Source organism: Chitinophaga fulva, assembly GCF_012927205.1.
Taxonomy (GTDB): Bacteria; Bacteroidota; Bacteroidia; order Chitinophagales; family Chitinophagaceae; genus Chitinophaga; species Chitinophaga fulva.
In genome coordinates, this window is the sequence record NZ_JABBGC010000004.1 from 891,170 (window position 1) to 948,840 (window position 57,671).

At 50.0% G+C, this 57,671-nt stretch carries 48 protein-coding genes (2 of these 48 running past the window's edge); 28 read left to right on the forward strand and 20 right to left on the reverse strand.

All coding sequences use genetic code 11. The features are described from left to right. Both HHL17_RS32060 and HHL17_RS32065 read right to left on the reverse strand, forming a co-directional pair. Positions 1-612, reverse strand: partial view of a pirin family protein gene (locus HHL17_RS32060; protein ID WP_169228878.1) — the 5' portion only. The gene continues 102 nt to the left of window position 1, outside the view; the window shows 612 of its 714 coding nt (coding positions 1-612); the start codon lies at positions 610-612; its stop codon lies beyond the left edge, outside the window. 64 nt (positions 613-676) lie between these two features. Next, entirely contained in the window at positions 677-1,630 is a 954-nt protein-coding gene (locus tag HHL17_RS32065; RefSeq protein ID WP_169228879.1) for a hypothetical protein, read from the reverse strand. 162 nt (positions 1,631-1,792) lie between these two features. On the opposite strand from HHL17_RS32065, the gene HHL17_RS32070 reads away from it, so the two are divergent. Further along, positions 1,793-3,352 carry a sulfatase gene (locus HHL17_RS32070; protein ID WP_169228880.1) on the forward strand — a complete coding sequence of 520 codons (1,560 nt, stop codon included), beginning with the start codon at positions 1,793-1,795 and terminating at the stop codon, positions 3,350-3,352. A gap of 172 nt (positions 3,353-3,524) precedes the next feature. On the opposite strand, the gene HHL17_RS32075 is transcribed toward HHL17_RS32070, so the two are convergent. Next, a complete protein-coding gene (locus HHL17_RS32075; protein ID WP_169228881.1) occupies positions 3,525-3,950 on the reverse strand; it encodes a hypothetical protein in 426 nt (141 codons plus the stop codon). Between the two features lie 109 nt (positions 3,951-4,059). Beyond that, on the reverse strand, positions 4,060-4,944 hold the full coding sequence (locus HHL17_RS32080; protein WP_169228882.1) for a helix-turn-helix domain-containing protein: 885 nt from the start codon (positions 4,942-4,944) through the stop codon (positions 4,060-4,062). A gap of 228 nt (positions 4,945-5,172) precedes the next feature. Here HHL17_RS32080 and HHL17_RS32085 point away from each other — a divergent pair, with 228 nt between their 5' ends. The 15 genes from HHL17_RS32085 (at position 5,173) to HHL17_RS32155 (ending at position 17,150) form a co-directional block, all read left to right on the forward strand. Continuing rightward, on the forward strand, positions 5,173-5,442 hold the full coding sequence (locus HHL17_RS32085) for a hypothetical protein (protein WP_169228883.1): 270 nt from the start codon (positions 5,173-5,175) through the stop codon (positions 5,440-5,442). Between the two features lie 187 nt (positions 5,443-5,629). Further along, the gene (gene ureA / locus HHL17_RS32090; protein ID WP_078667430.1) at positions 5,630-5,932 is read left to right on the forward strand and encodes an urease subunit gamma; all 303 of its coding nucleotides are present in this window, start codon (positions 5,630-5,632) and stop codon (positions 5,930-5,932) included. An 18-nt stretch (positions 5,933-5,950) separates the two neighbouring features. Next, positions 5,951-6,325, forward strand: a complete 375-nt coding sequence (ureB, locus tag HHL17_RS32095; RefSeq protein ID WP_169228884.1) for an urease subunit beta — start codon at positions 5,951-5,953, stop codon at positions 6,323-6,325. Continuing rightward, on the forward strand, positions 6,322-8,043 hold the full coding sequence (gene ureC / locus HHL17_RS32100; RefSeq protein WP_169228885.1) for an urease subunit alpha: 1,722 nt from the start codon (positions 6,322-6,324) through the stop codon (positions 8,041-8,043). The genes ureB and ureC overlap by 4 nt, the downstream gene beginning before the upstream one ends. 12 nt (positions 8,044-8,055) lie before the next feature. After that, entirely contained in the window at positions 8,056-8,568 is a 513-nt protein-coding gene (ureE, locus tag HHL17_RS32105) for an urease accessory protein UreE (RefSeq protein ID WP_169228886.1), read from the forward strand. Further along, positions 8,549-9,262 carry an urease accessory protein UreF gene (locus tag HHL17_RS32110; RefSeq protein ID WP_240976015.1) on the forward strand — a complete coding sequence of 238 codons (714 nt, stop codon included), beginning with the start codon at positions 8,549-8,551 and terminating at the stop codon, positions 9,260-9,262. Before ureE ends, HHL17_RS32110 begins: the two co-directional genes overlap by 20 nt. Before the next feature lie 23 nt (positions 9,263-9,285). Next, positions 9,286-9,924 (forward strand): urease accessory protein UreG, encoded by a 639-nt coding sequence (gene ureG, locus HHL17_RS32115; RefSeq protein ID WP_169228887.1) that lies wholly within the window; start codon positions 9,286-9,288, stop codon positions 9,922-9,924. A 17-nt stretch (positions 9,925-9,941) separates the two neighbouring features. Beyond that, entirely contained in the window at positions 9,942-10,763 is an 822-nt protein-coding gene (locus HHL17_RS32120) for an urease accessory protein UreD (RefSeq protein WP_169228888.1), read from the forward strand. Continuing rightward, complete coding sequence (locus HHL17_RS32125; RefSeq protein ID WP_169228889.1) at positions 10,760-11,461, forward strand: hypothetical protein; 702 nt, start codon at positions 10,760-10,762, stop codon at positions 11,459-11,461. Before HHL17_RS32120 ends, HHL17_RS32125 begins: the two co-directional genes overlap by 4 nt. Before the next feature lie 51 nt (positions 11,462-11,512). Beyond that, positions 11,513-12,382, forward strand: a complete 870-nt coding sequence (locus HHL17_RS32130; RefSeq protein WP_317166666.1) for an urea transporter — start codon at positions 11,513-11,515, stop codon at positions 12,380-12,382. Between the two features lie 3 nt (positions 12,383-12,385). Beyond that, the gene (locus HHL17_RS32135) at positions 12,386-14,404 is read left to right on the forward strand and encodes a TonB-dependent receptor (protein WP_169228890.1); all 2,019 of its coding nucleotides are present in this window, start codon (positions 12,386-12,388) and stop codon (positions 14,402-14,404) included. Positions 14,405-14,534: 130 nt separating this feature from the next. After that, positions 14,535-15,224: an NUDIX hydrolase gene (locus HHL17_RS32140; protein WP_169228891.1), complete on the forward strand. Its 690-nt coding sequence runs from the start codon at positions 14,535-14,537 to the stop codon at positions 15,222-15,224. Further along, the gene (locus HHL17_RS32145; protein WP_169228892.1) at positions 15,221-15,856 is read left to right on the forward strand and encodes a DUF4291 domain-containing protein; all 636 of its coding nucleotides are present in this window, start codon (positions 15,221-15,223) and stop codon (positions 15,854-15,856) included. Before HHL17_RS32140 ends, HHL17_RS32145 begins: the two co-directional genes overlap by 4 nt. An 11-nt stretch (positions 15,857-15,867) precedes the next feature. Continuing rightward, positions 15,868-16,413 carry a 2OG-Fe(II) oxygenase gene (locus tag HHL17_RS32150; protein WP_169228893.1) on the forward strand — a complete coding sequence of 182 codons (546 nt, stop codon included), beginning with the start codon at positions 15,868-15,870 and terminating at the stop codon, positions 16,411-16,413. 8 nt (positions 16,414-16,421) lie between these two features. After that, on the forward strand, positions 16,422-17,150 hold the full coding sequence (locus HHL17_RS32155) for a metallophosphoesterase family protein (RefSeq protein ID WP_169228894.1): 729 nt from the start codon (positions 16,422-16,424) through the stop codon (positions 17,148-17,150). Positions 17,151-17,187: 37 nt separating this feature from the next. On the opposite strand, the gene HHL17_RS32160 is transcribed toward HHL17_RS32155, so the two are convergent. The 6 genes from HHL17_RS32160 to HHL17_RS32185 form a co-directional block, all read right to left on the reverse strand. Next, on the reverse strand, positions 17,188-17,991 hold the full coding sequence (locus tag HHL17_RS32160) for a hypothetical protein (RefSeq protein WP_169228895.1): 804 nt from the start codon (positions 17,989-17,991) through the stop codon (positions 17,188-17,190). 215 nt (positions 17,992-18,206) lie between these two features. Beyond that, positions 18,207-20,786 carry a TonB-dependent receptor gene (locus tag HHL17_RS32165; protein WP_240976016.1) on the reverse strand — a complete coding sequence of 860 codons (2,580 nt, stop codon included), beginning with the start codon at positions 20,784-20,786 and terminating at the stop codon, positions 18,207-18,209. Positions 20,787-20,883: 97 nt separating this feature from the next. Then, complete coding sequence (locus HHL17_RS32170; RefSeq protein WP_169228896.1) at positions 20,884-21,591, reverse strand: LytR/AlgR family response regulator transcription factor; 708 nt, start codon at positions 21,589-21,591, stop codon at positions 20,884-20,886. 22 nt (positions 21,592-21,613) lie between these two features. Continuing rightward, positions 21,614-22,657, reverse strand: coding sequence for a sensor histidine kinase (locus tag HHL17_RS32175; RefSeq protein ID WP_169228897.1), 1,044 nt, complete (start codon positions 22,655-22,657; stop codon positions 21,614-21,616). Between the two features lie 82 nt (positions 22,658-22,739). Further along, on the reverse strand, positions 22,740-24,053 hold the full coding sequence (locus HHL17_RS32180; protein WP_169228898.1) for an ABC1 kinase family protein: 1,314 nt from the start codon (positions 24,051-24,053) through the stop codon (positions 22,740-22,742). 5 nt (positions 24,054-24,058) lie between these two features. Next, complete coding sequence (locus HHL17_RS32185; protein WP_169228899.1) at positions 24,059-24,685, reverse strand: TetR/AcrR family transcriptional regulator; 627 nt, start codon at positions 24,683-24,685, stop codon at positions 24,059-24,061. A gap of 608 nt (positions 24,686-25,293) precedes the next feature. On the opposite strand from HHL17_RS32185, the gene HHL17_RS32190 reads away from it, so the two are divergent. Both HHL17_RS32190 and HHL17_RS32195 read left to right on the forward strand, forming a co-directional pair. Beyond that, a complete protein-coding gene (locus HHL17_RS32190) occupies positions 25,294-26,694 on the forward strand; it encodes an RtcB family protein (RefSeq protein WP_240976017.1) in 1,401 nt (466 codons plus the stop codon). Between the two features lie 119 nt (positions 26,695-26,813). Next, a complete protein-coding gene (locus tag HHL17_RS32195; RefSeq protein WP_169228900.1) occupies positions 26,814-27,905 on the forward strand; it encodes an acyltransferase family protein in 1,092 nt (363 codons plus the stop codon). Positions 27,906-27,958: 53 nt separating this feature from the next. Here the strand turns inward: HHL17_RS32195 and HHL17_RS32200 are convergent, their stop codons facing one another. Next, positions 27,959-29,161 (reverse strand): MFS transporter, encoded by a 1,203-nt coding sequence (locus tag HHL17_RS32200; RefSeq protein ID WP_169228901.1) that lies wholly within the window; start codon positions 29,159-29,161, stop codon positions 27,959-27,961. A 321-nt stretch (positions 29,162-29,482) separates the two neighbouring features. Next, positions 29,483-30,376, reverse strand: coding sequence for a cyclase family protein (locus tag HHL17_RS32205; protein WP_169228902.1), 894 nt, complete (start codon positions 30,374-30,376; stop codon positions 29,483-29,485). Positions 30,377-30,429: 53 nt separating this feature from the next. On the opposite strand from HHL17_RS32205, the gene HHL17_RS32210 reads away from it, so the two are divergent. Next, positions 30,430-31,743: a polymer-forming cytoskeletal protein gene (locus HHL17_RS32210; RefSeq protein WP_169228903.1), complete on the forward strand. Its 1,314-nt coding sequence runs from the start codon at positions 30,430-30,432 to the stop codon at positions 31,741-31,743. On the opposite strand, the gene HHL17_RS32215 is transcribed toward HHL17_RS32210, so the two are convergent. Next, a complete protein-coding gene (locus HHL17_RS32215; RefSeq protein WP_169228904.1) occupies positions 31,727-32,728 on the reverse strand; it encodes a quinone oxidoreductase family protein in 1,002 nt (333 codons plus the stop codon). The genes HHL17_RS32210 and HHL17_RS32215 overlap by 17 nt on opposite strands. 91 nt (positions 32,729-32,819) lie before the next feature. On the opposite strand from HHL17_RS32215, the gene HHL17_RS32220 reads away from it, so the two are divergent. Beyond that, a complete protein-coding gene (locus tag HHL17_RS32220; RefSeq protein WP_169228905.1) occupies positions 32,820-33,158 on the forward strand; it encodes a winged helix-turn-helix transcriptional regulator in 339 nt (112 codons plus the stop codon). Positions 33,159-33,160: 2 nt separating this feature from the next. Here the strand turns inward: HHL17_RS32220 and HHL17_RS32225 are convergent, their stop codons facing one another. Then, positions 33,161-33,838, reverse strand: a complete 678-nt coding sequence (locus tag HHL17_RS32225) for a Crp/Fnr family transcriptional regulator (RefSeq protein WP_169228906.1) — start codon at positions 33,836-33,838, stop codon at positions 33,161-33,163. Between the two features lie 110 nt (positions 33,839-33,948). Between HHL17_RS32225 and HHL17_RS32230 the strand changes: the two genes are divergently transcribed. Together HHL17_RS32230 and HHL17_RS32235 are read left to right on the forward strand one after the other, a co-directional pair. Then, complete coding sequence (locus tag HHL17_RS32230; RefSeq protein WP_169228907.1) at positions 33,949-35,745, forward strand: chloride channel protein; 1,797 nt, start codon at positions 33,949-33,951, stop codon at positions 35,743-35,745. An 18-nt stretch (positions 35,746-35,763) separates the two neighbouring features. Continuing rightward, positions 35,764-36,819, forward strand: coding sequence for an MBL fold metallo-hydrolase (locus HHL17_RS32235; RefSeq protein WP_317166672.1), 1,056 nt, complete (start codon positions 35,764-35,766; stop codon positions 36,817-36,819). Here the strand turns inward: HHL17_RS32235 and HHL17_RS32240 are convergent. Beyond that, entirely contained in the window at positions 36,814-37,647 is an 834-nt protein-coding gene (locus HHL17_RS32240) for a class I SAM-dependent methyltransferase (protein ID WP_169228908.1), read from the reverse strand. The genes HHL17_RS32235 and HHL17_RS32240 overlap by 6 nt on opposite strands. A 108-nt stretch (positions 37,648-37,755) precedes the next feature. On the opposite strand from HHL17_RS32240, the gene acnA reads away from it, so the two are divergent. Then, the gene (gene acnA / locus HHL17_RS32245) at positions 37,756-40,482 is read left to right on the forward strand and encodes an aconitate hydratase AcnA (protein WP_169228909.1); all 2,727 of its coding nucleotides are present in this window, start codon (positions 37,756-37,758) and stop codon (positions 40,480-40,482) included. Between the two features lie 138 nt (positions 40,483-40,620). On the opposite strand, the gene HHL17_RS32250 is transcribed toward acnA, so the two are convergent. The 5 genes from HHL17_RS32250 to HHL17_RS32270 all read right to left on the reverse strand — a co-directional run bounded on the left by HHL17_RS32250 (position 40,621) and on the right by HHL17_RS32270 (position 48,608). After that, positions 40,621-42,858 carry a cation:proton antiporter gene (locus HHL17_RS32250; protein ID WP_169228910.1) on the reverse strand — a complete coding sequence of 746 codons (2,238 nt, stop codon included), beginning with the start codon at positions 42,856-42,858 and terminating at the stop codon, positions 40,621-40,623. Between the two features lie 172 nt (positions 42,859-43,030). Then, the gene (locus HHL17_RS32255) at positions 43,031-43,885 is read right to left on the reverse strand and encodes a nucleotidyl transferase AbiEii/AbiGii toxin family protein (RefSeq protein WP_169228911.1); all 855 of its coding nucleotides are present in this window, start codon (positions 43,883-43,885) and stop codon (positions 43,031-43,033) included. Continuing rightward, positions 43,882-44,520: a type IV toxin-antitoxin system AbiEi family antitoxin domain-containing protein gene (locus tag HHL17_RS32260; RefSeq protein WP_169228912.1), complete on the reverse strand. Its 639-nt coding sequence runs from the start codon at positions 44,518-44,520 to the stop codon at positions 43,882-43,884. The genes HHL17_RS32255 and HHL17_RS32260 overlap by 4 nt, the downstream gene beginning before the upstream one ends. Positions 44,521-44,652: 132 nt before the next feature. Next, positions 44,653-45,426 (reverse strand): response regulator transcription factor, encoded by a 774-nt coding sequence (locus HHL17_RS32265; RefSeq protein ID WP_169228913.1) that lies wholly within the window; start codon positions 45,424-45,426, stop codon positions 44,653-44,655. Beyond that, complete coding sequence (locus HHL17_RS32270; protein WP_169228914.1) at positions 45,408-48,608, reverse strand: ligand-binding sensor domain-containing protein; 3,201 nt, start codon at positions 48,606-48,608, stop codon at positions 45,408-45,410. The genes HHL17_RS32265 and HHL17_RS32270 overlap by 19 nt, the downstream gene beginning before the upstream one ends. Before the next feature lie 150 nt (positions 48,609-48,758). Here HHL17_RS32270 and HHL17_RS32275 point away from each other — a divergent pair, with 150 nt between their 5' ends. From HHL17_RS32275 to HHL17_RS32295, 5 genes are all read left to right on the forward strand, one after another. Further along, positions 48,759-49,781: a glycoside hydrolase family 43 protein gene (locus tag HHL17_RS32275; protein WP_206156241.1), complete on the forward strand. Its 1,023-nt coding sequence runs from the start codon at positions 48,759-48,761 to the stop codon at positions 49,779-49,781. Between the two features lie 24 nt (positions 49,782-49,805). Then, positions 49,806-51,653, forward strand: a complete 1,848-nt coding sequence (locus HHL17_RS32280) for a glycoside hydrolase family 2 protein (protein WP_169228915.1) — start codon at positions 49,806-49,808, stop codon at positions 51,651-51,653. A 3-nt stretch (positions 51,654-51,656) separates the two neighbouring features. Then, positions 51,657-53,693: a beta-L-arabinofuranosidase domain-containing protein gene (locus tag HHL17_RS32285; protein WP_169228916.1), complete on the forward strand. Its 2,037-nt coding sequence runs from the start codon at positions 51,657-51,659 to the stop codon at positions 53,691-53,693. Positions 53,694-53,804: 111 nt separating this feature from the next. Next, entirely contained in the window at positions 53,805-56,945 is a 3,141-nt protein-coding gene (locus HHL17_RS32290) for a SusC/RagA family TonB-linked outer membrane protein (RefSeq protein ID WP_169228917.1), read from the forward strand. 10 nt (positions 56,946-56,955) lie between these two features. Continuing rightward, positions 56,956-57,671: the 5' end (the start) of a RagB/SusD family nutrient uptake outer membrane protein gene (locus HHL17_RS32295; RefSeq protein ID WP_169228918.1), read on the forward strand. The gene runs 1,156 nt beyond the window's last position; 716 of the gene's 1,872 nt are visible here — the first part of the coding sequence; its start codon is at positions 56,956-56,958; its stop codon lies beyond the right edge, outside the window.

Consider the following 57,671-nt stretch of genomic DNA (forward strand, 5'->3'; position numbering starts at 1 on the left):
GTGCAGTACCTGATTGTTCACTTTCAGGGTGCCTTCTATCAGGAAGATAAACAGGCATTTATTGAGTGGATGGAGCGTATAGGGCACAGAGCCGGGCAGATCGTAGTAACCCAGGGAGAGCCGGCTGTTCTGGTTGATCCAGCAGTGTTCCAGGCCTTCCTCGGAGGAGACGATGGTAGTGAGGCGGTTCTTTCTTTTATTGCGAGGGAAACTTCTCTGCTGGTAGCGGGGCGTAATGTTCTGTAGCTTAGGCTGGATCCATATCTGAAGGAAATTTACCTCGCCTTCGCCTATATTGTATTCTTCATGTCTTAATCCTTCCCCGGCGCTCATGATCTGCACGCCGCCGGCTTCTATTTTGGTACTGTAGCCCAACGTGTCTTTGTGGTTCATTTTGCCTTTCAGCAACACCGAAATGATCTCCATGTTCATATGTGGATGGATACCGAACCCTTTTCCGGCAGCCACAAAATCATCGTTGAAAGCCAGCAGCGTGCCGAAGGCGCTGCGCATAGGCTGGTAAAAGTCACTGAAGCTGAAGAAGAAATTGCTTTTCAGCCATCCGATGTCTTTTACCTCTCTTTCACCGGCAGGGAAGTGCTGTGTTTTCATAGTCAATCGGGTTGAATGCTATAAAGAAGAAGCAAAGCCATCTGGCTTTGCTTCTTCTTAAAAATTAGCTATTGAAAGAATTGTAACTGCTGATCAGGCTGTCGTAGCTTCTACCCAGTGATTCCACCTGGTATTCATCTATTTTGCCTTTTTCGGCGCTGTCACGCATTATTTTTTTGGCGGTTATCAGGAAGTCGCTCACACGGTCATAGAAAGATTTATAGTAACCGTCTTTGTTTTCCTTTTTAGCATTGTCCAGGTTCAGCTGGCTGTGTTCTGTTTTGGCTTTTTCCAGCGCAGCATAAGCGGCTTCTGCTTTCTCTTTGATGGCGCCGTAATTGCCCTCGCTGCCTTCTGTCAGTTCCACGAAATCACGAACGGCTTTCAGGTCCGCTTTCATGGCGAGGATATAATCTTTCAGCGGGCTCTCTTTCAGTACGATGGCTTCGCTGGCGTCAGCGATTTCATTGACTTTTTTCATCAGGACAACCTTGTCAGTCATCAGCTGTTGGGTGCTGGCGCGGATAGAGTCCACCAGTGCAAAGCCTTTGGCGCTTTTGTCGTCTTTGAAGTCTTCTGCTTTCAGGTAGTCGCTCAGTTGTTTGTACTGCTCCTGCAGTTTTTTGAAACCGGCGCTGTAGGCGGGGACTTTTTCCTTGAAGAACTTTTTGTCGTCGCTGCTCAGCTCATCAACCGGTTCATCCGCCTTTACTTTGTTCATGGGTCTGGGCATGTCAAAGTAGGTAGGGGTAATAATGCCGATAAAAGCGAAGTGGTCAGAAGGGTTCTTCAGTCCCTTTTCAATTTTGTCCACATTCTCCGCCACCCGGGTGATATAGTTGTTCTGTTTGTTGGCTATATCAATCAACAGGTTAGTGTATTCAATGACATGGCTGGCCTTTTCTACAGAGTTGCTTTCATAAGCAGCCGGGCCTTTGCCGCCTTTGCTGTTATCACATGATACAGATACAGAGAGCATAGCCACACCAATGGCTGCGTAAAGGAACTTTTTGTTCATAGTGAAATGGTGATTATTTGGATTAAACAAATGACCGGGGTAATTTGATTGTTAATGCCGCAAATATAATATTTAAAATCCCGAATTACAATGAGGTAGGTTCAGGCTGTTACCTTTCTTCCTGGGATACATCTTTACGGGCTGCGTATTATCTTTAGCCATATGAAGACACTTATCCGCGCATTCCGATGGTGCATCGGTCTGCTACTGGCAGGCACGCTGCCCGTCGCTGCCCAGTTCAAAGACCCGCGGCCGGTAAAGCCGAAACCTAATATCATTGTGTTCCTGGTGGATGATATGGGCTGGGAAGATACTTCCGTCCCTTTCTGGGACCAGCTGACGGACAAGAATAAACGTTTCCGCACGCCCAATATGGAGCGACTGGCCAAAGAAGGGGTGAAGTTCACCAATGCGTATGCTACGCCGGTGTGTACCCCGTCGCGGGTGAGCATGATCACGGGCATGAATGCTGCGCATCATGGTGTTACCAACTGGACATCGCCGCGTAAGGACGTAAATGCCGATGCGCCGGACAATACGCTGGAAAGTGCTCCCTGGAACCATAATGGCTTTAGCCCGGTACAGGGCGTGCCACACACCGTATATGCCACCCCGTTGCCTGCCTTGCTGAAAGGCGCCGGCTATTACACCATTCATGCCGGTAAGGCGCACTGGGGCGCCATGGGCACGCCGGGTGCCAATCCGTACAACATGGGCTTCCTGGTGAATATCGCCGGTCATGCGGCGGGGCATCCGCAGAGCTATCTGTCGGAGGAGAACTACGGCAATATGCCCGGTAAGGCTACGGCGCAGGCGGTGCCTGACCTGGAGGAATATTATGGTACCGGTACCTTCCTCACGGAGGCGCTTACACGGGAAGCGCTCAAGGCGCTGGATGAACCGGTCAACAGGCGACAGCCTTTTTACCTGTACCTCGCGCATTATGCGGTGCATGTGCCTTTGCAGGCAGACAAACGGTATTATCAGCATTACCTGGACATTGGGCTGGATGAGGCGGAAGCCAAATACGCCTCCCTCATAGAAGGCATGGACGCCAGCCTGGGGCAGGTGATGGATTATCTTACCACGCGGAAGATCGCAGACAATACCATTATTCTTTTCATGAGCGATAACGGTGGGTTGAGCCTTGCGCCACCGCGGGGTGGTGCGCCGCATACCCAGAACCTGCCTTTGCGCGCCGGTAAAGGGTCGGTATATGAAGGCGGTATCCGGGAGCCGATGCTGGTAAAATGGCCTGGCGTAACGCGGGCCGGCAGTGTGGCGCCGCAATATTTGATGGTAGAGGATTTTTTCCCTTCTATACTGGAAATGGCCGGTATACAGTTATATGATGCCGTTCAGACGATTGACGGTAAAAGTTTTGTGCCGGTCCTGCGGGACCCTGCTACGACAGACTCTTTGCGGACGCTGGTATGGCATTATCCGAATAAATGGATTCCCGATGGAGGGCCGGGTATCAACTATAAAAGCGCGCTCCGGCAAGGCCGCTGGAAGGTGGTATATGACCAGCAACAGGGCAGTGCAGAGCTGTATGACCTGGTAACGGACATTGGTGAAAAACGTGATCTGGCGGCAGTTTACCCCGACCGGGTACGGTCGTTGCTGGCATTGTTGTCGCAGCAGTTGCAACAGTGGAAAGCGCCGATGCCGGTATTAAAAGCGAGTGGAAAACCTTTACCGTGGCCGGAAAATAAACGGTAACCTGGAGGAAAGTAAAAGGTGTTTTTAAAAATTGGTGTCGTACATTTGTGACTTGTTACTAACAGTGTAACAGTTGTAGGTTATATGGTGACTGGAATAATCTTATCCGAGTCTCGATAGAAGAGGCTATCCTTTGATAATGGATAGCCTCTTTTATTTTTCAGGTAGTTATTTACTTGTTTTCTCCACCGTCTTTCTGGCCTTTGTCATGACCTTGTGCGTTCATGGCTTTAAGTTTGGCCTGCTGGTCTGGTGTAAGGATGGTCTGGTATTGTTGTTTGCGGTAGGCGGCAATTTCTTTTTTACCGTTGCCGTCTTTCTGGCCGGAAGCTTTCAGCGCGTCCTTGCGGCGGATACATTCTGTATTGACAGCCAGTACTTTTTTATATTGATCATCTGTCAAATTCAGTTTTGTTTTCAGTTCATCCGCATACTGGGCGGCGCGTTGTTCCGGAGCAGCTACTACTTTGGGAGCTTTGGCTGGTTTGGCCGGCGCCTGTTTGGCAGGAGCGGGAGCAGCGGGTGCTGTAGGAGCAGTTTGGGCAAAAGCCGGAGATACGGCCAACATAATAGCGATAGCAGCGATTAACTTTTTCATGTGTTTTAAAGTTTTGTATGCCTGTTAATTCAATTTCCTTGCCATTGGGCCAAAACTTGCCCGGCAACGGCTTAAAATTTCATTAAAACATACGGGAGGGATGATTGGTTTAACTGACTTTGATCTTTTTCCGGTAGGCAGAAGGAGAGAGGCCGGTGACCTGTTTAAACAGGCGGGTGAAGTAAGACGCTGATTGATAGTTGAGTTCAAAGGCGATGCTGGCAATATCGCGGGCGGGATCTTGCAGGAGGATCTGGCTGTGCAGGATACTGATTTCGTTGATCCACTGTTTGGGTGGTTTGCCGGTTGCCTCTTTCACACATTTATTCAGGTAGTTTTCTGAGATATTGAGTTGCCTGGCATAATACTCCACTGTTTTTTCATGGAGATGATGGCGTTGTACTTTTTCCCGGAAGCGCAGGGATATGTCAAGGCTGCGGTTGAGCGTCACCGGGCGTGGAGATTCGTGCAGCAATATTTTATTGAGCAGGGCACGGAACAGCGGTACGCATATTTCCATGGAGCCGTTGATAAGGCTTAGTTCCTCTTCCAGCAGCGCGCTGAGGTGTGCCAGCCACTTCACGGCTTTGGCTGGCAGTGTCACAAAGGGTGTGGCAAAGAAAAAATTAAGCAGGTTGTTATTGAGCGAAAGCCGGTTAATGATTTCATTTTCATACACAATAAAAAATCCGGTGGCATCAGGCGATATTTCCAGGGTAGCGGTGATGCTCCCTTGTTTGATAAGCAGGACCGAGTTGGCTTCCAGTTTATAGGAAGATACTTCCAGCTGTTGCACGATAGTGCCTTTGGTGACGAAGAGCAGGAAGTTGAAAGAGGTGCGGTAGGGTGGCACGGGAATAACGATGTTGCGCAGATAATTTTCGATGCGGTATACCTGTAGCTGTGCATCGTTGAACAGTACCTGCCTGGACACGCCCGGGAGGAAAGATTTTTTGTATTCGAAATTGGTGAATAATTTAACTGATGATTTCATATCCGCTACTAAAGGTAGCGTGATTTGTGAAAAGAAATGCGGGATTTGTGCTATTCATCGTTTGTTTTAACATCTACCTTGCAACCTGTAATGAAAGCCATCTTTAGGTACATATTATTACTGTTTTTCCTGATTGGATTTACTTTCACGGGCCACAACAAAACTCCTTTATTGTCAGCCAGGGCCGGTCACCAATCATTCGATGCGGGAAAAAATTGTTCGGATACCTTGTTGTCAACAAAAGACTGTCTCGATTTTTTGCAGTTGTTTTCTTTTGTGAATGACGAGACTTCTGACGATGAGAGCGATGTATTTCATGTTTCCCGGTTTCAGCGTTTTACCACCCTTTTTGCAGCTTATTACCAGGCATTGTTCCTGACCACCGATAATACCGTGCTGACCGGCCAATGCCGGTTTGTGCATCCTGATGCCGCGGTGAAGCGGGTTCCCCGTTTTATACTGTTTCATACCCTTATTATTCCTTCTCATCAGGCATAATCTGCCCATCTTTCTTTTTTCTTTATTGATTTAAATGGCTCCGGTATTGCCGGAAATGTGCGCCATAACGGGCTTACAAATGCCATAAATTAATATATGAAAAAGAATTAGAATATTCTTATTTTTTCTCCTGTCAACTGAAATTTCTACCGAAAAACCCGAGTTCTATTATATTAAAATTAATTATATGCATTTAACACCGCGAGAAACGGAAAAGCTGTTGCTTCATCTGGCTGGAGAACTGGCTGCCAAACGCAAAGCACGTGGACTGAAACTCAATTACCCGGAAGCGATAGCCCTGATCAGCAGCGAACTGCTGGAGGCTGCACGGGATGGCAGATCAGTGGCTGATCTGATGCAGTACGGCGCTACCATCCTCACCCGGGAAGACGTCATGGAAGGCATCCCCGAAATGATCCATGATGTACAGATAGAAGCCACCTTTCCCGATGGCACCAAACTCGTCACCGTTCACCATCCTATCCGCTAACCGCTAAAACCATTCAACATGATACCCGGAGAGTATTTTCTCGCCAACGGCGATATCCACTGCAACGAAGGCCGTCAAACCGTCACGATAAAAGTGATCAATACCGCCGACAGACCGGTGCAGATAGGTTCACATTACCATTTCTTTGAAGTAAACCGCCAGATGAGCTTCGACAGGGCCCTGGCCTTCGGTAAAAGACTCAATATCCCCGCCGGCACCGCCGTGCGTTTTGAGCCAGGTGAAGAAAAAGAAGTACAGCTGGTAGAGCTGGGCGGCGCCCGTCGCGCTTTTGGCCTCAACCAGCTCGTTAACGGCGATACCGCCCTCGAATCCAGCAAGGAAAAAGCAATGGCAAAACTCGCAGCCACCAACTTCAAAAACCAGCAATCATGAGCCTGATCATCAACAGAGAACAATATGTAAATATGTACGGTCCGACCACAGGCGACAAAGTTCGTTTAGGCGACACCGATATTATCATCGAAATAGAAAAAGATTTTAACCACTACGGCGATGAAAGCAAATTCGGCGGCGGCAAAACCGTTCGTGACGGTATGGCCCAATCCAGCACCGCTACCCGCGACCAGGGCGTACTGGACATGGTGATCACCAACGTGGTGCTCATCGATCACTGGGGCATCGTGAAAGGTGACCTCGGCATCAAAGACGGTAAAATCGTTGGCTTCGGCCAGGCCGGCAACCCTGATACCATGGACGGCGTAGAACGTAACATGGTGATCGGCGCCTCTACAGAAGTACACGGCGGCAACGGCCTCATTGCCACTGCCGGTGGTATCGATACCCACATCCACTTCATCAGCCCGCAACAGATAGAGACAGCGCTGTTCAGCGGCATCACCACCATGATCGGCGGTGGTACCGGTCCGGCTGACGGCACCAACGCCACCACCGTTACCCCTGGTAAATGGTACATTGCTAAAATGCTGCAATCGGCCGACGACTTCCCGATGAACCTCGGCTTCTTCGGTAAAGGCAACTGCTCCACCGAAGCACCTATCGCTGAACAGGTGGAAGCCGGCGCACTTGGCGTGAAAATCCACGAAGACTGGGGCGCTACTCCTGCTGTGATAGACGCAGCCCTCAACGTGGCGGATAAATACGATGTGCAGGTGGCCATTCATACAGACACACTCAACGAAGCGGGTTTCCTGGAAGATACGATCAACGCCATCAACGGCCGCGTGATCCACACCTTCCATACAGAAGGCGCCGGCGGCGGTCACGCGCCGGATATCATCAAAGCAGCGATGTATCCCAACGTGCTCCCGGCTTCTACCAACCCTACCCGTCCTTATACTGTCAACACCATCGATGAACACCTCGATATGCTGATGGTATGCCACCACCTGAGCAAAAGCATCCCGGAAGACGTGGCCTTTGCCGACTCCCGCATCCGCCCGGAAACCATTGCTGCGGAAGACATCCTGCACGATATGGGCGTGTTCAGCATCATGAGCTCCGACTCACAGGCCATGGGACGTGTAGGCGAGGTCGTTACCCGCACCTGGCAGACCGCCGATAAAATGAAAAAACAACGCGGCTTCCTTGATGAAGATGCTACTGCCCAAAGCGACAACTTCCGCGCTAAACGTTATGTGGCCAAATACACGATCAATCCGGCCATTGCACATGGCATCGATGAATATGTAGGTTCCGTGGAACCCGGCAAAATCGCTGATATCGTGCTGTGGAAACCAGCTCTTTTCGGCGCTAAACCGGAAATGATCATCAAAGGCGGTATGATCATCGCTGCTAAAATGGGCGATCCCAACGCGTCTATTCCCACACCACAGCCGGTGATCCTGCGTACCATGTTCGGCGCTCACGGCCGCGCTATGCACCAGACCTGCGCCACCTTCGTATCCAAAGCATCCCTTGAAAAAGGTATCGTGGAAGAATACGGCCTGCAAAAAATGGTGCTGCCTGTATCCGGTTGCCGCAACATCTCCAAAAGAGATCTGATACACAACGATAAAACACCGGAGATCACTGTCAACCCGGAAAACTACGAAGTACGGGTAGATGGTGTGCATATCACCTGCGAACCGGTAGATACCGTGCCTTTAGCACAACGGTACTTCCTGTTCTAAAAACAGTACAACATGATTATTGATAAGATCATTGGCAATACCGCTACTACACCACTGGAAGGCCGTGCCACAGACCCTTTGCTGCTGGAGTGGTTTGAAACCACCAAACGCATTCAGCGCAAACATACACAACAGGGCATGGAGATAGCCATCCGCTTCCTGAAAGAAGGACAACGCCTGCGCATCGGCGATATCCTTTATATGGACGACAGCCGAGCCGTAGTGATAGATATTATTCCCAGCGACGCGATCGTGGTCACCCCACGGTCGCTGCTGGAAATGGGCAGCGTATGTTATGAGATCGGCAACAAACACCTTCCTGTTTTCATCCAGGACGACCAGGTGCTGTTGCCCTTTGAAGAGCCCATCTACCGCTGGCTGCTGGCCGCCGGGTACCAAACCGAAAAAGCACATACCAAACTGACCAACCTGCTGAATGCAAATGTGCAACCACATTCGCATGGCAACGGTGGCGGCAGTTCTCTTTTCTCAAAAATTATGAGCCTTGCAGCAAAAGAACGATAACGTCATGGCAGCCAACTTCCTGGGCAGCCTGTTGCACCTCAGCGATCCTACGTTGCCGATCGGTGGCTACTCCCATTCCAATGGGCTGGAGACCTACGTGCAGCTGGGACTGGTGAACAACGTGTCTTCCGCGGAGATGTTTGTGCAGCACATGCTCACCAACAACCTGCAATACAACGATGCGGCATTTGTTTGCCTGGCTTACCGCGCCGCTGCTGCTGGTGATCTCGCTGCGTTGCTGGCACTCGATGAAGAGGCTTCCGCGCTCAAAATGCCGAGAGAGATACGGCAGGCCAGTCAGAAGCTGGGCGTGCGGCTGATGAAAATATTCAGCCGGCAGCAAAGCTATGTGCTGGCGCAGCAATACGAGGCCGCTACCGTCGCTAAAAAAGCGGAGGGACACTATAGCATCGCATACGGACTGTATGCCTGTCTGATGGGCGTGCCGCTGCCGGAAGCGTTGTATGCTTTTTATTACAACGCGGCGGTGGGCATGGTCACCAATGCTGTAAAGCTGGTGCCGCTGGGGCAGCTGGACGGGCAGGACGTATTGTTCCGCATGCAGCCGGTCATCCAGTCGCTGGTAAACACCACGATGACGCTGGACCGGGAACTGGTAGGCGTGTGCAACATTGGCTTCGATATCCGCTGTATGCAGCATGAACAGCTGTATTCCAGGCTTTATATGTCTTAACTAACAACAACGAAATAGTTATTATGAGCGACAGAAAATATGTGAAAATAGGCGTGGCCGGTCCGGTAGGTTCCGGTAAAACCGCCCTGATAGAACGGTTGTCCCGTGCATTGATGAACACCTACGATATGGGTGTGATCACCAACGATATTTATACCAGGGAAGATGCTGAATTTCTCACTAAAAACAGCCTGCTTCCGAAAGAACGCATTATCGGCGTGGAAACCGGCGGCTGCCCGCACACGGCCATCCGTGAAGATGCCAGCATGAACCTCGAAGCAGTGGATGAAATGGCAGCGCGCTTCCCCAATATTGAACTGATACTGATCGAAAGCGGCGGCGATAACCTCTCTGCTACTTTCAGTCCCGATCTGGCAGATGTGACCATCTTCGTGATCGACGTGGCGGAAGGAGATAAAATACCCCGTAAAGGTGGTCCGGGCATTACCCGCTCCGATCTGTTGGTGATCAATAAAATTGACCTTGCGCCTTATGTACATGCAGACCTCGGCGTGATGGAAAGAGATGCCCGCAAAATGCGTGCAGGCAAACCGTTTGTGTTTACCAACCTGATGTCATTACAGGGACTGGACACCGTGATTGGCTGGATTAAAAAATATGCCCTGCTGGAAGATGCCGAAGAACCGGCATTGGTAAGGTAATTCGTAATTGAATTATAATGAACAAACTCAATTTAATAAGCGGATATAAAAACGGGCGTTCCTGGCTGAAGGACAGCTACTGCACCCGGCCATTCAAGTTGGCCAATGTGGGCATCTACCGACAGGACCCGGCTTTGTACCTGATGGTGATGAGCTCTTCGCCCGGTATTCTGGATGGAGATCATTACGATATCGATATCCGCACGGAGTCGCACAGCAAACTGCAATTGCAGTCGCAGTCCTATCAGCGGTTGTTCAATATGAAAACCGGTGCGCAGCAGCAACAGCGTATCCACATGGAGGCACAGAGCATATTCAGCTATGTGCAGCATCCGGTGGTGCCGCATGAAAATGCGATTTTCAAATCGCATACAGTAGCGCACCTGGAAGATGACTGCCAGTTTACTTTCGGAGAGATCATCACTTGTGGCCGCAAACATTCCGGTGAGGTGTTCCGTTTTTCCAAACTGCACAACATCACCGAAATATATCACCGCGGGAAACTCATCCTGAAAGATAACCTGTTGCTGCAACCACAGCTGCTGCCTATGCAGGCCATCGGTCAGATGGAAGGATACACGCATCAGGCTACATTGCTGCATATTAATACCGGTGCGGCTGATATGGAAACGCAGATGACCACCTTGCGGCAGATGCTGGAAGAAGAGCAGGGTATTATAGGCGGGGTGTCGCTGCCGGATGTCCGTTGCCTGGTAGTACGTATACTCGGCAATGGCGGAGAACAGCTGTACGACTGCCTGCGGAAAATGCAGCGTTATTTCTGGCAACATACCGGTGATAACGTTGTCACTGAAACACTTAAAACAGCTATCACATGAATATAGGATTAACAACGCTGGTGGTATCTGCTGTAACGATCAGTTGCCTGCATACCGCCACCGGCCCGGATCATTACCTTCCGTTCATCGTGTTGTCCCGTTCCAAAAAATGGACGATGTCCAAGACGGTTTTCTGGACAGTACTTTGTGGCTTTGGACATATTCTCAGTTCCGTTGTTATTGGGTTGATTGGCGTATTGCTTGGCTGGCAACTGTCGAAGCTGACCTGGTTCCAGGACGTCAGAGGCAATATGTCCGGCTGGTGCCTGCTGGGCTTTGGTGTAGTGTATTTGTTGTGGGGGCTTCGCCAGGCTTACCTCAACAAGCCTCACAAACATTTTGATGTATATGAAGGCGGCGATATCTATGTGTACGAGCACCGGCATGGGGATATCGTTTATCCGCAAAACCGTGTGAAAGTAACGCCCTGGATATTGTTCGCCATTTTTGTGATGGGACCCAGTGAACCGTTGGTGCCGCTGCTGTTCTATTCCGGGGCACATCGTTCTTCGCTGGAAGTAGTGGTGCTGATCAGTGTTTTCACTATTACTACCGTGCTCACCATGCTGGCCATGGTACTGATTGGCTGTTATGGCTATTCATTTCTTAAAACAGATAAGCTCGAAAGATATGTACACGCCATCGGCGGCGCTGTTGTCACCATGTGTGGCATCGGTATGGTATTCCTCGGATGGTAAAAAATAAATTATAATCAATCATCTTCCACATCATCACCTAAACAAATAAAAGTGACACAACGGAAACCACTGGTCCTCCCTTACCTGAGGGGGGTAGGACAGATCATGCTCCAAAACAACGCCTGGACAGGTGCGCTTTTCCTGGCAGGAATCTTCTACGACTCAATCGTGATGGGCATTGCGGCTGTTGTAGCGGTTATTACCGGCACGCTGACAGCGAAACTGCTCCGTTACAACGAAAACGATATTGAGGCCGGTTTGTACGGCTTCAGTGCTACGCTGGTGGGCGTAGCGCTGACCTTCTACTTTAACCCTGTTCCGCTGGTATGGGTGGCTGTAGTACTGGGATCGGCGGTTGCCACCTGGTTACAGCATCAGTTCATTCGCCGTGGCTGGCCGGGATTTACCTTCCCATTTATCCTGGCGACGTGGATATTGTTGTACCTGTTCCATCACGTATATATGCCGGGAGCGGCCGCCTCAGTGGCCAGTACCATGCCGGTAAACGATGACTTTACCACCGCTACCAATGGTTTCGGGGAAGTAATTTTTCAGGGCAGCGTGATAGCCGGCATTATCTTTTTTATTGCCGTGTTTATCAGTTCACCGATAGCTGCGTTGTATGGCGTATGTGCGTCCCTGTTAGGCGCGTTTATTTCACTGGAATTTGCAGAACCGGCCATGGACATTCACATGGGATTGTTTAGCTTTAACGCTGTATTGTGTGCTATTACCTTTGCCGGCAATAAACCCCGCGATGGTATCTGGGTGTTATTTTCCGTTGTGCTCTCTGTATTGTTGGATGTGGGGATGCTGCAGCAGCATATGGCTGTGTTGACCTTCCCGTTTGTAGCCGCTTGTTGGATAACCCTTGGGATGCAGTATTTAGCACAAAAGATGGGGATAAAAATTAAAGATTAACCAATGAAGAAAGTATTACTCGCAATGGGACTGCTGTCTGCATGGCAGCAGCTGTTGGCACAACAACCGGCAGACAGCGCCCATACACAGCTGAAACAGATTGTAGTAAGTGCGCCCCGCATCGAAAAAGCGATGATGCACATTGACCTGAAGAAGATCCCTGTCAATACCGCGCAGGACTTGCTGCGCAAGGTACCAGGATTGTTCATCTCACAACATGCCGGTGGGGGAAAGGCAGAACAGATCTTCCTTCGTGGTTTTGACTGTGACCACGGTACAGATGTTAATATTTCTGCTGATGGGATACCGGTCAATATTGTATCCCATGCACATGGACAGGGTTATTCCGATCTGCATTTCCTTATACCGGAAACCGTGGAGAGTATTGACTTTGGCAAGGGTGCTTATTATCCCGAAAAAGGGGATTTTAACACCGCCGGCTATGTGAATTTTGCTACGTATGATCATCTGGACAACAGCCTGATCAAGGTGGAAGGTGGTTCTTTCAATACCATGCGACTGGCAGGCGTTTTTAACCTGCTGGCAGATAAAAGCGCAGCTAAACGCAACGCCTATATTGCCACCGAGTATAACTACACCAATGGCCCATTTGATGTACAGCAGCAGTTCAGCCGCTTTAACCTGTTTGGTAAATACAACCAGTGGCTGAATGACAAGGACTATATTTCCTTCCAGGCATCCACCTTTACTTCCGGCTGGAACGCATCCGGACAGATTCCCGAAAGGGCCGTGGCGGAAGGGCTGATCAGTCGCTGGGGCTCCATTGATCCAACAGAAGGCGGCAATACCTCCCGCACCAATGCCGCACTGACTTACCGGCATCAGGCCAGTGCCGACGAGTCGTGGCAGAGCTTTTTCTTTTATAGCCGTTACCAGTTCAACCTGTATTCCAACTTTACCTTTTTCCTGAAAGACCCCGTGCATGGCGATGAGATACAACAGAAAGATGACCGCAGCATTTACGGGTTTGAACAACAGTACACACATGATTACACCGTTGGTAACAGCCGGCTGACCTGGCAATCCGGCGCAGGGCTGCGCCTTGATGATATCCAGGACCTGGAGCTGAACCATGTTTACCGCCGGGATACGTTGCTGAACAGGCTGGCCTGGGGCAGCGGCCGTGAAACTAACCTGCATGCCTACACGGGGCTGACCTGGCATACCGGCCACTGGCGTATTAATCCCGCTGTGCGTGTAGATCATTTTATTTTCAATTACCAGGATAAACTAAAGCCCGCCAATGGTGATCCGGGCGTAACAGCCACCCGCGTGAGCCCTAAGCTGAATTTTTCCTATTCCACCGGCAGTATAGCACAGTGGTATCTGAAAACCGGTATGGGATTCCATTCCAACGATATGCGTGTGGTGATGCAACAGAACGGGAAAGATATATTGCCTTTTTCCGCCGGTGCTGACCTGGGCGTGGTGCTGAAACCCGTGCCTAATTTGTTGATCCAGCCTACGCTGTGGTACCTGTACCTGCAACAGGAATTTGTGTATGTGGGAGATGAAGCGGTGGTGGAGCCTTCCGGTAAAACGCGGCGTTTGGGCGTGGACGTGAGCATGCGTTACCAGCCTGTGAAATGGCTTTATCTCGATGCCGATGTGAACTATGCAAATGCGAGGGAGATAGGACAGCCTAAAGGAGCGAATTATATACCGTTGGCGCCGGTGCTGACCAGCACAGGCGGTATTGGTGTGAACCTGCCTATGGGCTTCTCTGCCAACCTGCGTTACCGTTATATGAAAGACCGGCCGGCGAATGAAGCCAACAGCCTCGTGGCCAATGGATATTTCGTGAACGACCTGATGCTGGCTTACACCCATCGTCAGTTCCAATTTACTGTACAGGCACAGAACCTGTTTAACATCAACTGGAATGAGGCGCAGTTTGAAACAGAAACCCGCCTGCAGCATGAAACGGAATCTGTGACGGATATGTGTTTCACGCCAGGCACACCATTTTACCTCAAGGCAGGTGTTTCTGTAAGGTTTTAAATATACTGTAAATGACGGATCGTTCTTAAAAAACAGCCTGAACAACATCTTAGCCCCGGGCTTCAGCCCGGGGTTTTTTGTTTATGTCATAAAAAATCATTTACTTCACGTTAAAATGACGCAAACAGGTATGGCGAAATTATTTCACGAATACAAAAATCCATCACTGGCGGTAGACCTTGTGATATTCGGTTATCACGATAATACACTTTCCGTGCTGTTGCTCAACAGGAAAGAGGAGCCGTTTAAAGACTGCTGGACATTGCCCGGCGGCTTTTTGCAGATGGAGGAAACATTTCTGGGCACCTGTTACCGTATCCTGAAAACGAAGACAGGTATGGACGATGTGTTCCTGGAACAATTGTATTCATTCGATAACCCCGGGAGAGACCCTCGCGGCCGCGTTATTGCAGTGGGGTATTATGCCCTTATTAATCCTGCCCGGTTCAATATTATCGCCGGTAGCATGGCCAACGACGTGAAATGGTTTGATGTGCATAAAATGCCGAAGCTCGGATTTGACCACCGGGATATTTTCCAGCTGGCACTACAACGCCTGAAATCGAAGATCCTGTATGATCCGGTAGGCTTTGAGTTGTTGGACGAGCTGTTCACTATCACCGAGCTGCACGAGCTGTACGAGTGTATCCTGGAAACGACCATCGACCGCCGCAATTTCCGCCGCAAAATCCTGGACGCTGAATATGTGATCAACACCGGCACCAAAAGAGAGGGGCTACAGAACCGTCACCCCGAGTTATATAAATTCAATAAAAAACTGAAAAAGAACAGTTTTCAGATCAATGTTAATGTCTCATGAAACTAAAGACCGTTTCCTGGAAAAAGTTGCAGGAAACCCTACCGGCCTCCGGTAAACAGCTTATTGCCCAACAGACTGCTGATACACTGGTGGTGTATCAGGCCTTCAGACCCGCTATCGCCAATTATGCCGTTGAACACCAGGTTTTCGGCGGCAATGCCTACAGTTACGACCGTATGTCGTGGATAAAACCCAATTTCCTTTGGATGATGTACCGTTGTGGCTGGGCTTTCAAAGAAGGGCAGGAAAGAGTACTGGCCATCCATCTCCCTAAAACTTTTTTTGAAAAAATATTATCACAGGCGGTGCCGTCTTCTTACAAGCCCTGGCTTTTCCCAGAAAGGGATACCTGGGAGGCGACCTTAAAAGCTGGAGACGTACGCCTGCAATGGGACCCCGACCATGACCCATGGGGTAATAAGCTGGAAAGAAGGGCCATCCAGCTGGGATTGAGAGGTCCTATCCTGAAGGAATTTGGCCAGCGGCAGATTACAGCCATTGAAGATATCACGGACTTTGTAAAGGAACAGCATGAGGTATTGCTTCATAATCCAGCTGCACTGATGGTGCCGGAGGAGAGCGTATATACCCTGGAAGATGCTGTTCTCTGTAATACCATTGATTTACGTTAAACCAGTATGCTATGGAAAAACATACCTACACCCCGGAGATTTTTACATTAAAGAATTTTCTTACCGCTGATGAGTGCCGGGAACTGATAGAGCGCAGCGAGGCCATGGGCTATGAAGAAGCGACGGTAGACGTGGGCGGCGGGCAGCAGCGGATGATCAAAGGTGTGCGGAATAACGAAAGGGTGTTGTATAAAGATGCAGCTTATGCTACCTTTATATGGGAAAAGTTGCGTCCCTATGCGCCGGAGGGCACTGATAACCGTACTGCATGCGGCCTGAATGAGTTGTTCCGTTTTTACAAATACAGTTCGGGGCAGCGTTTCAAAATGCATAAGGACGGCAGTTTCGTGCGGAACCGTTTTGAAGCCAGCCAGTACACCTTTATGATTTATCTCAATGAAGGTTATACCGGCGGCAGTACTATTTTCAGAACAGGAGAAGAAGTGTTACCGGAAACAGGGATGGCGCTTATTTTTTATCATCCGTTGCTGCATGAAGGTACGCTGCTGACAGCGGGTACCAAGTATGTGCTTCGGTCGGACATTATGTATAAATAAAAGGAATCATGCCTGCCACGTACGTTATTGGCGATATTCACGGCGCCCTGAAAGCACTGAAACAGCTGCTGGAAAGGATCGGGCCGGAAAAGGACGACCGGTTTATTTTTCTGGGGGATTATGTAGATGGCTGGTCTGAGTCTGCTGAACTGATACAGTTCCTGATGGAGCTGTCTGCGCAGTATACCTGCATATTCATTAAGGGCAACCACGATGCCTGGTGCGAGATGTGGCTGGCCGGCGAACAGCCAGTTGTCAGCTGGCTGCAGCATGGTGGCAGGGCTACAGTGGCCAGTTACAATAAGCTGTCTGAGAAAGAAAAGTTACATCACCTGGCTTTCTTTAACCGGATGCTGAATTTTTACGAAGAGAATGACAGACTGTTCATCCATGCGGGTTTTGCTTCTATGCATGGCCCTGCGTATGAACGCTTTGAGGGCATGTGTTACTGGGACCGCACGTTGTGGGAACTGGCTTTGTCCATGGACAGGAAGCTAAAAAAGGACGCCGTCAATTATCCCAAACGGTTACTGCTATACGACGAAATATATATCGGTCATACCCCTACGCTGAATTATGATGAAGAAATGCCGATGCACCGGGTGAATGTGTATAACGTGGATACCGGCGCGGCCTTTACCGGCAAACTTTCAGCGATGAACATAGATACGAAGGAAGTATGGCAGAGCGATCCTGCTTACCTGTTGTACCCCAACGAAAAAGGCCGGAATCCATGATCCCGGCCCCACTTAAACCCTAACTGAACCTGAACCACTAGTATTCCGAAATAGGATAGCTGTTGCAATGTCCGTTGCCGTAGTTGGTACGGCTGAATGTACCCTGAGGCGTTTTATTGAGCGTTATTCCGGATACCGGCAGGTACCCGGATTCACCGTAGCAAGACCATCTAAGCACCAGCGGGTTCATGGCGTTCACATCTACCGACATCAATCCCAGGTCCTGGATACCCAAGTGATAATAAGCATCCTGTACTTCCAGTACATTGTCCAGATCATCGTCAGGTGTCTGTTCACCAGCTTTCCAGACGATATCGCGGTAAGCGTCGAAATTGATAAACCAGCTGCCCTCTTTTTTCAGTACGCCGTTAGTGATAACCAGGTTACGCACTTTCCGGGCATTGCTATAACCGAAATTATAGTTGCCCTCTACTTTTACACCGTTCACCATATAGTTAATGAGCTGGATCATCAGTGCGCCATTGGTCTCATTATAATCCAGCACCAACTGCCCCTGTCGTATATATTTATCTGTACAGGTTTTTGAGGGGTTGAAGGAGAGCGTGATTTTCCGGTGGCCTTCCGGTGTGAGGCCGGTGGTGACATCGGCGCAGGCGAGGCATTGACTGCCATTCTTATATCCGTCGAGGTTACTCAGTACTTTCAATGCAATGTAATCCAGTTCATTGATGGCCGCTTCTACTTTCACGAGGGCTTTACCATAAGCATCCAGCTTGCTGGTTTTATCGTTGCCTTCTGGTGGAACCGGATGGGGAGTGTCTCTTTTTCTACAGGAGAGCAGCAGGCATAGCATAAACAGATAGAAGATAGTCCTTTGCATATTGGGGTTGTATTATGACAGCAAAGGTAGAAAAGGAAGGGGGCGGGGCATCGGTAGTAATATCGGAAGAAAAAAATCAGGGAAAACACGTAGAAATGATTTTCGATTTTTTGATTTTTGAATTTAGGGATTTTAAAAAAATGCAGCGGAGGTCAACATCATGTAACCTCCGCTGCATTTTAAATATCTAAATCAAAAAATCGTAAATCAAAAAATTACTGTACAACTTCCTGCATGCCTTGCATGCCGCCGGCCATGTTCTTACGTTTGAACAGGGTCATATCCACTTTACCGAAGCGGTAAGCGAAGTTGAGGCGGATCATCTGCGGGTCACGGAGACGGTTGTAGTATTGCGTAAAGTAAATGCTTTCAGAATACTGGTCCATTTTGCGGCTTCTGAAGATATCGGCGAAGCTCAGTGTCACGGAGGCAGCATTGTTTTTCAGGAAGCTCTTCTTGATAGCGGCGTCTACTGCATAGAAAGAGGCAATGTAACCCTGTGAAGCGTTCTGTGACTGCTGCATAGGAGGACCGTCCTGTCTGCCTTTGTTGTCATTGACAGGCAGGTTGGATTTGGACTGGTACAGACCGGTCAGCTGTATTTCAAAATTGAGCGGCAGTTTGAAAGTGTTGTTCAACTTGCCGAACCAGGCCCACCGGGCGTCTTGTGAAGGTTGTCCGGTGTTGTCTGTATTGATCTTTGAATTATAGATGTTCACGTTGGCTGACAGTGACCACCATTTGTTGATGGTGTTCATAGAGGTCAGTTCTGCACCCATGGCGTAGCTGGAGTTGGCGTTGATGTACGTGTTAACCAGCAGTTCAGCGCCATTGGCAGGATCGGTTTCCTTGGTGAGGAAACGGGTGATCAGGCCGTTGGTGTGCTTGTAGTACACCGTACCCATGAAGGTGTTGTTGCCTTTGAACGTTTTGAGGTAAGACAATTCCAAAGAGTTGGTGAACTCAGGCACCAGACCAGGATTACCTTTGGTGATGTTCAGTTTATCGGTAGAATCGGTAAACGGAATCAGCTGGAAGAAATTCGGTCTGTTAATGCGGCGGGTATAGCTCACCTGCAGTTCCTGCTCATGTTTCAGCTTCTGGCTGAGGAAGATGGAGGGGAACAGGCTCACCGGATAATTGTTTTTGAACGTTTGTTTTACGTTGATCAATTCGCCGTTGTAGTCAGAGCTTTCTGCGCGCAGACCGGCTTTATAACTGAAGTTTTTGATGTTGTGTGAGATGCTGGCGTACGCAGCATATACATTATCAGTGTTTTTGAAATTGTTGGACGCACCCGGGATCAACCTGTAGTCGGTGATCTGATGGTCATACATATAGTTGTTGAAAAACGTTTCTGTACGACGGCTGGACATACGCAGACCTGTTTCCAGTTTCAGCGTCTTGGTGAAAGGTCTTACGTAGTCTGTCTGTACCGTGATGAAAGAAATTTTACTGTTGCCGATGATCCGTTGCATATCGGTGCGGTTGATCGCACTGTTGGCGTCGGCGCCGGCGTAGAAGTTGGTGATGTAATCGGCGTTGTGGTTGCCTTTACCACCGAAATAGTTCGCATCTACCGTCAGTTCTTCACCTTCGCGGGGGAACAGGTGTTTCATGCCCAGTACCAATCCATTCGCGTCGAATGCCATTTTGGAGTTGGAGTTACGTTCGCTGAACATACGGATGATATCTTTTCCCCTGATGGTATCGGTGTTGATGCCGATGTTTTCTTCCGGTTTGAATTCACCATGTACTTTGATACCAGAGATGGAGAAAGTGGTGCGGTTGGTGGCGAACCAGTCTACGCCTACTTTTCCGAAGGCAAAGCCACCGTTTTGGCGGTTGGCATTGGACTGGAGAATGTGGGTGTTGGGATCGTCGCCAAAATTGAGACGGTCAGTGGTACCGTTGGTACGGCTTTTCATCTGGTTGCCCATAGCGCTGGCGGAGAAGTTGATTTTACCCTGACGAACGTTGAAGTCGGCGCCCGCATTGAGTGCGCCGCGTTTGTCCACACCAGCACGGAGATTACCGTTGTAACCGGTTTTACGGTTTTTCTTCAGCACAATGTTGAGGATACCTGCGTTACCGCCGGAAGCATCATATTTAGCAGAAGGATTGGTGATCACTTCCACGCTTTCGATCGCGTCGGCAGGGATCTGTTCCAGGGTGAGGGTCGTGGGGCGGCCATCGATGAACAGCTGTGGAGAGCTGTTACGCAGGGTAACGTTACCGTCTATGTCCACGTTGACAGAAGGTACGTTTTTCATCACGTCGAGGGCGGTACCGCCGGCGCTCGTGATATTTTTTTCTACGTTGAACACCTTTTTGTCGCCATCCATCTGCATGATAGGTTTAGAACCGGTTACGGTCACACCCTGCAGCTGTGTGGTGCTGGATGCGAGTTTGATGTTACCGAGGTCTTTATCGATCGGAGGAAATACAACTGGCTGGGTATGGGTTTTGTAACCGGTACCGGATGCCTGGAGTTTGAGTGGCCCTCTGAGCGGCAGTTCATCGAGGCTGAACTCACCATTGGCCTGGGTGAGCACACCTTTTACGAGCACGTCTTTCATCTTTTTAGTAGCAGTGTCCATACGGCCCTGCAGGATGATAACGGAGGCGTAGCCAACGGGTTTGCCATCGGCGTCAATTAACTTACCATATATATGTCCGATATTACCCGGACCTTTACCTGCCATGCCACCTGGGGGCATTTTTCCGCCCGGGGCCTGGGCGTGTGCTTGGGTCAGGAACAGCACGAACATGAAAAACAAGTAGATTTTTCGCATTTTATTAGAATTCTGAGTGTACAAAAGTAGACTTGCCAAATCGATTTTTCTGGCAAATGAGATGAGTGGTCGAAATCCTGATACAAAACCCGGTTTATCAGGGGTGATTTTTTCCGGCGATGGCATAAAGGGCATCCCGGTAGGTGTCGCCAACGGGTAGCTCGGTATCCTGTAAAAACACGCTGTTCTTCCGGATGGCCGTAATAGCGGCAACGGAAATAATGTACGATTTGTGGATACGGATAAAGCGGGCCGGCGGCAGCTGTTCTTCGAGGCTCTTGATGCTCATGCGGGTGATCACTGGTTTGGTGGAGCTTTTCAGGTGGATTTTTACATAATCCTTTAGTCCTTCTATCCAGATAATATCAGAGAAGACAATCTTAAACAGGCTGTAATCCACATTGACAAAGAAAAAGTCGCTCTGGTCGCGGGCTGCTTTGCCGGCGCTTCTGAGCTGATGCAGTTCGTTGGCTTTGTTGCAGGCTTTGACGAAACGTTCCAGTGACACCGGTTTTACCAGGTAGTCGGTCACGTCGAGGTTGAACCCTTCCAGGGCATATTTCTCATAAGCAGTGATCAATATCACGATCGGTTTGCTGGCCATGGATTGCAGGAATTGCAGGCCGGTAAGGCCAGGCATCTGGATGTCGAGGAAGATCAGGTCGACCTGTTGCGTCCGCAACACTTCCATGGCTTCAAAAGCATTGTTACATTTAGCTACCAGTTGCAGATAAGGCACCATACTGATGTTATCTTCGAGCAAATCGAGCGCCAGCGGTTCGTCGTCAATGGCTATACATCTCATGGTGTATTGTTGATTTTGGCATTTAATGCAGGTCCAACTGCAATGTTACGTAAAACCAGTCATCTTTGGAATTGATCTGCAATACGTAATTATTTCCGTAAAGCAGGTTGAGCCGGCGTTTTACGTTGACCAGCCCTATTCCGCTGGTTTTATCTTTCACTTCTTCAGAAGTGGTGTTGTATTTATTCCTGACGGCAAAAAAAAGTTTGTCGGCCGTGGTAAATAGGTTGATATCGATCTGCGCATGCATAATGAAGCCGGTACCATGTTTGAAGGCGTTTTCCACAAATGGTATCAGCAACATGGGTTCTATCTCATAGTGATTATTAGGCACATTCATTTCCACATTGATCTCCACATTTTTGCCAAAACGCTGCCGTTGCAGGTCAATGTAGCTTTGCAGATATTCCACTTCGCGCTGGAGGGGCATTTTCTCTTCATCTGCTTCATAGAGCATGTACCGCATCAGGGAAGATAACTTGATGAGGGAAGGTTCCAGCAGGTCCGATTTTTTACGCGCCAGCGACACCATATTATTCAGCACATTGAACATGAAGTGGGGGCTCACCTGCGAGCGTAATAGGGACAGCTCCGTTTTCAGGTTCTCGTTTTCCCGGGCGCTGACTTTCCGTTCCATCAGTATCCGTTCCCGGACCATTTGAAAGGCCGTGCTGGCAGACAAGATAAACAGGAAAGTAAAAACGGTGAAAAGGATCAATGGTTTCAGGTCTACGATGGCTTTCCCAAGGTAAAACCGTTCAAAGACGTACCGCATGGCACAAAAAGCCATGAAAACCAGGAGTTGCACGCTGGTGTATTCCATGGTCCGCTTTTGCTGTACCAGCTTGGGGATCAGGTAAAAAGCGTTGGTATAGAAAAAGATGATCTGCGCGATATAAAATACCAGCAAAAAGTAAAACCAGGAAGTCTTTTCTGCCATCTCCGCGGGAGAAGCAGGCTTCTCATAGGTGGGGCGTAGCAGGAAAGGGAGCGAGTAGAGCAACGTCCACACCAGTGCATGCGTTGCAACAATCGCCCATTTGCGGTTATACCATTCTTTTGCCATGCCGCAATTTATGGATTAATAGCGAGGCCACAGGATGACTTGCGACCAACCTGTCAATTTCCACGATGAAGACCGTTGTCCGTTACCGTTTGGGGGAGAACCCGCTGGCGCCGGTCACGATATTGGCTTTCAGCTCACTTAAAATGGAATACAGTCCGAAATAGGTGCGGTTAATATAAAGACTATGCCGGGACCCTCTGGCTACTTTGGACTCCCGGACTTCCTTCATGTTATAAAGTTCGTCCATATAGGCATAGATCTCATTGAAATAGGCTTCATTGCCGAAATCAAAATGATCTACGGTAAACGGGAGGGTGAGCAGGTCGATCATATGCTGGAAAAGCCCTGAGAAAAACTCCACTTCTTTGGGAGTATCACTGGGATGGATCATTTCCAGGTTGGTATATATTTCGTGTCGGCGTTTTTCGTCCTTTAGTACTTCCTTATCTGTCAGCAGGAAATAATTGTAATAGAAATCCTCGGGAATTTCTTTCACACAACCAAAATCGAAGATACCTACTGTTCCATCGGGGCGCATCAGGAAATTACCGGGGTGCGGATCGGCATGCACCTGTTTAAGGTGATGTACCTGGAACTGGTAGAAATCCCAGAGTGCCTGTCCTATTTTGTTACGGGCATCCTGAGAGGGGTTTCCCTGCAGGAATTCTTTCAGGTGCTGTCCATCGAGCCAGTCCATGGTGATGATCCTTTCGGAAGACAGTTCCGGATAATACTGCGGGAACAGCAAATGGGGGATATGGGCACATTCGCGGGAAAGTGCCATAGAGCGGGTCAGCTCCAGTTTATAATCCGTTTCTTCCAGCAGTTTACTTTCTATTTCCTGGAAGTATTTGTCCATGTCCACTTCGTTCATGCCCACAATGCGGATGGCAAAAGGTTTTACGATGCGGAGGTCTGATTTTACGCTGTTGGCTACGCCGGGATATTGTATTTTGACCGCCAGTGCTTTACCATCTTTCCAGGCTTTGTGTACCTGGCCGATGGAAGCGGCGTTGGAGGCGCGCATCTCAAATTTATCGTATAGCTGTGCCGGTGACTTCCCCAGTGTTTTTACAAATGTGTTGACTACCAATGGCCCGGAGAGTGGCGGCGCGCTGTATTGTGACATCGCGAATTTCTCGGTATAGGCTTTAGGCAGCATGCCTTTGTCCATACTGAGCATCTGCGCTACTTTCAGGGCACTGCCTTTCAGGCTGCTGAGGGTGTCGTAGATATCGGCAGCATTATCCTGGTGGAGTGTCTCTTTGGAAAGAGACGGGTCCACCAGTTTGCGGGTATAATGTTTAATGTAATTGGTCCCTACTTTCAGTCCGGTGGTAACGAATTTCCCCGCCCTTTCCACTTTGGAGGTGGGGATGTTGGATTGTTCTTTCATAAAGCCTATTTCCGCGTAAAGATGAATTTACCAAAGTCGAGCAGCGAATCCAGTGTATTAGATTTTATCAGCTGGAAGCTGAGGTTCACTGCTTTTTCGATGGCAGCATCTGTCATTTCAAAATTGGCGCTGGTGTCATTGAGCCAGTATTTCAGTACGAAAAGGGCCTGTACCCAGAAGCCATGTACATATTGATCAGAGATGTATTTTCTTTCCTTGATTTCGTTGGAAGTATAGCCTTCCTTGATCAGTTCCCTCACGTATGCATAGAACGCACGTTTGAAGGTTTCCAGTTTATTGCGGTAAAGGTCTGGCAGCCTGAATTGTTCCCTTTGTTGGAGGAAGTAGCTGCGATCGTCTTTCAGTTTCTGTACCCAGAGGAAATAAAAGGCCAGCAGTTTTTCCTGTGCGGAATATTGCTGGTAGGTTTCATCGTCGTGCAGCTGCACGAGGGTATCTTCAAAAACAGCCAGCCAGATATCTTTTTCGATGGCTTCCAGCGAAGCGTAGTTTTCGTAAAAAGCGCTCTCGCTGATGTCGAGCTGTTTGCAAAGGCTATATACAGAAACAGGTGCCTTACCGTTTTCCAGCCAATAAATTTTGTAAGCGTTACGGATGAGTTGTTTGTCCATGTGCAAGGATTTACTATTGTTGTAATACCCCGCCCGGAGAGGCCCGGAGGTTATCAAGTACGGGGAAAAACACTGCATACAAATTTACGCTTAAAGCGATTATGAACTTTAACTTTAACACCACCTTTGCATTTTAATATTTAGTTATTGGGACATTTAAATATTTGATTTACGGATTTCGGGATTTGAGAATTTTGGGATTTGCGGTGAAGATCAACCTGATATAAAATATCATGCTCTTCGATTTATCTAAATTTCAAAATCAAAAAATTTGTAAATCCGTAAATCAAATATTTAAATGATTTAAATGAAAAAATGTTAAAATATTCTATCTTTGCCGCGTTATTCGTTTTTCTCATCTGTTAAAACGAACTACCCATGACAGAACATCTCCACATATCGCCCCTTGCAATTGTCGCCTAAAAGGCGGCCTTACCGGGTTATTTCCTGTATTTTTTAACACCGTTTGAATTGTAATGGTATGCCGTTTTGTGCCATGCCAGGATGATTCCTTTGTTGCCGCGCACGGGCGTATAGCCTGCTGCGATAGCATTGCAGTGAAATAACCGGACCAATCAAACATTTATTACCCCTTAATTACATACGTTTTGTCTGGTTTAAGAACAAAAGAACTGAGTAAAATCGGTTATACCGATGACCGGGCCAGGAGCCTGGTGATCAATATTATGGCGCGGCATTTCAAACATCATGATAAAGCCGCCATTATACAGCTGTTGACAGATATTAAAGATCGTCCGGCTGAATTTTTACACGATGAAGTGCTGGGAAAGATAGCGGCTATTTTCGCTGACCAGCCGAAGGAGTGCCATTTCCAGTCGTTTGACCTGCTGGAAGCTGCCGGGCAACTGAAAGTTTATGGTAGCAAAGAGATAGAGCATGCTGCCCGTCAACAGATGGAGGTGGCCATGTCATTGCCGGTCACGGTACAAGGTGCGCTGATGCCTGATGCGCATATGGGCTACGGCCTTCCGGTTGGCGGCGTGCTGGCTACTGAACAGGCAGTGATCCCGTATGCGGTAGGCGTGGATATCGGCTGCCGTATGGCGCTCACCCTTTTCGATGAAGGAGAAAGTTTCCTGAAACGCTACAGTTATCAGTTGAAAGTGGCCATGAAGGAATATACCCATTTTGGTATGGAAGGCGGACTGGAATTCCGCCAGGAGCATGCGGTGCTGGACAGGCCTGAATTCCGTGACACGGCGTTGCTGAAAAGCCTGCATGGCAAAGCAGTGCGGCAACTGGGATCGTCCGGCAGCGGTAACCACTTTGTGGAATTTGGGCTACTTACGCTGGAAGAAGACAACTCATTGTCATTACCGCCGAAGCAGTACCTCGCGTTGTTGTCGCATTCCGGCAGCCGCGGTTTAGGCGCCGCTATCGCCCAGCACTATACGAAAATAGCGACCGATACCTGCAAACTACCACGTTCCGCGCAACAGCTGGCATGGCTGGATATGAACAGCGAAGCAGGGCAGGAGTACTGGTTGAGCATGAACCTGGCCGGTGATTACGCCCGTGCCTGCCATCAGCAGATACATCGCCATCTGGCAAAGGCTACCGGGCTGAAAAGCCTGGCTACCATCGAAAACCACCACAATTTTGCATGGGAGGAAACGCTGACGGATACGCGGAAAGTGATCATCCACCGTAAAGGCGCTACCCCGGCGCATGTTGGTGAGCTGGGCATTATTCCCGGCAGCATGACTACCCCTGCCTACCTGGTCCGTGGCAAAGGAGTGGAGCAGTCTCTTTACTCTGCTGCGCATGGCGCCGGCAGGGCCATGAGCCGCTCTAAAGCACGGGAGAAAATGACGGTATCGGCGCTGAAGAAAATGGTGACTAACGCAGGCGTGACCCTGATTGGCGGCAGCGTGGAAGAAAACCCGCTGGCCTACAAGGATATCGACCGGGTGATGGACGCGCAGCATGAGCTGGTGAGTGTGGAAGGGCGGTTTATGCCTGTTATCGTGCGGATGAATAAAGAGTAGCCGCTCACGTTATATCAATTAGAAACGGGTCGGGGTACAATGCCCTGACCCGTTCTTTTTCCCGGGGTACTGGTAAATATGAGAAAGAATATTTATTTTAATGGACTTATTGTTTACCTATGACCCAACGGCTACAATCCCTCGATATGATGAGGGGTGTCATCATGCTTCTACTGGCAGCGGAAAGCGCACATCTGTACTGGTCACTCGACAGCCTGCAGTCCGACGGTTTATGGCATACGTTCATGCAACAGTTTTTCCATCATCCGTGGAATGGGCTACGGGCGTGGGACCTGGTGCAACCTGCCTTCATGACGATAGCCGGCACAGCCATGTATTTATCGTGGAATGCCAAAGCACAAAAGGGTATCAGCTGGCAACAAAATTTTAAACATATTGCGTGGCGTTGCGGGAAATTATTTATATTCGGTACTGCATTACATTGCGTATATGCGGGCAGGTTAGTCTGGGAGTTGTGGAATGTGCTCACGCAGTTGTCCGTAACCACGATCATTGCATATCTGATTATTCGCCGTTCTGTAGTATATCAGCTGGTGGTCAGCCTGTTGCTGCTCCTTGCCACTGATCTTATGTATCGTTTTGTCATTTTACCTGGATTCGAGGATGCTTTTACACAGGGGCGCAATTTCGGCGCCTACCTGGATACGGTCCTGATGGGAAAAATCAACCCGGATGGATGGGTCGCAATTAATTGTGTCCCTACGGCAGCACACACCATTTGGGGCGTACTGGCGGGGAAACTGTTGACTGGCCCTAAAACACCGTTACAGAAGACGGGTGTATTGGCAATAGCCGGTGTTGTGGGACTGGTGGCCGGTTTTGGCCTGGACATGGCTGGTATAACGCCGATCATTAAACGAATCAGCACGGCTTCTTTTGTGCTGGCATCCGGCGGCTGGGTCATGCTTATCATGGCGCTGTTCTATTGGCTGGCCGATGTGCGGGGACATGTACGTTACGCGTGGATAGCCACTGTAGCGGGTATGAATGCCATCTTTATCTACCTGTTTTTTGAAACGGTAGGTGCACAATGGGTGAATCCCGCCACAGGCATTTTTGTAAAAGGGTTTACCCACATGCTGGGCATACCGGAAGAATTCAGGGAGGTCCTGTCTGCACTGACCGTACTGGCATTGGAGTGGGGCTTGTGTTACTGGTTGTACAAACGAAAGATATTTTTCAAATTATAAAGAGATCATCAACGATATAAGAGATCGTAAACGAATAGCTATCTGAGAAACCCTTATGAATCAGCCCCGGTATCGGTTACCGGGGTTTCTTTTTGGGTTTCGGGGAGACCCCTTACCATTAATACGATCAACAGTCCACACAACGCCATGATGCCAAAAGAAACCCGCAGATGGGTAGCCTGTGCCACAAAGCCCACCAGTGGCGGTACTACCAGGAAGCCCAGATAACCGATAGTGGAAATAGAAGCCAGCGTCTGTCCGCTGTTGGCATCCCGTGATTTGCCGGCGAGGCTGAATACCAGCGGCACGATGCACGAAACGCCGAATCCGGTGAAAATAAAGCCGATAGCGGTAATTACGGGATGGGGCATGGCAATGGCGAGCACCAGGCCACTCAGAATCAGCCATCCGCTGTAGTACAGCATATTTTTGATGCCCATCTGGGCTACAAGGCGATCGCCGGCAAAGCGGCCAAGGGTCATAGCGCCCATGTATACCATGAAAGACGCGGTGGCTGCGGTGGCGGTACCACCGGCTACCTTATGGAAATAGATACTGCTCCAGTCATACATGGTGTTTTCAGTGGCCATACAGGCGAAACAGATAAAGGAAAAACGGAGCAGTGATTTGCCAGGCAGTGAAAACGCCGGTTTTTTTACCAGGCTGGGCACCGGTTGGTCGGGATACGCACGTGGCCCGTAGTACAGCGTAAACACCAGCAGCAATGCGCTCACGATCAGCATATGCCAGGATGGGGCCACCTGCATAGACACCATCAGGTAACCGATACCGGCGCCGGTGGAACCGGCAATGCTCCAGATACCATGGAAGGTGGTCATAATGGATTTTGGATACATATGTTGTACCTGCACCGCCTGCGAATTCATGGAAAGATTGAGCAGATTACGGGAAGAACCAAAACAGAACAGCGTCAGCGCCAGTTGCCACAGACTGGTGGTGAAACCGGGAAGGCTCAGCACCAGGTTGAAAACCAGGGCGCCGATCAGCATGATTTTGCGGCTGCTGAAACTACCCAGCAGTTTGCCGGTAACAGGCATCGTCAGCATCAGTCCAATAGGCAGTGCCAATAGTACCAGTCCCAGCTGTGCTTCGTTGAGATGCAGCTGTTGTTGTATAGAAGGTATCCTGGACGCCCAGGTGGAGTAACCCAGTCCGGAGATAAAAAAGAAAACGGAAACGGCCGTCCGGTATTGTCGTGCGTTGGCTTCGGTAGCTTGCGGTATCTCTATGAACATCTGTGATCGTACACACCTCTTTGAAGAGCCATGAGGAAGGCAAAATTAGATAAATCCGGGAGATGTTTGATGAATTCTACGATATTATAAATTCATGCATCCGTACGGAACCCAGGGCTAAAGCCCTGGGCTACGTTGTTGTTCAAGCGTTTTTTATGCCAGGTGTTTTTCGTAAATGTTTGTATCCATGAATTTCAGATCGTGAATCGCAGCAATCTCCCTGACAACGCCATCATCAGAGACTTCCGCATAGAAACAAAAATCCATTTCCTTACACACCCTAACTGTAAAAGAACCTGAACAACAACGTAGCCCAGGGCTTTAGCCCTGGGTTTTCAATTTCGCCAACGCCCGTACCGGGAACGTCCCTACGCCTTTGAATTTGGGCGGTACGGCGCTGAAGGTGAAACCCTCATCCGGTAATAGCTCCAGATGGCAGAGATGTTCTACGATGAGTATTTCGGCGCCCAGCAGGGTGGTATGTACCGGCCTGCTGCGGCCTTGTGTGTTGTCGATGTTGTGTGAGTCGATGCCGACCAGCTTCACGTCGCAGTCACGCAGGTATTCGGCTGCGTCGGCGGTGAGGAACGGATGGTTTTCGTAATACGTGGGCGTGTTCCAGTGGGTGGCCCAGCCGGTATGTACCAATACAGCGTGGTTGCGTATTTCGTGGTTCCGGAGTCTGTTGGCGGTAATAGCGAGGCCTTGTTCATAAGGTGCGCGGATGACGATGGCGTCCAGGTCAACGAACCGTTCCAGCGGCATTTCCGACATGTCTTTTCCGTCGGCATAACGATGGAAGGGGCAGTCGATATAAGTGCCGGTATTGGTGACCATTTCTATTTTCCCGATCTGGAAGGTGGTGTCGCCGTCATACAGTGCGGCGGAGTTTTCGCGGCTGAGGAAATCACAGATCACGGGAGCAGGCAATCCTTTATAGGTCACCAGCCCGTTTTCGATGGTGTGGCTTAGGTCCACGAGGTAATTTTGTCCGCCGGTGCCGACCGGTTTTCGTTTATGCGGCTCAGTGAGAATTTCTTTGTTAAGGATATGGGTTTCGCCTACCATCAGCAGGCGCATGTCGGCTACAATATAGTCTGCCAGTTCTTTGTCGGAGATGTCGTCGCCGGCGATGTCCAGGCGGAAATCCTCTCCTTTGATGCCGCCACCGTTGGTGAAGCGAATATCAAAATCAAATTTTACTCTTTTGTTCATCGGTTGATAATTTTCCCGTTTTGAGACGTTTATAAATGTACGATATTAGCGCTATGCTTAGAGAATTTCAGATGCTCACTGCTGAACAGGCATTGAATCAGCACCAGATACAGATAAAAGTCCTTGAAAGTGAAGAGGCTTTTATGGATATGATAGGAACGGATGGTTATTTCTATGTGCATAAAGGTGATCTGCATCTGCAGGGCGACCTGATAATCGATACAGACCGACTTGACAATATGCCGGATGGCCGGCCCCCGCTGGGATTTGCTGTTATTGGCAACCTGACAGTGGATGGCGGTATCCTCAACGAAACGGGCGATTATGGCCCCGTTTTTTATGTGGCCGGCAACCTCACCTGCCGCAACCTCATGGTGGGCGGCGCGCCCACCCGCGTGGAAGGCGATGTCCGCGTGGAAGAAATGATCATGCTGCATTACAACCACGGCTGGATGCAATGCGACGGCACTTTCATCGCCCCCATTATGATCGTGGACGATTATCACCTGATGCCTTTCCGTAAAGAGATCAGTCAGTTTTATTATAATGACAACGATGCTGAAAGCCCGGAAGTCAACGAATGCGGAGAGTCTGAAGACGGCGATCCGGTGATTTCTGAAAACCTGCGCGTACTGCTCAATAATCCCCTGACGACCGACTTCGAAGAAATCCGCCGCGACCTCGCAGCGGGAGAAAGTGTGACGCAGCCGGAGGAAAAGACGCTCGAATACTGGCGCAACAAGGTACGCCGCAACTACCGTGACCTGAAGCGGGTGCCGATGGAAATGCGTACGTCCAATCTGTGTGATGAAGCGATGGCTTACAGTGTGGCGTCGCTGGAATATTTCCCTCCGGGATCTATTACGCCGGAACTGGCTGCAGCTGCGGCGGAACGGGATGGTAAGGCATTGCGTTACCTGCCATCGGAGCTGATCACCCGGGAACTGTGTTACCTCGCTGCCAAACACGGCGCCATTTTGAAGTATGATATCCCAGAGCGGTTCTACGAACATGCGTTGTTATGTAATGTTATCAAAGTGTCCGACTGGCAGATGGAACATGTGCCCATCGTTTTTATCACGGAAGATATGCTGGTGCTGTACGTGAAAGCCGGTCGCGGCGCGTGGCTGGACAGGTACTGTCAGCAATCCGGCGTGTCCAAACAGAAGGTGCTGGAGCGGGTGATGGCCGATGATATCAAATATCTCGAAAATGTATTTAACTGGCACCTGTCAGCCACGACATATGCGTATGCCCGGCAACGTTATGACAAGCCGGAATACGCGGAAGCGTGGACCGCTTTCAATGAACGTTTTGCCCGTAAAATATCGCGGCTGAATGGGAATTCGTCTACTCCATCGTCATAACCAGCTTGCGGCCATAAGTCTGGTTGTTTTCCATCATGATATGCGCCTGCCGGACGGTGTCAGCACTGAGGCGGCCCACTACCTGCACGGCCGGTGGTGTGATTACGCCGTTATTGAGCAGCGTGACCAGTTCCCGCAGGTTTTGTCCGTACCATGACAGGTGATTGGCCACCGCGTAGGCATAGTTGGAGATGTTGAGGACATGCGCGCCTTTGTCGAACAATAGTTCCCGGGTGCGTGGTGTTCCAAGGAAAGTGATGTCTGCATACCCTTTGTTTAGCCCTATTACCTCCGCCGCTGTTTCGGAGATCGTTCCTCCCGCAATATCGATGCCCCAGTCGAAATGCCGTTGCCCGCTGGCGTCCAGCAACCTTTGTGTCAGGTTGGGCTGCCGGTAGTCGAGTATGTGCGTGGCGGGCAACCCCAGTGTTTCCAGTGCTGCCTTGCTTTGTTCGTTGCCCGCAGCGGTGAACAGCTGATGGCTGCCATGTGCCTTCAGTAGTTTGATCAGGAAGCTGCCTACTGCGCCGGCGCCACCCGTGAGGAAAAGGAATTCTTCCGCTTGGGCATGCATCCGTTGAAAGGTTTGCCAGGCGGTAAGTCCGGCAGATGGAATGGCCGTTGCGGTAGTAAAAGGCAATGCTGCCGGCAGTGGCGCTACCATGAGATAATTGAGCACGATGTGCGTAGCATAGGTGCCGTTAGAGCCTTTGCTGCCAGCTGCCGCGATCACTTTGTCGCCCGGCAGGAAACCTTTTGTTTGCGCGCCTGCTGCTACCACAATGCCGGCCAGTTCCCGGCCCAGTACCGGAGAATGCATATGCTGGCTTTCGCGGCGGCCCTGCCGCATTTGATAATCAATAGGATTAAAAGCAGTGGCTTTAATTTCAATCAATAATTCATTTTCCTTATAAGTGGGCGTTGGTAGTTCCGTTTGCCGGAATTGGCCGGCATCTCCAAATCCATTTAATACAATTGCCTGCATGTACGTAATTTTGGACAAAGCTAACAGGCCGGGTCACGGTGACCAATAACCGTGATAATTGAGAGTTACTCACAAAAAAATGAGTGGTATTATGATCAAGGAAACATCTTCCAATGCGTCTAACCGGAAATTTCTGCGTAGCGCATGCCGTATCACCGGGGCGCTGGAAATCCTTTCCGGCCGCTGGAAAGCGCTGACGCTGATTCATATTTCAGAAGGGAAGAACCGTTTCAGTTTATTGAAACAGGTATTGCCAACGGTGTCGGACCAGGTGTTGGGGCGGCTGTTGCGGGAACTGGAGGCGGACGGGCTGATTGGCAAGACCATCATCCCCGAAGTGCCGGTACGGGTGGATTACAGCCTCACCGACAAAGGAGCGGCTGTGTTGCCTATCCTGGAGGAGCTGGCCGAATGGTATGATAAACGATAACCTCAGGAGGTTGCCGTCAGCAGCTGTTGTAATTTTTTCTCCTGTAAAATAGTGATGGATTTTCCTTCAGCCTCGATCAACCGTTGTTGGATAAAATCCTGCAGGATACGGTAGATAGTCTCGTAGGTGGTGCCGGCGAGGGAGGCAAGGTCCTGCCGGTTGATCGTAAATTGTTTGTGCCCATACACCCGGCTTATTTCCAGCAGTGCGTCTGCCAATCTGCTTTTCACGTCCATGTGCACAAGGTTGCGCATTTTCTTTTCCGCTTCCTGTAATTCCGCGGCATAAAACTGCATGAGCCGGTAGGTGAGGGCAGGGTTTACTTTGAGCGAGGCTTCAAAAAAGGTATTGTCCACATAACAGAAGGTACCATCTTCCAGGGCCGTGGCAGATACCGGATACAGGCGCTGTTCGCTGCCGAAGCCACGGTGGCCGAGGATGTCGCCTTTTTTCGCCAGCCGGATGATGAGTTCTTTTTCCGGTCCCCACTGTTTATGCACTTTCACTTTTCCTTCATATAAAAAATAAATGCCGGTGGCCGGATCGCCTTCGCGGAACAGTATTTCCCCTTTTTTAAACGACTGATGTTGCCGGTGGGAGGCCACTGCAGCCAACCATTCCGGGATAGCATGCTGGCATAAAAAACATGTCTTCAGATCGCAGGCCCTGTTTTTCTTCATGGTTGCAATAGTAATACTTTTTCGATGGTTTTATAGAAAAAATGCTGTTTAATATGATTTGAATCATATTTTTGTGATGGTTTTTATTTGTAGATATCATTTTTCATTTCATGGATCATATAAACAGGCCTGAAAAGGCCGGAAAAGTATCGAGAAGAGTATTTTACCTGAGCATGCAGGCATTGCTTAATGCTGTGCTGGTGGGCATGGTAGCCAAGGCGTTGGTATTACTGATCAGCCTGATCACGAACCTGTCCTTCTACGGTGAGCTTTCGTTTGAAGAGCGGGGGCCTGCCGGCCATCACCTGGGCTGGGTGGTAATATTGGTACCGGTCATCGGGAGCCTTATTGTGGGTGTCATGGCGCGTTTTGGCAGCAAGGCGATCCGGGGGCATGGTATTCCCGAAGCGATGGAGAACATTATTTTGAATGAGAGCCGGATACCGCCGGTGATCACCATACTGAAGCCGTTGTCAGCTGCCATTTCCATTGGTACGGGCGGACCTTTCGGTGCGGAAGGCCCTATCATCGCCACGGGTGGCGCCATGGGGTCATTTACCGGCCAGGTGATCCATATTTCTTCCGCAGAGCGGAAGGTATTGCTGGCTGCTGGCGCCTGTGCGGGCATGTCTGCCATTTTCGGCAGTCCGCTGGCAGCCATCTTACTGGCGATAGAGCTGTTGTTGTTTGAATTTTCGCCACGTTCGGTGATCCCGGTGGCTTTGTCCTGTATTGCTGGCGCTGGCATGCACCTGTTGTTGTTTGGCAATGATCCGGTATTTGCTATGCCGCCTATCCCGGTGGTATCAGATATGGCGCTGGTGACTTATGTGCTCATGGGCGCCGCCATCGGTGTAGTGGCAGCGCTGGTATCCCGTTCCGTGTATTGGGTGGAGGATATGTTTGAGCATCTGCCTATCCACTGGATGTGGTGGCCGGCCATTGGTGCTGTAGCCGTGGGGGTGATTGGTTATTTCGCACCGCATACCATGGGGGTGGGGTATGATAATATTAAGACGCTGTTGACCGGTGAGGTGACGTTAACACTGATGTTGTCTCTTTGTGTGTTGAAATACTTGTCGTGGGTGATCTCTTTGGGCAGCGGTACCTCCGGTGGTACGCTGGCGCCGTTGTTCACCATTGGCGGTGCTTTCGGTGCGTTGATGGGCGTAGTGGTGCTGCAACTGTTTCCCGGCAGCGGCATCAACCTGGCCACAGCAGCATTGATCGGCATGGCGGCCATGTTTGCCGGCGCATCACGGGCATTGCTGACGGCTATTGTGTTTGCGCTGGAAACGACCGGGCAGCCACACGGACTGTTGCCCTTGATCGGCGCTTGTACCACCGCTTACTTTGTCTCTTTCTTTTTGATGAAAGGATCTATTATGACAGAGAAGATCCGCCGCCGGGGCGTACATGCGCCGGAAGAATACATCCCTGATGTGATGCAGCAGATCAATGCCGCTATGGTAGTGGTACAGCCGGAGATGATGGTGAAAGATACTTTCACCGCGGCACAGGTAAACATCCTGCTCGATAACCACGCGTATTATCAGCAGCACCTGCTGGTAACCGATGCTGATGGCCGTTTTGCGGGGTATCTCGACCGGCAGCAGTTGCTGGTGGCAGATGAAAATACCATGATAGCGCAACTGGTATCGCGTACAGCACCGTTCCTGTTGCCTGGCGACGATATTAACATGGTAGCGCAGATGCTGGAGAAGTACCAGCTGAGCGTGTTGGCCGTGATAGAAGATAACCGGTTGAAGGGTATGGTGACAGCCGCTGCTATCATGCATACCTACAGCGAAAAACAGCTGGCATCAGCAAGGTATCACTCCGCCTTTTTCGGCAATACCCGCCTGTTGCGGTTGATGGCACGCGGAAAACGCCTGCTGGTGAGATAAACAGCGTTCGTCCTTCATGTGCCGAAATATGGTACTTTTGCTGCGGAATATACCACCATGCAGCAGAAACCATTGACTACCAGGGAGCGGATTTTACAGTCCCGGAACTTTAAAGACGGAGCGTTCCAAAACCTGGCGCCTACTCCCATGAAATCGGAGGACATATCTTATTTCGGCATGCTGAAGCAGGCGTTGCGCCGGCCCGGAAATGTCCGTCCGCCAAAAACACTGCCCTCGGTGAAGGCACCGCTGCGGGCAGTGGCCGGCTACAAACCGGTCATCACCTGGTTTGGACATTCTTCCTACCTGATACAGATCAATGGCCTGAATATATTGGTAGATCCCGTTTTCAGCGGTAATGCTTCGCCGATGCCGTTTACCGTCAAGGCATTTCCCGGCAGCAATGGTTATTCCGCTGCTGACATGCCATCCATTGATATCCTGATCGTCACCCACAACCATTATGATCATCTCGATAAAAAAACAATAACAGCCCTGTTGCCTTCCACCAAAGCGGTGTATACCGCGCTGGGCGTAGGGCAGGACCTGATGGCCTGTGGTAGCCATGCCGATGGTAAAATTACCGAGATGGACTGGTGGGATACCATACATTTATCCGATGAGCTGTCACTAACGGCAACGCCTGCACGTCATTTTTCCGGCAGGGGATTAAAAAGAGGCGGTAGCCTGTGGACATCCTTCGTGTTTCACCTGTATGGATATACGTTGTTTCTTGGCGGGGACTCCGGTTATGGTGATCATTTCAAGGAGATAGGAAAAGTATACGGGCCTTTTGATCTGGCCATCCTGGAATGCGGGCAGTATGACGATGCGTGGCCTTACATTCACATGAAACCGGAAGAGGTGGTGCAGGCAGCGATGGACCTGGACGCCAAAGTACTGATGCCGGTACACTGGGCTAAATTCGCGTTGGCCAATCACCCATGGGACGAGCCCCCGGCAAGGGTAACGGCCGCCGCTGCCACGGAAGGGCTGGCAGTCACCACCCCGATGATCGGGGAACAGGTGATCGTGGGGGAGAGTTATCCACATCTGCAATGGTGGCATCTATAAACTGAACACAGCCAATTCCACAATACCGTGTCCCGGCTGATGAAAAACGCGGTTGGTACCGGTGAGTTTTTTCTCTGTCTCGCATAATGGTTCAAAATACTCCAGCCGGCCAAAACGGGCCACCAAATCCCTTATCTGTTGCCGGGTGTTCAAATTGAGGGTCGTGTTAAGGTATGTTTCCATCACCTTCAGCGTATTCCGGTGATAGACCAGGAAGTTGTCCGGCACATCTGGCAGCGCCAGTGAAAAATCAAGCAAGCCCAGATGATGTTGTTGAGGAGTTGCCAATAATTGCATGACCTGCACACATGCTTCATTGCTCATATAATGGAGCACGCCTTCAAAAATGACCATGGCCGGTTCTTCGGGCATATATCCCGCTTGTATTAACATAGCCTCCAGCAAGACAGTATCGGTAAGATCGCATTGCAGCAAATGCAGCGGTCCTGTTATATGTAATATTTCTTCATAGATTATTTTCTTCTCTTCGATATACCCGTTGTCTACCTCCAGTATACGGCTGATACGTTCGGCGTAGTGTTCCAGCAGGTAGAGCGACAGCGGGTCCAGTCCTGCGCCGAGGATCAGCACCTGCTGCACGGGGTATTGTGCCATCCGGTGCTGTATGACTTCGCGAACGGCCTGTTTGCGGTAGTAAATGGTGTCTGCTATTGGCGGGTAGGTACGGGTCAGGTCGCGCGACAAACGGCTCGTTTCACTGAAATCAATCGCGTTGATATAAGCCTTTTCAAGGGGGCTGGTATACAATCTGATAGCCTGTTCCAATACCAGTCGTGCCGTTGCGGGAACTTTTAACTTATTGGTCATCAGAATTGGTTATTTTTAATGAATATAAGGCTTACGTGCGCATGGAAGATGCAGTCAGAACAATTACAGATTATCATTGTTTCATTAGGAATGTCAACAATATAGCATATGAAGGAACGTATAGCATCTCTCAGCAAACTGGAAAAGGAAGGCAGGCAGATATCCCGTTTACCTTTCTCCATCAGGATCTTACTGGAAAACGTATTGCGCAACCACGACAATTTCGCCATCACCGATGAACATGTGGAAACGCTGGTCAACTGGCAGCCCACACCGCCCGACAAGGAAATTCCTTTTAAGCCGGCGCGTGTGCTGATGCAGGATTTCACAGGTGTGGCGGCCGTGGTGGATATTGCCTCGATCCGGGCAGAAGTCATCCGCAGGGGAAAAGACGGCGCTAAAATCAATCCGGCCATCCCGGTAGACCTGGTGGTGGACCACTCCGTACAGGTTGATTTTTTTGCGACAGACTACGCTTACACAAAGAATGTGGCCTACGAGTATGAGCGTAACAAAGAGCGGTACCAGCTGCTTAAATGGGCGCAACAGGCATTTGATAATTTTACGGTCGTGCCGCCGGGCATGGGCATCTGCCACCAGGTGAACCTCGAATACCTGGCACATGGCGTTATCTCCCGCGATGGCTGGATATTCCCGGATTCGCTCGTCGGGACCGACTCACACACACCTATGGTGAATGGTATTGGCGTACTGGGCTGGGGCGTAGGTGGTATTGAAGCAGAAGCGGCCATCCTCGGGCAGCCGATTTATTTCTCCTGTCCGCAGGTAATCGGCCTGAAACTGACAGGGCAACTAAGCGAGGGCGTTACTGCTACGGACATGGTGTTAGCGATCACCCAGCTGCTGCGCAAATACGGGGTGGTCGATAAATTTGTGGAAGTGTTCGGCGAGGGGCTGGACCATCTCTCCGTACCAGACAGGGCCACTATCTCCAACATGTCGCCCGAATTCGGCTGTACCGTTACTTACTTCCCCATAGATGAACAAACATTGCAATACATGCGTCGCACCAACCGCCCCGATGAAGTGGTGGCCCGTGTGGAAAACTACTGTAAGGAAAATATGTTGTGGCGTCATGGCAATGAAAATATCACCTATTCCGATGTGATAGAGCTGGACCTCTCGAAGGTACAGTCAGCCGTAGCCGGCCCTAAACGGCCGCAGGACCGCATCCTGGTGAAAGACCTGCATTCAGCGTTTGAATCGCTGCTGAACAAGGAATTCAAAAGGATGTACACGCCCGAAGGCAAACGCCGCGATACCGCGTGGCTATACGAAGGTGGTTCCGGTACTGCATTCACCTACGAGATCCAGAAACACACGGAAGAAGTAGCGGTGGAAGTGGATTATCTGAAGTCGGTGCGCATCAAACTAAAAAATGAAGAATATGTGCTGAGTGACGGCGCTATTGCTATTGCGGCCATCACCAGCTGTACCAATACCTCCAATCCCAGTGTGATGATCGGTGCAGGGCTGGTAGCTAAAAAAGCGATCAGTCGCGGCCTCTATGTGAAGCCATGGGTGAAAACCAGTCTGGCGCCCGGCTCCCGTGTAGTGACCGAATATCTGAAACGTTCCGGTTTACTGTACGAGCTGGAAGCATTGCGTTTCCATGTGGTGGGATATGGCTGTACTTCGTGTATTGGTAACAGTGGTCCGCTGCCGCCGCATGTAGCTGAAGCGGTGGACAAAGGCAGCCTGATCGTGGCTTCTGTATTATCCGGTAACCGCAACTTTGAAGCGCGTGTACATCCGCAGGTGAAGATGAACTTCCTCGCGTCGCCATTGCTGGTAGTGGCTTATGCCATCACCGGCCGTGTAGACGTAGACCTGCTCAATGATCCGCTGGGCTTCGATCCTAACGGCGAGCCGGTATTCCTGCGGGATATATGGCCTACCCAGGATGAAATCAACGAAGCTGTTGCCGCCGCGGTGAAACAGGAGGACTTCAGGAATACCTATTCGGTGATCTTTGAAGGGGATGACCAGTGGAAAGGATTATTGGCGCCTACCGGTCAGGATTACCATTGGAGCAACGATTCCACCTATATCAAAGAAGCACCATTTTTCTACAACCTGCCTGATACTCCGTCTGCCGTGGAAGACGTCACGGATGCGCGTGTGCTGCTGATGCTGGGCGATTCCGTTACAACAGACCACATCTCGCCTGCCGGGTCTTTCAAGGCGGATACGCCTGCCGGTAAATACCTGCTCGACAGGGGCATCGATCCTAAAATGTTTAACTCTTATGGTTCCCGCAGGGGTAATCATGAAGTGATGATCAGGGGAACGTTTGCCAATGTGCGCATTAAAAACGCGCTGTCACCCAAAGAAGGTGGTTTCACTACCTTGATGCCACAGGGCATGGTGCTGCCAGTATACGATGCGGCCATGCAATACGCCGCGGCAAAAGTACCATTGATCATCCTCGCCGGAAAAGAGTATGGCAGCGGTTCTTCGCGCGACTGGGCCGCCAAGGGCGCCAATCTGCTGGGTGTGAAAGCGGTGATCGCGGAGAGTTACGAACGTATCCATCGCAGCAACCTGGTAGGCATGGGCGTGTTGCCGCTGGAGTATGTGAACGGCGAAACTGCCGCCTCGCTGGGACTGTACGGTACCGAAACTTATACTATCACTGGTATAGCAGAAGACCTTACCCCCGGAAAAATTGTAACGGTAACGGCTACACCGGCCAGTGGACCAGCGGTAGTTTTCCAAGCCAAATGCCGGTTGAATTCCGCCATTGAAATAGAATACTACAAAAATGGTGGTATCCTGCAATATGTGCTGAGGGCATTTTTGAAGAAGGCATAAAATTTGGGAATTTTTTGATTTACGATTTTTTGATTTTATAAATAAAACCGGAAGACCGAAGCGAGTAATGAAATCGCTTCGGTCTTCTTATTTAAAATCAAAAAATCGTAAATCAAAAAATTCCTAAATTTTTCTGCTTTATTTCTTGGCAAGTTCTGATATTTTCTTTCGATCTCCTACCAGCCACACTACATCTTCCCATTCAAAAGCCATATCGGAAGGCGGGTTCAGGATACGTTCGCTGCCACGGGCAATACCTACCACCAGCGCACTGGTTTTTTCCCTGATGCCGGAGCTGCGGATGGTCTGACCTTTCAGGCCATTGTGTTCGTCTACCACGATGCTGGTAAGCCCCACATTATCATCCGCCATATCGTCGCTTCTTTCCACCACGAGTGTGTTCACTACCCGGTTGAATTCTTCCAGCTGTGCTTCCGTACCGATCGCCACGATCACATCATTGGGGAATAGTTTTTCCTGCCGGGTGGGCGCATAAATGGTAACGTTGCCTCTTTTGATAGCGCCAACGTTGATGCCATATTTTTCCCGCAGCTGCAAGTCTACCAGTGGGGTATCAATCAGCGATGACCATGGATTGATCTCTATTTCGGATACCTGTGCGTCCCAGGGGAGCAGATCGGCAGCCGCCTTTTTCTTAGCAGCAGCATCCGCTTCTTCACGGGCATTGAGGTTGGAGAGGAAACGGTGTTCAATACGACTGTAATATTTCTGTAACTGTTGCCTTAGTGCCAGCAACACTACTGCCATCACGATGGAGGTACCCAGCAGCGCCTGCCAGAAAGGGAAGAACTGGTTGAGCAGGAAACCTACCAGTAGCACAGCTATCACGTTGCGGATCACTTCCACTACCACCAGCGGGCCGCGGTTGTATTTGGAATCGAGCCACAGCGCTTTGTAAGCGATGCCCTGTACCTTTTTGATGGTGAGCGCGGAAATAAACGGCGCCATCATAGCGATGGCCAATACCACCGCTATCAGTTTGGCCAGCAGCTGATTCTCTATATATTTCGTGATGAAAGGGCCTACGTAGTAAGTGTTGAGCAGAATGATGGCGATCAGTACCACGCTGTTCAGGATGATCACTTTCAGGTAAGCGTTGAGCACAATGCGCCAGTCGCTTTCCGCCTGAAGGGTTTGGGAGCTGGCAGAGTAGCGGTTGAGCGCTATCAGCCATTTCTCAGGGATGATCTTCGACAACCAGTTGTACATGGGCGTAGAGAAACGGATCATGTACGGAGTGGTGAAAGTGGTGACGGCGGAAACGCCCACCGCTACCGGGAAGAGGAATTCGCTGGTTACCCCGAGGGTCACGCCCAGCGTGGCAATGATGAAGGCAAACTCGCCCACCTGCGCCATGCTCATGCCTACCTGCACGGCCTCTTTCAGCGGCCGGCCGGACAAGAGCGCACCTACACCCGTACTGATGAATTTACCGAAAATAGTCAGCAAGGTAATCCACAGCACCGGCCAACGGTATTCGATGATCATCTCCGGATTGATCAGCATACCTACAGATACAAAGAAAATAGCACCGAACAGGTCTTTTACCGGTTGTATGAGGTGTTCCACTTTTTCGGAAGAAGTAGTTTCTGCGATAATAGAGCCCATGATAAAGGCACCCAACTCTGCGGAGAAACCAACCTGTGTGGCCAGTATCACCATACCCAGACAGAGGGCTATGCTGAGAATGAGCAGCGTTTCGCTGTTCATGTATTTCTCCATTTTTTTCAGGAAAGTGGGTAGCAGGAAAATGCCCGCCAGGAACCATACCGCCAGGAAAAACAGGAGTTTGGCGATGGTAAACAACATCTGGGAACCTTCAAACTGTTTGCTCACCGCCATAGTGGAAAGCAATACCATCAACAGGATCACCACAATATCTTCTATTACCAGTACCCCAAATACAATTTTGGTAAATGGTTTTTTCTTGATACCCAGTTCTTCAAAAGCCCGGATGATAATAGTGGTGGACGAGCTGGCGAGCAAACCGCCGAGAAACAGGCTGTCCATAGTACTCCAGCCCATCAGTTGACCGGTGAAATACCCGGCCACGGTGATGAAGGCTATTTCCGTAAAGGCGGTGATCGCCGCCGTGCCTCCTACACGCATCAGTTTTTTGAAACTGAATTCAAGGCCAAGGGAAAATAACAAAAAGATAACGCCTATCTCAGACCATATCTTAACACTCTCCCCATCACTGATAGAGGGGAAAAGATGAAAGTTAGGGCCCACGATAAAGCCGGCGATGATGTAACCCAATACCATGGGCTGTTTCAGCCGCCTGAATAATAAAGTAATAATACCTGCCGCTCCAAGAATCAATGCCAGGTCAATAATCAATTTCGGTAGATGCATACAGTAAAAATCGATTTATAGATTGCGTAATGTAAGGTTATGTCAGCGCGTATAAACGTGCCGGCATAATGTGTTAAAGCCAATTGTTGAATCGCTGAACTTCGCTAATATATTATTTTTTCAGGGGGTTGACAAGTGAAATGTTAAAGGGGAAATACAGTGTGGATGATAGTTAGGATATGATCTTTAAATGAGTGATAAGGTCGTGAAAATATTGTGATGACCATATCTCCAGGACAGACGGATTTTTAATAAACCGAATAATGTCCTCTCTTACCTTAGTGAAATCAACAGTATCAATTTTTTTCTGCAGTAATTTCCGGAGAGCCGCAGGTGTGATGTTTGCGTCCTGCCAGTCACCGCTATCCTGTGCCCGTAACAGAAAATGTTGCAGATTCAACGGGATTCCCTTTTTTATATACCATTCCAGGTCATACCAGTCGCGCCCCTTCACATTTTCTTTCCACTTGCGGAAAAGTAATGCATGCATTTTTCCCGCAAACAAATCGTTGATGGTAAAACATTTCACATAAAAAGAAAAAGGTCTTAACAGGAGTTTGTCTTCTGTATCAAAACCCAGTGGGGGTAGCGTATCTACTTCCAGTTTGATTTTTAGATGTGCTACCTCATCAAGGCCTTTTTGTGGGATGATTTCTTCCAGTATCAGTTCTTTCCACACCGTTTCTGATTTCAGAAAGGCTGATTCAATATGCGTTTGACGGGTTTTACTTTTTTCTTTGACAGATACCAGCATGCCCAGTGTCGCAAATTCCGTAACAAGAGCGTCCAGGTATTTGTCAAACGAAAAATCAGGATTTTTTTTCAGCAGGGAAAAGTCGAGGTCTTCTGAAAATCGGTCCAGCCCGTAGAATATCCTTAAAGCTGTTCCTCCATAGAAAGCCGCTTTCTCGAAAAAGCCCGCGCGTTGTAGTCCTGCGAGTGCTGTCTCCTGCATGATCTCCCGTAAGGCCAGCAATGCCTCTCCTCTGTTAGCGGGTTGGTAGGAGTCGATCCATTCTTTGATCATAAGCTTTTAATTGTTTTGATGACCATTTCCAGGCTTTTTTTCTTGGGTGCGCATCCTAACCATTCCTGCATGGTGTTTGTGTCCAATGCTGCCAGTACTTCCTCGTCGATACGGAGGTTTTCTACGAGATATTCCATCACCATTCGCCGGCTTCTGAGTATAATGCCCGCAGTGGTAACGATTTTATCTGACAAGGCTTTCTCCGGAGTGGCTACCAGCGCGTATTGGTTTTCATCCAGTTTCGCTTGTCTTATGCCATAGGCATAGTACGGAAAAGGAAGATGATAGTAGGCAAACCGGCCGGCCGGCGTATCAAATTCGTGGCTTGCCTTGGTTGTCATGGAAGATATCTCATATACCCGTTCCGGAATAAGTCCATGATAGGATAATGCAACATCCATAGAAACGTAGCTGGGCCCGTAAACATGATTGGCTAGCAAAAAAGATTCCGGTTGCCGGAGTTTAAGGGCAGGGCCAGGCACATACAGACCCTTCTTTACCGGAACAAGCATCTGCTCCTGTAGCAGGGTGTGTATTTTGTCATTAGGTCGTTTATAGTCTTTAAGCAGAGACAGGAGCAGCTGATGCGTAAGCGGCTGGCCCTGAAAGGGGGTAATGGCCTGTATTACATTCATCTGTCAATTTTTAATGAGATAATCGGATAATTTCCGATTATGTCCTTCAAAATTAACAAAAAATATCTAAAGTTGTCAAAAAATGGATAGATAATCGAAAATATTCCGATTATCTCCTTAAAATTTGACAACTTATTTTTTCCCAAGGTACTCGGAGGGCAGCATGCCAAACTGTTTCTGAAAATTGCGGCTGAAATTATTCAACGATGCAAAGCCGGTCATTTCTGCGGCTTCATTGACTTTATAATACCCGCTGTCCAGTAGTGTGGCGGCTTTTTTCAGGCGGGTGAGGTTGATCAGTTCATGCGGGGTAAGGTCGGAGATGACTTTTATTTTACGGTACAGGGTAGGGCGGCTCATATTCATTTTGTCGGCAAGTACTTCCACATCCAGGTTTACGTCTGTGAGGTGCTGAAGGATGATTTCATGCAGCTTGTCAAGGAAAGCTTCATCGGCGCGGGAGATGGCCATGCTGCGGATATGTACGGTGGGTTCGGCGGCGAAATGGTCCCGCACTTTTTGCCGGTTGCTAAGCAGACTGGCAATCTGTGCTTCCAGGTGGGCAGGTGAAAAAGGTTTTTCGATATAGGCGTCGGCGCCCAGTTCGAGGCCTTCGATCTTGGATTGCAGGTTATTGCGGGCGGTGAGCAGTATCACGGGGATATGGCTGTATTCCACGTCTGATTTGATCTGGCGGCACAGTTCAAATCCGTCCATCTCCGGCATCATTACATCACTAACGACCAGGTGGATGGCGCTGTCACGCAGTATCCGCAGGGCGGTGACGCCATCTTTTGCGGTAACGATGTGGTACTTGTCCTGCAGGTCATCAGCGATAAAATCAAGGATCTCCTGGTTATCGTCTACCAGCAGCAGCTGTGGCCGGGTTATGATATGCTTTTCCATTTGCTGAGATTAAATTCTATTTCCTGGTGTATAGGTAATGTCAGTACGAATATATTCTGACGATTATTGGTGTATGATAGTTCCAGCGTGCCCTGATGCAGCTGGGCGAGTGAACGGGCGATGGACAAACCGAGCCCGGTGCCCGGCTGATTATCGGCGCTTTTGCCACGGAAGAACGGTTCAAATATTTTCTCCTTCATCTCGGCGGGAATGAGTGTACCATCGTTTTGAATGTGTATGGTGAAATGTTCCGCATCGGGACTGACGGGCAACAGCGCTATCAATACCTCTCTGGTAGCGTATTTGACGGCATTGCTGACCAGGTTGCTGATGATTTTGTTAAACGCTTCTATATCGATGTAAGCAAAAAACTCATTAACGGAAAGGAATATACGGAACTGCAATTCTTTTTGTTCAGCAGCGGGAATGAACTGCAGGTGTATCTCCTGTAATAGTGCCGGGATACCGGCTTTGACAAAATTCAGTTTGTAACCGTTGATTTCTGTGCGTCGGAAATCGAGCAGTTGATTGGTGAGGTCCAGCAGCCGGTTGGTGTTGCGCTCCATGATCTGGAGGTTCTTCTGTACCTGCGGCACTTCTCCGGAGCGTTGTATCACCTTTTCCATCGGGCCTTTGATGAGTGTCAGCGGTGTGCGTATCTCATGGGCGATATGGGTGAAAAACTCAATTTTAGCCTGGTACAGTTCTTTTTCTTTTTCATGTTCCAGCAGCTCCATGCGACGTTGCTGCTGCTGCCGGATACGCTGCCGGTAATGCCGGATGATAAACCAGGTAAGGCTGCACAGGGTGACGAGATATAACGCATAAGCGGGATAGCTGGCCCAGAAAGGAGGCAGTATCCGGATGGTCAGTTGCCGCGGCGCAGTAGTCCACTGGCCGCTGTTATTGGCGGCTTTCACCAGGAAATGATACGTGCCGGGCGCCAGTTTGGTGAAGACGGCTTTGCGGTTCGTTTCCAGGTAAGTCCAGTCTTTATCCAGGCCTTCCATCTTGTAGGCGTAAGGCGTCGTCTCCGACGCACTGAAACGCAGGGCGGCGAAGTCGATGCTGAAAGACGACTGGTCATAGGCAAGCGTGATGGTATCTGTGTAGTTGATCGCTTTCGGTAAGGCAGGATTGCCGGGCAACAGTGGTTTGTTATACACCTGGAAACCGGTGAGGTATACCGGCGGTACGTAGCTATCAGCGGGCAGATTAGCAGGATTGAACCGTATCATGCCTTTTACGCTGCCGAAATACATAGTGCCGCAACTGTCTTTGTAGGCGGAGTTGTAGTTGAACTGATCGTTGAGCAGGCCGTTGGTTTTCGTATATACTTTGATGTTACCGTTACCGGAATTAAGATGTGCAAGCCCTTTGGAAGTGGTGATCCACAGATCGTGCTGGTCATCTTCCAAAAGATTATACGTCATATTGCTCAATAACCCATTGTGGGTGGTATATCGTACAAAGCGGCCAGTGGCCTTGTCCAGCCGGCACAAGCCTCCTTCGGTGGTGAACCAGAGCTGATGACGGCTGTCTTCGAGGATATGGTCTACACGGTTGTTCGGCAGACTGGTACTGTCGGTATTGCTGTACAGGGACACGCCTTTCTGGCCGGTACGCGGGTTGAAGTGGTGAAGTCCGTCGCGTGTAGTGCCTGCCCAGTAAGTGCCTTCGCTGTCCTGGTACACGCAGGTGTAAAAAAAGTAATCCGGCAGTTCTTTGATAAGGGCAAAGCCGTCACGATCGCGGAGGTAACGGTAAAGCCCCCTCGAAGTACAGAACAGGATATCGCCGTTGCGGTCCTGCGTGATGCTGTAGATGAAATTGCTGCGCAGGTCGTAGGGGCCGTTGCCGGCGGAGTAATGGCGAATGAATTTTCCATTGCGTACGTCCATAAGATCGAGGCCATGTTCGAAAGTGCCTATCCAGAGGGTATCACCCGTGACGAGCAGGCCATGCAGATTAGTATGCGACAGTCCGCCGCCGCCAGGCAAAGGCCTGATGCGGGTGATGTTTCCGCTGCGTATATCCATGCTGTTTAGTCCGCCATCTTCGGTGCCTATCCAGAGCCGGCCGTAGCGGTCCGCACAGATTTCCCGCACGGCATTGCCACCGAGGGCATTTTCACCGGTGCGGGGGAAAAATTTTTCAAAGGCAGTATAGGATTCCGTGAAATAATTAATGCCACCGAAATAAGTGCCGGCCCATATACCATTTTCCCGGTCGCGGTACAACGTGTACACCGCATTGTCGGAGATGGAATAGGGATCATTATATTTTTTCCGCAGGTTGATATAACTGCTGTCAGCCGGATGATAGATGTAGATACCGCTTTCAGTGGCTATCCAGTATTCATCGGGGCCACGACGCAGAAAATCACGTACATACGTGCCCGTGCCTTCCCCGGTACGGGTGAGCAGGTCCTGGTACGTATGCAACCGGGTATTAAACAGTTTGATGCCCTGTGTGGTGGTGCCAATGAGAATAGTATCAGGTCCGGTACCTGTCATTTTGGTGATCCAGGTGGAAGTGGGGGGAGGAGAGTGGTCGAACAGGGGATAAGCCGTAAACCGGTCTGTTTGCCTGTTATACCTGGCTATCTGCCCTTCGGGCGATGTCAGCCAGATGTTACCATCCGTGGCCCTGCATAAGTTGCTGGCCTGTGGATAATGCGCCGGAGCTGTCAGTTCACCGGTATGCGGATTGTAACGGTATAGTTTCAGGTCGTCGCTGAACCAGATGTTGCCGTCAAGGTCTTTGTCTATTGCGAGGATGATGCCGGGTTGCGCTTTGATGGAGGTGAACTGTTCGGTGGCGGGGTTATAGGCATACAGTCCTTTGTCCGTGCCGATATACAACAGGCCGTCGTTGTCTTCCCATATCACCGATACATAGTTGCCGCCGATACTGCCCGGTTGCTGCGGGTCGTGGCGGAATACGCGGAACGTATAGCCGTCAAACCGGTTGAGCCCATCCTTGGTGCCAAACCACATGAATCCCTGCCTGTCCTGTAAAGAACAGATCACAGCATTGTTTGACAGCCCGTTCTCTACCTGATAATGTACAAAGTTGACAGACTGGCCGGATGCCGGGAAGCCGGCAAAAAGCAACAGGAAAATGACGATACCACGCAACTGCAAAGCATGAAAGGTTTTTATAAAGATAATAATATCCATTCCGATTGAGGAATCAAGGTCTGCCATCAAAAATGAGACGATTTGTAAAAAGATTGAGACGAAAAGGCGTACTATCAAGCCGGGTATTCTTTTTCTTTGGAAAATATTTTAAGTGTTTTTTATACACTTAAATCGATCAAAATCTATGTTATGAAAGGCGGATACCTGGTGCCCTTATATCTTTTACTAACGATGACCGGCTTTTGCCAGCCGGTAAAGCCGGACACAGCCGCAACATTCACCAATCCGTTGCTGCAAAGCGGTCCCGATCCCTGGGTGATACAGGATGGGGGCGTATACTATTACATGGCGACTACCGGACATAATATCACACTCCGTAAAACAAGGGCCATGTCGGCCTTGGCTGCTGCACCTGCCACCGTGGTATGGACACCGCCGGCCAAAGGGCCGAATGCGCGTGATATATGGGCGCCGGAACTGCATCGCCTCGATGGTAAATGGTATCTCTATTATACCGCCGGTTCGTCAGACAGCATACATCCGCAACATACTTTCGTGCTGGAAAATACAGCAGCAGACCCTACTACCGGCACCTGGGTCAACAAAGGACAAATCCGCGATACTGCCGCTGACCACTTCGCGATCGACGGTACCATATTTTCGTACAAGGGACAACGTTATTTCATCTGGAGCGGGCATAATGGCAAAGACAATGTGCAACGGCTTTACATCGCCCGTATGAAAAATCCGTGGACACTGGCCACCCGTCGCGTGGAAATCGCTGCACCCCGGTATGCATGGGAGAAAAACGGCATCAACGAAGGACCGGAAATACTGCTCAACAGACAACAGGACGTATTCCTCGTATTCTCCGTCAGCGGTTGCTGGACAGACGATTACGCCCTCGGACTGATGCGCCTCAAAAAGAATGCAGACCCGATGGTAGCGGCCAACTGGACCAAAATGCCGGAACCCATTCTCACAGGTAAACCGGAAAACGGCGCTTTCTCCCCGGGACATAACGGCTTCTTTACATCAGTCAACGGTAAAGAGGACTGGATCATCTACCACGCTAATTCCCGCGCGGGACAAGGCTGCGGCGGTCAGCGTAATCCCCGGATGCAACGCCTGACATGGGACCGCAACGGCCTGCCGGTGATCGGTGGACCGGTAAAAATAGGAGAGCCACAACACAAACCCGCAGGAGAATAATCATCATTTGACAATTGACAACGTATGATAAAAAACAACCTTTTAGTACTGGCTTTATCCCTCGGATTAATGTCCACGGCTTATGCGCAACAACAGGAGTGGAAAATTGCAGGTGAAAAAATCACATCTCCCTGGAGCGAAAAAGTAAATCCTGCCGAGGTACTGCCTGAATACCCACGTCCACAGCTGGTGCGTGGCAACTGGAAAAACCTCAACGGATTATGGCAGTATGCTATACGCGAGAAAAATGCTGCCACACCTGCTTCCTGGGATGGAAAGATACTGGTGCCGTTCGCCGTTGAATCAGGATTGTCCGGCGTAGGCCGCACAGTGGGCAAAGACAGCCTGTTGTGGTACCATACCAGCATCACACTGCCAGCTACCATGAAAGGCAAAAAAGTACTGCTGCATTTCGGGGCGGTAGACTGGCGTACAATCGTATACGTTAACGGTAAAGAAGCCGGTAATCATGAAGGCGGCTTCGATCCGTTCTCCTTCGATATCACTCCTTTCCTGAAAAAAGGGGCACAGGAAATTACCATCAGCGTATGGGACCCTACCGACGAAGGCCCGCAGCCAAGAGGCAAACAGGTAGAACAACCTAACGGTATCTGGTATACGCCGGTCACGGGTATCTGGCAAACCGTATGGGTGGAAGGTGTGGCAGACACTTACATCGCCGGTACTACGCAGACACCCGACATCGATCGCGCTGAACTGACCGTGAATGCAGATATCCCTGGCCGTCAACCTGGCGACGAGGTGAAAGTGACCGCCTGGGACGGTAATACACAGGTAGCTGCCGGTAACCTGGAAGCGCAGCCGCTGCAACTGAAGATAACATCGCCTAAATTGTGGTCGCCGGAATCACCTTTCCTGTACGATCTCCGTTTTACCATCACCCGAAAAGGCAAGGTAATCGACGAAGTGAAGAGTTATTTCGCCATGCGTAAATCTTCCATCGGAAAAGATAACAATGGTGTTCAACGCATGTTGCTCAACAACCGCTTTGTGTTCCAGTTTGGTCCGCTGGACCAGGGCTGGTGGCCTGACGGATTATACACGGCGCCTACGGATGAAGCGTTGTTGTATGACATCGCACAAACCAAAGCGATGGGCTTCAACATGATCCGTAAACACATCAAAGTAGAGCCAGCCAGATGGTACTACTACTGCGATAAACTGGGTATGCTGGTATGGCAGGATATGCCCAGCGGCGACCTCGGTAACGGCTGGGAAATGCGTCCCGGTATCATTGACAGGGCTACTGATAAAAAACGCTCTCCTGAATCCGAAGCATACTATCGCAAAGAATGGAATGCTATCATCAATACGCTGTATAACTTCCCATCTATCATCGTATGGACTCCTTTCAACGAAGCATGGGGACAGTTTAAGACGATGGACATTGTGGCATGGACGATGAAGAAAGATCCGTCCCGCCTGGTGAACACTGCCAGTGGTGGCAACTTCTACCCGATAGGGCCCATCATCGACCTGCACAATTATCCTGAGCCGGCTATGCCCGATCCTGCGATATACGGAAACGAACGCGCTATCGTGCTGGGAGAATACGGTGGCCTGGGATTGCCGGTAGAAGGGCATGTATGGCAACAGAAAGATAACTGGGGATACCAGACTTTCAAAAATGCAGACGAAATGTTTAAACGTTATTCCACCTTCACTGACCGGCTGGAAGAGTTAATCAAGCTGGGTTTATCGGCGGCTGTATACACCCAGACCACCGACGTGGAAGTGGAAATCAACGGTCTGATGACCTATGACCGCAGAATACAGAAAGTACCGGCAGAGAAACTGAAAGCAGTTAGTCAGAAACTTTATAATCCAGCCCTGGTAACACTCAAACCCTAATATATGCGCTTCTATTCCACGTTGTTCGCACTCACATCCATTATAGTTGGCTTTACACCGGCGAATGCTCATCATTCGCCGGTTTCTCTTGTTTTTAAAGCACCGGTCTATCAGGAATTACCGTTAGGTACTGTGAAACCCCGTGGCTGGCTGCTGCATCAGTTGCAGATCATGCGCGAGGGCAGCAGCGGCCATCTTGACGAAGTCCACAACAAAATAAAAAACGATAACGGCTGGCTCGGCGGAAAAGGTGATGGTTGGGAAGAGACGCCCTACTGGCTGGATGGCGCGGTACCATTGGCTTACCTGCTGGATGATGCCACGCTGAAACAAAAAGTGCTACGATATATTAACTGGACGCTGGATCACCAGCGTCCATCTGGTTATTTCGGCCCCATCACCAAAGCAGAGCGCGAAAAAAATATAGCCATCACCGTTAATAACCCTGAAGCAGGGGAAGACTGGTGGCCCAAAATGGTGATGCTGAAAGTATTGCAGCAGTACTACACCGCCACTGGTGACAGTCGCGTGATCCCCTTCTTTAAAAAATATTTTCAGTATCAATTGCAGGTACTGAAGAAATGCCCCATCGGTCAATGGACAGAGTGGGCCACTTCCCGTGGCGCTGACAATGCGCTGGTGGTGCAATGGCTGTATCAGCAGAGCAAAGACCCGTCCCTGTTGGAACTGGCGGCACTGATACATCGCCAGAGTTATCCCTGGACCACCTGGCTCGGCAACCGTAACTGGGTGATTGATGCCGCCACCCAACAGGATGACCACCAGTGGATGCATCGCCATGGCGTGAATGTGGCCATGGGACTGAAAGATCCGGTGGTAAACTATCAGCGTACCAGCGACCGGCAATACCTCGATTCGCTGCATACCGGCTTCCGCGACCTCATGACCCTGCATGGCCTGCCGATGGGTATTTTCTCCGCTGATGAAGACCTTCACGGCAACGCCCCTACGCAGGGAACTGAACTGTGCGCCATCGTGGAATCCATGTTCTCCCTGGAAGAAATTATCGGCATCACCGGCGATATCCGCTATATGGACGCCCTTGAACGAATGACCTTCAACGCACTGCCCACCCAAACGACCGACGATTACAACAACAAACAATACTTCCAGATCGCCAACCAGGTACAGGTGAAAAAAGGCGTGTTTAACTTCTCCCTGCCTTTTGAAAAAGGCATGAATAACGTGTATGGCCTGCGCAGCGGTTACACCTGTTGCACGTCCAACATGCACCAGGGCTGGACCAAATTTGCCTCCCACCTGTGGTATGGCACACCTGATCATGGCCTGGCAGCACTGAGTTACAGCCCCAATGAAGTGACTGCCAAAGTGGGCAAACAACAACAGTCCGTCACTATCAGAGAAGAAACCGCCTATCCTTTCGATGGCCAGGTCAGCTTTGTTTTCCAGACTTCCGCTACGGTGGAGTTCCCGCTACAGCTGCGTATCCCGTCCTGGTGCCGAGAGGCAGTGATCACGCTCAACGGGCAGCCGTTGCGCCGTGAAAAAGGCGGACAGGTCATCACGCTGCAACAGGCGTGGAAAAACAACGACCAGCTGATACTGCAACTGCCCATGGAGGTAACGGTATCCGCCTGGGGACGTAATTCCCGCGCTGTGGAAAGGGGACCCCTCGTATATGCGTTGAAGTTAAACGAGCGTTGGGAGAAAGCGGTGGATGAACAGGAAGGAGAATATTTCAGCATATTCCCGGAAGGCCCATGGAACTATGGCCTGCTGGAGAAAGCCGTGAAAGCGCCTGTGCAAAACTTTACCGTTCACCAGGGCAAGCCTGTCTCCAATGATTTCGTCTGGAACCTGGAGCATGCGCCTGTTAGCATTACCACTTCCGCTAAAAGATTACCCGCCTGGCAGCTGGTGGATGATGTGGCCCCGCAGCCTGTCACCACCCGGGAGGGCACTTACAAAGGACAAGCCGCTGCTGAAGAAGAAACGATCACCCTTGTGCCTTACGGATGTACCAAGGTAAGAGTTGTAGCATTTCCCGTAGTCAGATAGGATATAGACACCAGTATTTTTACATGTGATGACAAAACCAAAACTTAACTAACAGCCACCCGTCGGGAAGGCCCGGGGTGGGAAACCAAAATCACCCAAACAACACTCGTTATGAAAACACCATTACCATTTCCGGGCTTCGCCCGGAACCTGCCCCTTATTGCCTTTTGGTTACTGTTGCTGACAGGAGTTCCGGCACTTGCGGCGGATATTACTGTCACCGGTAAAGTCACCGACGAGAAAGGCAGTCCGCTGCCCGGCGTCAGCGTAAGTGTGAAAGGCACCGCTAAAGGCGCCTCCACCAATGACCTCGGCGCGTTTTCCCTCAGTGTGCCCAACGAACAAGCCATACTCGTTTTTAGCTATGTAGGCTATCAGCGAAAAGAATTACCCGTTACCCCCGGTAAATCAATGCTGGTGCAGCTGGAGCCGGATAATAAAGGCCTGGGGGAGGTGATCGTGGTGGGGTATGGTACCCAGCGCAAGGAATCGGTGACTGGCGCGGTATCTGCCATTACGGCCAAAGACATAGAGCGGGTACATGGTTCTACCGTCAGTGCTACGCTGGCAGGTAAAATCCCCGGGGTAAGCTTCCGCATGCCCGACGGCAGGCCCGGTGCTTCTGCCAATATCCAAATCCGTAACATGGGCAACCCGCTGTACGTGATCGACGGGATACAAAAAGATGCCGGTCAGTTTAATAACATCTCCCCCAACGACATTGAAAGCATTACAGTACTCAAAGATGCATCTGCGGCCATCTACGGCGTACGTGCAGCCAACGGGGTAGTGGTGGTGACCACCAAACGCGGCCGCATGGGCAGCGGAAACCTGATTAACGTAGATGGATATACGGGATGGCAAAGCTGGTCACGCTTCCCTAAAACAGTGGGCGCTTACGAATGGATGCTGGGTAAAGCCGATGCGGAAATGAACCGCGAAAACCCTGGTACACAAATCACGCCGGCTGAGCTGGAGAAATGGAAAGCCGGCACCGAGAAAGGTTACCAGAGTTTCGATTGGTACGACTTCATCATCAAAAAGAACGCTCCGCAACGCTCTATCAATGTGAATGCAACCGGAGGGTCTGAGAACATCAACTACTATCTTTCCGTTACCCGGCTTGATCAGAAATCTGTACTGGGCCGCGAGTTCGATTTTAATCGCACCAATATCCAGAGCAATGTGGATGCCCGTATCACCAAACGCCTCAAAGTAGGCGTGCAGATCAATGGCCGCATAGAAGAACGCGACAACCCCGGCGTACCGGGCGGGGATGACTATTGGGCGCCACGTTTCGCCCTGTTCCGTAACCGTCCCACAGAAAGGCCCTACGCCAATGACAATCCCGCTTACCCCAATGATATTGGCCATAATACGGAAAACTGGGCGGTGCAGTCTAAAGCCATCTCCGGCTACTGGACAGAGACCTGGCGTGTATTACAGACCAACTTAAATGCAGAATACAATACCCCCCTTAAAGGACTTACGCTCAAAGGCATGTACTCCTACTATTTCGCCGACCGGCAGATGGACGGCCACGAGTATACCTATGACACTTATACCTTTTATCCGCAAGACAGCACCTATCGTCGCACCGGCGGCAGCTCCAACCCATGGCGGGAAAGAGGTACCCGTAAGATACTGGAACAGGTAACGCAGGGACAGGCGAATTATGCCAATACCTTCGGCAGACATAGCATCGGCGCCACTTTTGTGGCAGAACGGATCGTCCGCCGGGAGCTGGACGTATGGCTGCATGCCGTTCCTAAAAACAATGTGTTGCCCCTGATCCAGTTTGCCGATATGGACACTTATAACGATAACGATGATACGCAGGCGCGGATCGGCTATATCGGTCGCCTCAACTACAGCTATGCAGATAAATATTTCCTGGAAGTTGCCGGCAGAAGCGATGCATCCTGGAAGTTTGCACCAGACAGACGCTGGGGCTTCTTTCCCTCTATATCTGCCGGATGGCGCATTACAGAGGAAGGCTTTTTCCGCAATCTCCTCGGGCGCAACAGCATCCTCACAGACCTGAAGGTCCGCGCTTCCTATGGGGAGCTGGGTGATGATGATATTGGTATCGGCCCTTACGATTATATGTCAGGTTACAAATACAACGTTTCCAAAGTGATCCTCGATGGCCAGGTGGTGGTAGGCTCTGCTGACAAAGGTGTTCCGAATAACCGCCTGTCCTGGTTCGTATCCCGTATCACAGACATCGGTATCGACTACTCGTTGTGGAACGGCAAAGTGACCGGCGCGGTGGATTACTTCTACCGTAAACGTACCGGCTTGCGTGGCCCTAAGTATGATATCCTGGTGCCCAGTGAAATAGGTTATGCTTTGCCTGAAGAAAACGTGAACAGTGACGCACAGGTGGGCGGGGAAATATCTGCCGCATACAACGGAAAAGTAGGTCAGGTGCAGTTTATGGTAGGCGGTAACTTTTCGTACTCCCGTGGCCGTTTCCTGCAGTCCTATAAGCCGCTGTGGGGAAACTCACTGGACCACTACCGGAATTCACAGGAAAACCGCTGGAGCGGTATTTACTGGGGATATGAGGTCGTAGGGCAGTTTAAATCACAGGAGGAAATCAACCACTACCCCGTTAATATCGATGGAAAAGGTAACAAAACAATGTTGCCTGGTGATTTGATTTACAAAGACACCAATGGCGATGGTATTATCAACGATTTAGACATGCGCCCTATTGGTTATCAGACCACCGGCAATCCTACCATCGGTATTGGTTTTAACATTGGTTTGCGCTGGAAAGGCATCGATTTCTCTGCCGACTTTTCCGGAGGCTCTTTGTATTCTTTCTCACAAAACTGGGAGATGCGCTGGCCTTATCAGAACAATGGCAACCTGCTGAAACAATTCTACGAAGACCGCTGGCACCGCGAAGATCCGTTCGATGTGAACAGCAAATGGATATCCGGTAAGTACCCGGCGCTGCGTTTCAACGATGGCGGTCACAGTAACTACAACAAACCATCTACTTTCTGGCTGACCAACGTGCATTATATCCGCCTGCGGACCATGGAGCTGGGATACACGCTGCCACAGCCCTGGCTGGACAGGATTAAGCTGAAGAAAGTCCGCCTGTATGTTAATACCTACAACCTGTTTTCCATTGACAATGTGAAACAGCTGGGCATTGAACCGGAAATAGCCGACGAGAACGGACTGCAGTATCCGCAGAACAAATTTATCAACGTTGGTTTCAATCTCACTTTCTAAAAGCTATTTTATGAGAACATATGGTTTTTATATACTGTTGATGTTGACCCTATTCGGGTGTGCGAAAAGCAATGACGATTTTCTGAACCGGGCGCCCAGCAATATTTTGCTGGATGAGCAGGTGTGGAAAGACGAGGTGCTGGTCTTGTCAGTGATCGCAAATCTGTATGACCGTTATCCGGATTATCAGACCATCGAAAACTGGTCGGAGTTTGCCACTTTTGATGAAGCGTTCGCTTCTGAGTTCGGGCAGTATGGCCGGCACAAGAACCAGCAATATGGTTATGGCGCCTGGGGCTTCTGGGATTATGGTTATATCCGTGAACTGAACCTGTTCATCGAAAAGTGCAGTAAAGCGAACCTGCTGAAACCTGAGACCAGGGACCGTTTCCTGGCAGAGGCCCGTTTCCTGCGTGCCAATGTGTATTTCGAACTGGTGAAACGTATGGGTGGTGTACCGTTGGTGCTGGAACCATTGACATATGATTACAAAGGAGACCCCAGCGCGCTGCAAAGGCCGCGCCAGAAAGAATCGGAGATATATGATTTTGTGATCAAAGAGATGGATGCCGTCATGCCGGCGTTGCCGGATGATGCCAATATTAAGAGCAGGGCCACCAAAGGGCTGGTGCTTGCCACAAAAGCACGCGCCGCCCTGTATGCTGCGTCGATAGCCAAATACGGGGCCACCACGCCGCAGGTATCATTGCCCGGCGGTGAGGTGGG

Excerpts from the sequence above, each read along its gene's own strand:
- HHL17_RS32145 (WP_169228892.1), top strand. The coding sequence starts at position 15,221 with ATGAAACTAAAGACCGTTTCCTGGAAAAAGTTGCAGGAAACCCTACCG.
- ureE (WP_169228886.1), top strand. The coding sequence starts at position 8,056 with ATGATTATTGATAAGATCATTGGCAATACCGCTACTACACCACTGGAA.
- HHL17_RS32280 (WP_169228915.1), top strand. The coding sequence starts at position 49,806 with ATGATAAAAAACAACCTTTTAGTACTGGCTTTATCCCTCGGATTAATG.
- HHL17_RS32180 (WP_169228898.1), bottom strand. The coding sequence starts at position 24,053 with ATGAAAGAACAATCCAACATCCCCACCTCCAAAGTGGAAAGGGCGGGG.
- HHL17_RS32285 (WP_169228916.1), top strand. The coding sequence starts at position 51,657 with ATGCGCTTCTATTCCACGTTGTTCGCACTCACATCCATTATAGTTGGC.
- HHL17_RS32230 (WP_169228907.1), top strand. The coding sequence starts at position 33,949 with ATGGATCATATAAACAGGCCTGAAAAGGCCGGAAAAGTATCGAGAAGA.
- HHL17_RS32255 (WP_169228911.1), bottom strand. The coding sequence starts at position 43,885 with ATGATCAAAGAATGGATCGACTCCTACCAACCCGCTAACAGAGGAGAG.
- HHL17_RS32070 (WP_169228880.1), top strand. The coding sequence starts at position 1,793 with ATGAAGACACTTATCCGCGCATTCCGATGGTGCATCGGTCTGCTACTG.
- HHL17_RS32140 (WP_169228891.1), top strand. The coding sequence starts at position 14,535 with ATGGCGAAATTATTTCACGAATACAAAAATCCATCACTGGCGGTAGAC.
- HHL17_RS32165 (WP_240976016.1), bottom strand. The coding sequence starts at position 20,786 with ATGCGAAAAATCTACTTGTTTTTCATGTTCGTGCTGTTCCTGACCCAA.
- HHL17_RS32135 (WP_169228890.1), top strand. The coding sequence starts at position 12,386 with ATGAAGAAAGTATTACTCGCAATGGGACTGCTGTCTGCATGGCAGCAG.
- HHL17_RS32215 (WP_169228904.1), bottom strand. The coding sequence starts at position 32,728 with ATGCAGGCAATTGTATTAAATGGATTTGGAGATGCCGGCCAATTCCGG.
- acnA (WP_169228909.1), top strand. The coding sequence starts at position 37,756 with ATGAAGGAACGTATAGCATCTCTCAGCAAACTGGAAAAGGAAGGCAGG.
- HHL17_RS32155 (WP_169228894.1), top strand. The coding sequence starts at position 16,422 with ATGCCTGCCACGTACGTTATTGGCGATATTCACGGCGCCCTGAAAGCA.
- HHL17_RS32185 (WP_169228899.1), bottom strand. The coding sequence starts at position 24,685 with ATGGACAAACAACTCATCCGTAACGCTTACAAAATTTATTGGCTGGAA.
- HHL17_RS32175 (WP_169228897.1), bottom strand. The coding sequence starts at position 22,657 with ATGGCAAAAGAATGGTATAACCGCAAATGGGCGATTGTTGCAACGCAT.
- HHL17_RS32205 (WP_169228902.1), bottom strand. The coding sequence starts at position 30,376 with ATGAACAAAAGAGTAAAATTTGATTTTGATATTCGCTTCACCAACGGT.
- HHL17_RS32200 (WP_169228901.1), bottom strand. The coding sequence starts at position 29,161 with ATGTTCATAGAGATACCGCAAGCTACCGAAGCCAACGCACGACAATAC.
- HHL17_RS32080 (WP_169228882.1), bottom strand. The coding sequence starts at position 4,944 with ATGAAATCATCAGTTAAATTATTCACCAATTTCGAATACAAAAAATCT.
- HHL17_RS32150 (WP_169228893.1), top strand. The coding sequence starts at position 15,868 with ATGGAAAAACATACCTACACCCCGGAGATTTTTACATTAAAGAATTTT.
- HHL17_RS32195 (WP_169228900.1), top strand. The coding sequence starts at position 26,814 with ATGACCCAACGGCTACAATCCCTCGATATGATGAGGGGTGTCATCATG.
- HHL17_RS32065 (WP_169228879.1), bottom strand. The coding sequence starts at position 1,630 with ATGAACAAAAAGTTCCTTTACGCAGCCATTGGTGTGGCTATGCTCTCT.
- HHL17_RS32265 (WP_169228913.1), bottom strand. The coding sequence starts at position 45,426 with ATGGAAAAGCATATCATAACCCGGCCACAGCTGCTGCTGGTAGACGAT.
- HHL17_RS32210 (WP_169228903.1), top strand. The coding sequence starts at position 30,430 with ATGCTTAGAGAATTTCAGATGCTCACTGCTGAACAGGCATTGAATCAG.
- ureB (WP_169228884.1), top strand. The coding sequence starts at position 5,951 with ATGATACCCGGAGAGTATTTTCTCGCCAACGGCGATATCCACTGCAAC.
- HHL17_RS32240 (WP_169228908.1), bottom strand. The coding sequence starts at position 37,647 with ATGACCAATAAGTTAAAAGTTCCCGCAACGGCACGACTGGTATTGGAA.
- ureG (WP_169228887.1), top strand. The coding sequence starts at position 9,286 with ATGAGCGACAGAAAATATGTGAAAATAGGCGTGGCCGGTCCGGTAGGT.
- ureA (WP_078667430.1), top strand. The coding sequence starts at position 5,630 with ATGCATTTAACACCGCGAGAAACGGAAAAGCTGTTGCTTCATCTGGCT.
- HHL17_RS32075 (WP_169228881.1), bottom strand. The coding sequence starts at position 3,950 with ATGAAAAAGTTAATCGCTGCTATCGCTATTATGTTGGCCGTATCTCCG.
- HHL17_RS32120 (WP_169228888.1), top strand. The coding sequence starts at position 9,942 with ATGAACAAACTCAATTTAATAAGCGGATATAAAAACGGGCGTTCCTGG.
- HHL17_RS32220 (WP_169228905.1), top strand. The coding sequence starts at position 32,820 with ATGATCAAGGAAACATCTTCCAATGCGTCTAACCGGAAATTTCTGCGT.
- HHL17_RS32270 (WP_169228914.1), bottom strand. The coding sequence starts at position 48,608 with ATGGATATTATTATCTTTATAAAAACCTTTCATGCTTTGCAGTTGCGT.
- HHL17_RS32275 (WP_206156241.1), top strand. The coding sequence starts at position 48,759 with ATGAAAGGCGGATACCTGGTGCCCTTATATCTTTTACTAACGATGACC.
- HHL17_RS32125 (WP_169228889.1), top strand. The coding sequence starts at position 10,760 with ATGAATATAGGATTAACAACGCTGGTGGTATCTGCTGTAACGATCAGT.
- HHL17_RS32250 (WP_169228910.1), bottom strand. The coding sequence starts at position 42,858 with ATGCATCTACCGAAATTGATTATTGACCTGGCATTGATTCTTGGAGCG.
- HHL17_RS32260 (WP_169228912.1), bottom strand. The coding sequence starts at position 44,520 with ATGAATGTAATACAGGCCATTACCCCCTTTCAGGGCCAGCCGCTTACG.
- HHL17_RS32290 (WP_169228917.1), top strand. The coding sequence starts at position 53,805 with ATGAAAACACCATTACCATTTCCGGGCTTCGCCCGGAACCTGCCCCTT.
- HHL17_RS32160 (WP_169228895.1), bottom strand. The coding sequence starts at position 17,991 with ATGCAAAGGACTATCTTCTATCTGTTTATGCTATGCCTGCTGCTCTCC.
- ureC (WP_169228885.1), top strand. The coding sequence starts at position 6,322 with ATGAGCCTGATCATCAACAGAGAACAATATGTAAATATGTACGGTCCG.
- HHL17_RS32225 (WP_169228906.1), bottom strand. The coding sequence starts at position 33,838 with ATGAAGAAAAACAGGGCCTGCGATCTGAAGACATGTTTTTTATGCCAG.
- HHL17_RS32170 (WP_169228896.1), bottom strand. The coding sequence starts at position 21,591 with ATGAGATGTATAGCCATTGACGACGAACCGCTGGCGCTCGATTTGCTC.